Source organism: Collinsella aerofaciens ATCC 25986 (genome assembly GCF_964239575.1).
GTDB lineage: Bacteria > Actinomycetota > Coriobacteriia > Coriobacteriales > Coriobacteriaceae > Collinsella > Collinsella aerofaciens_BQ.
This window is the reverse complement of sequence record NZ_CAXSQQ010000014.1, coordinates 1-43224: the sequence shown is the minus strand read 5'-3', so window position 1 is coordinate 43224 and position 43224 is coordinate 1. Positions and strand designations below refer to the sequence as shown.

Here is a 43224-nt window from a genome sequence, read left to right as displayed (position 1 = left end):
GAGCTATTTCCGCGTTGCGCTAGCTGCGGAAACGCGGGGTCCGTTCAGGCTGTTGCGTTGAGATTGAAAATCAACCTCGGCACCGGGGCAAAGCGCGCGAGGTACAGGTGTAAGATATGCGACAGATTGACGAGTGTTGTCTTTGCCCTGAGGATGGCGATACCAGTGGACCTTCGCATCAAGAAAACCTACCGCGCCCTGTTCGATGCCTTTACCGAGCTTCTCGAGGAGCATCGTTTTGAGGACCTGACGGTTGCCATGCTGTGCGACCGCGCCATGATTCGCCGCACGACGTTCTACAAGCACTTTCGCGACAAGAACGATTACTTTGCCTTTTATATCGATGAGCTCATGTCGGGCTTGCCGCAAAAACAGCCCGATGAGGCCGGCGTGGTATCTGCCGAGGACGTGCGCGCGCTTCGGCACGCGATTTTGGACGATGCCATGGATTTGATTCTGGCGCACGAGCGGCTCATGGATAACATTTTGGCAAGCAGCATGTCGGGCATGTTGACCAACGTTATTTGCGACCGCATTGCCCGCTCCATCCGCGAGCGTGTGATGAACGTGCTTGCCGAGGATGCCCTGGCCCCCGTGTCACTCGAGACGACGTCTGAGTTTATCGCCGGTGGCATTATTCGGTTGTTCACAAATTGGTGGGAATCGGGCCACGATCTTGAGCGTCGACCCGAGATGGCCGACGTGGTCGATGCACTGTTTGAGCGGACCATGACGCCGGTGAATCACTAAGGTGGCGGAGAGAGGGGGATTCGAACCCCCGGAACGCTCTCGCGCTCAACGGTTTTCAAGACCGCCGCATTCAACCGCTCTGCCATCTCTCCGTGAGTCGTAATGATAGCATCGTTTTGAATTTGCAACAGGGAAGGCGAACGATGACGATCACCGAAATCGACGAGAAGTTCATGCGCGAGGCGCTGGCCGAGGCGCGAGCCGCCGCGGCGGTGGGCGAGGTGCCCATCGGAGCCGTAGTGGTGCGCGACGGCGAGGTTGTCGCGCGGGCGCATAATCGTCGCGAGCTCGATCAGGATCCTTCGGCTCATGCAGAGTTCGCGGCCCTGTGCGCTGCCGCTCGGTCGCTCGGTCGCTGGCGCCTTTCCGATTGCACGGTCTACGTGACGCTCGAGCCTTGCTGCATGTGCGCGGGCCTTATGGTCAACGCGCGCGTGGGGCGCTGCGTGTATGGCGCGAGCGACGCCAAGGCGGGCGCGTTGGGATCCCTATACGATTTGAATGCCGACTCGCGCCTGAATCATCGGTTTAACGTGACGGCTGGGGTCCTGGCGGATGAATGCCGCGAGCTGCTGAGTAGCTATTTTGGCGGTCTGCGCGGAGCGGGCGGCGCTGATTGCGGTTGTGGGGCCGATCTTGAAGCACACGCCGCTCACGCCGCAGCGCTTGCAGGTGCCGGTGAGGATGCTGGCACGGCGGTTGACTTTGGTCCTGCGTGCCGCCGACCCCGCCGTGTGCTGTTGGCGATCGACTCCTTTAAGGGCAGCGTGTCGAGTGCCCAGGCGGAGGCGGCGGTTGCCGAGGGCATGCGCCGTGTGTGGTCCGATGCCCAGGTGGCCGCATTGCCGCTGGCGGATGGCGGCGAGGGGACGCTCGATGCCGTTGCCGCGTGCGGCGGTGAGATTGTGACCTGCGAGGTGGCAGGTCCCTTGGGCGACCGCGTGTCTGCCCGGATGCTGGTGGACGACGAGCGCGACTCGGCTGTAATTGAGATGGCCGAGGCGGCGGGTATTGGGTATTCACCCTGCACGGAATCGGCGGCGCTTGCGGCTTCGACCTATGGCGTGGGCGAGCTGATACTCCGTGCGGTTCGCGCCGGGGCAAAGACTATCTATATTGGTCTGGGCGGCAGTGCCACCAACGACGGTGGCGCCGGCATGCTGCAGGCGCTGGGCGCGCGTGTGGTCGATGATCAGGGATGCGATGTCGCCCCCGGTCTTGCCGGCCTTAAGCAGGTGGCGAGCGTCGATTTGGCGCCAGCGCTGCAGGCTTTGGATGATGTTCGTATCGTTGTGCTTTCCGATGTCGAGAATCCGCTCGTGGGGCGTCGAGGCGCACTGGCGGTGTTTGGCGGGCAGAAGGGCCTGCCGGCGGATGATGTCGAGGTGCTGCGCAGATACGACGGCTGGATGGTCGGCTACGGTCGCCTGCTCGATGCGGCAATTTTCGAGGCGCGAGCCCAGGGATTGTTGCGCACACCCGAGAACGCACGGACATTTGGCTCGGTGCTTGGCGTGCCCGGCGCGGGCGCTGCCGGTGGCTTGGGCGCGGCGTTGCTGGCGCTCGGCGCGGAGGTACGCTCGGGTGTGGAGACGGTGCTCGATCTCGTGGGGTTTGACGAGCGCGTGCGCGATGTCGACCTGGTCATTACAGGCGAGGGCAATATGGATGAGCAATCCGCCGCCGGTAAGGCGCCGGTGGGCGTGGCGCGCCGTGCCAAGCGGTGTGGCAAACCGGTGATCGCTGTCGTGGGCGGTCGCGCTGACAACCTGGATGCGGTGTGTGTGCAGGGCATCGACTTGGTGCTTCCGATCTGCCGCAAGCCCATGGACCTGGAACAGGCACTCGATCCGCAAGAAGCCACAACCAACCTCATCTGCGCCGGCGAAGCAGCCGCCCAATCCTACGACCTCGCCCGCCTCTAAAACCCAACTCCCTATAAGTTGCGGTGGAATAGTTCCTGTTTGGCGGCTCAGGCGGCAAAAACGGGAACTATTCCACCGCAACATCGAGAATGGCTATCCGAGGCTGGCCGCCTTGGGCCTTGGGTCGGACCGTCCGCCATGAAATGCGGCCATCTACTACGTTTAGCCGAGCACCCTCGACCATCCCGGATTTTGTGAAATTAAAACCGCAGGTAGAAAGCTTGCCGATTTTCGAAAAAGCCGGCTATGGTTGACCCCTGCGGCCTAAACGTAGTAGATAGGCCCCTTTTGTGGCATGGCAGCAGACCAGTCTTTTTGGGACGGGGCTTATTTGACCACCTGTCGATCTGATTGCCCAAGTAGTCAAAAGCCCCGTCCCAAATTAGCTACCTTGCCCCATCGGGCTGGAGCGGGTAAGATATACCGAGCGCCTAGCGCGTTCGATGGGTTCGGATGACGACATGTTCCGAATCTGGTCAGGTCCGGAAGGAAGCAGCCATAAGGAGCCTCTGTCGGGCATCCGGATCCATCGAGTGCGCAGGCGCTTTTTGGTGCCGCGGCTACCCGCGAGTGCCGGCAGGGCGCTTGGTGTCTCGCTGGTCCTCGGCTTTGCCTGCGGGATCGCTCGACTACCAAGCGCCCTGCCGGCACTCGCGGGTAGCCGACCAAAACCGCCTGAAGGGTCACATTTATCTGATAATTGAATTCCTGACGTTATGCCGCTCGCTGGCGTTGCCAAAACATCGGCTGCTACATGGTCCAAGAGGCTCCTGCAAAGGCGCATTTATCTGAATTTTATCTCGTGTGGAGTACCGGTCGTTGGCTGTGCCGAGGTACTGGTTCTTACCTGTCTAAGGATTCGAATCCCTGTTGAGTTGTTTACGCTTCTTTTGGGGTGGCGGTACTATCATGGTTCGAATTGAATGTGAATGATGATAGGGAGCGCCTATACATGATTGAGCTGCTCAGGCGTTTTGGTGGTAAGTTTCGCCGGTATATGGTGATTGGTCCTGCGTGCAAGTTGATTGAAGTAATCTTTGACCTGCTGACGCCGCTGGTGATTGCCCAGATGATCGATAAGGGCATTGGGGCGCACGACGTGAACGCCGTTATCCACTACGGTATGCTGCTTGCCGCCATGGCTGTGATCGGCATCTCGTTTACGCTCGTCTGCCAAAAGATGGCGGCGCTCACCTCGCAGGGCATGGGCACCGACATTCGTGGCGCGCTCTACCAGCATATCAACAAGCTGAGCTATGCCGAACTCGACCGTTTTGGCACGCCGTCGCTCATCACGCGTATCACCAACGACGTCAACCAGGTGCAGCTCGCTGTGGCGCTGGGCGTGCGCATGCTCATCCGCTGGCCCTTCCTAGCGGTGGGCTCCATGGTCGCGGCCCTTGCCATCGACCTTAAGCTCGGCATCATCTTTTTGATTTGCACGCCCGCCATCGGCCTGGTGTTTTGGTTTGTCATGGCGCGCTGCATTCCGTACTACAGGCAGCTGCAGGCAAAGCTCGACCGCATCGCGCTCATTTGCCGCGAGGGGCTTTCGGGCGCCCGCGTGGTTCGCGCCTTTGTGCGCGAGGGCCACGAGCGTGAGCGTTTTGCCCAAGCCGCCGATGACCAGGCCAATACCGCCATCGCGGTGGGCAAGCTCTCGTCGGTTCTCAACCCCGTGACGTTTTTGGTGATGAACCTGGGTGTGTGCGCCATCCTGTGGGTGGGCGGCATTCAGGTCAACGTGGGCGAGCTCACGCAGGGCCAGGTCATGGCGTTTGTGAACTACATGACGCAGACCCTGACCTCCATCGTGTACGTCGCCAACCTGGTCGTGGTCTTTACCAAGGCGAGCGCCAGTGCGTCACGTATCAACGAGGTGCTCAATTGCGTGCCGAGCATCACCGACGAGGGCAACCAGCCGGTCGCGCTGCCCAAGCCGGGCAATGTCGCTCCCGTTCCTGCGCTGGGCTTGAGCCATGCGAGCTTCTCCTTTGGCGCGGGCGCGGCAAATGCCGTCAACGATGTGACCCTGGAGCTCCCGCTGGGCAAGACGCTTGGCATTATCGGCGGTACGGGTAGCGGCAAGTCCACGCTCGTCTCGCTTATCCCGCGCCTGTACGATGCGAGCACCGGCAGCGTGAGTGTGATGGGCGCCGACGTGCGCACCTGGCCGCTCGACCAGCTGCGCCGTGTGGTCGCGACCGTTCCACAGCGTGCGTCGCTGGTGAGCGGCACCATCCGCAGCAACCTGACCTGGCGCGACGAGGCTGCGACCGACGAGGATCTCTGGGCGGCGCTCGACATGGCGCAGGCGAGCGAGTTCGTGCGCAACAAGCCGCAGGGGCTCGATACCCCGGTCGAGGCGGGCGGTAAGAACTTTAGCGGTGGCCAACGCCAGCGCCTGACCATCGCGCGCGCCCTGGTGGGCTCGCCTCAGATATTGATCATGGACGATTCTGCCTCGGCGCTCGACTTTAAGACCGACGCGGCGCTTCGCCATGCCATCCGCGAGCGCAGTGTGCGCGGTGCCGCCGAGGGCGGGCTGCCGCTCACGACCGTCATCGTGAGCCAACGTGTCTCGACCGTTCGCGATGCCGACATGATCTGCGTACTCGACCACGGCTCGGTTGCGGGCCTGGGCGCGCACGATGAGCTCTACACGACCTGCCAGCTCTACCGCGAGATTTGCCAGTCGCAGCTTCGCCGCGAGGAGCTCGAGGGTCAGCAGGGGAGTACGGCGCCCGCGCCCGCCCCAGGCGCCCCGACCGTCCCCACATCCGTCTGCGCAAAGGAGGGCTGCTAAATGAATCCGTACACTTCCTCCGGTTCGGTCGCCACGATGACGGCCAACGTGTCCGGCAACGATAGCCTCAACGACCTGGGAGACGGTCCGCGCCAGCCCGGCGATCCCGAGCGCTATCCCGTGGGTGCGGTGACCCGCCGCCTGCTGGGCTATGTCCGTCCGCACCGCGTCTCGTTTGCGGCATCGTTTTTGAGTGCCGCCGTCTCGGTGATTCTGCAGCTCTACACGCCCATTCTCATTGGCGAGGGCATCGACCTTATCGTCGCCGCCGGGCAGGTGGACTTCGATGCGCTGCTGCCGCTCGTTACCAAGCTCGCGATTGTCGTCGTAGGTGCTGCGGCCTTCCAGTGGCTGCAGGGCTATTGCGTCAACCGCCTGTCTTACGAAACGGTGCGCGACATGCGCGTGGAGGCGAGCGATAAGCTCAGCCGCATGCCGCTCAGCTTTATCGACAGCCATGCCCACGGCGACCTTATGAGCCGCGTGGTCAACGACGTCGACCAGGTGGGCGACGGTCTGCTGCAGGGCTTTACCCAGCTCTTCACCGGCGTTATCACCATCGTGGGCACGCTCGCGTTTATGCTCTCCATTAACCTGACCATGACGCTCGTGGTGGTGCTCGTCACGCCGCTCTCCATCTTTGCGGCCGGCGCCATCGCCAAGCTCTCCAACAAAAGCTTTACGGCGCAGCAGCGTATTCAAGGGCAGCTCGGTGGTCATATCGAGGAGTACGTAGGCGAGCAAAAGCTTGTCGACGCCTTTGCCTATGGTCCCAACGCGCAGCTGCGCTTCGATGCCCTCAATGCCGAGCTCTGCACCGCGGGCGAGCGCGCGCAGTTTATGGGTTCGCTCTCCAACCCCGGCACGCGCTTTATCAATAACATCATCTATGCCGTGGTCGCTGTGATTGGCTGTGTGGGCGTGATCACGGGCGTGCCGGCGGCGCTTACGGTGGGCGGCGTGCAGATCTTCCTGTCCTATGCCAACCAGTACACCAAGCCGTTCAACGAGGTCACCAACGTCATTACGCAGATTCAGACCGCGTACGCCTCGGCGCGCCGCATGTTTGCGCTGCTCGATGCGCGCGAGCAGGAGCCCGATGCGGCGGATGCCGTGGAACTTGCCGCCCCGCAGGGCGAGGTCGCCTTTGAGCATGTGGACTTTAGCTACGTGTCCGACCGCAAGCTGCTGCAGGACATCTGCATCGAGGCCAAGCCCGGCATGCGCTTTGCCCTGGTCGGTCCCACGGGCTGTGGCAAGACGACGCTCATCAACCTGCTTCTGCGGTTCTACGATATCGATGCCGGTCGCATTGCGGTCGATGGCCGTTCCTCGCGTGATTACACGCGCGCAAGCTTGCGCCGCGCCTTTGGCATGGTGTTGCAGGACACTTGGCTGTTCGAGGGCACGGTGGCGGAAAACATCGCCTACGGCTGTCCCGACGCCACGCGCGAGCAGGTTATCGAAGCTGCCAAGCGCGCGCACGCGCACAAGTTTATCGTGCAGCTGCCAGGCGGCTACGATACGGTAATCGGCGAGGACGGCGGCACGTTTAGCCAGGGTCAAAAACAGCTGCTGTGCATCGCGCGCGTCATGCTCACCGACCCGGCGATTCTGCTGCTGGACGAGGCGACCTCGAGCATCGATACCCGCACCGAGCTGCAGGTGCAGGCGGCATTCGACGAGCTCATGGCTGGCCGCACAAGCTTTGTCGTGGCGCACCGCCTGAGCACGATTCGTAACGCCGACTGCATTCTGGTGATGCGCGACGGGCAGATTATCGAGTGCGGCACGCACGACGAGCTGCTAGCGGCAGGCGGCTTCTACGCCGAACTCTACCGCAGCCAATTCGCCCAGTGAGCAAGCCCGTGGGGCAAATAAATCAATCGACAGACGGTGGTTTACATCTGTCACGTTAGTACTAAGATATTCATCTAATAAATTGCATTAGTGGCTTTAGTTTTGGGGGAAACGAGGCAACGTGACTATGACGTGCTCTTTGGTGGTTAACAGCAAGAGCGGTAATACCAGGATGGTTTCGGGTGCGATCAAGCGTACGCTGCAGGCTGCGGGTGTTGAGTTTGTCCATGCCGCGGCGTTGAGCGACGATGCGGATGCAGATCAGGTTGCGCTCGAGGCGCAGGGCGCCTGCGCGGCCGACACGGTGCTCGTCGGCTTTTGGTGCGACAAGGGCGCGTGCACGCCTTCGGTCGCGGCGTTGCTTTCCGCCTTGCACGGCAAGCGCGTGTTCCTGTTTGGCACCTGCGGCTTTGGGGCCAGTGAGGAGTATTTTAGGCAGATTATCGATCGCGTGACCTCCAATTTGGCCAATGATGCCGAGCTTGTAGGCTGGGCGATGTGTCAGGGCAAGATGGGCCCCGCGGTCAAGCAGCGCTACGAGGCCATGCTCGAGCAAGATCCCGAAAACGCCCGATTTAAGATGCTACTCGACAACTGGGTTGCCGCAAAGGATCACCCCACCAAGGAGGATCTGGATAACATGGCTGCAGCCGCCAAGAAGGCCGTGCTGGGAGAGTAGCTTCGCCGTTCGCGGTCCTTCGTGCAAAACAATACAAATGGTGAAAGCCTCGAAATCCTCGAGGCTTTTTTCTTGACACTCGTGGGCGCAACGATGGCAAGCGTCTGGGACGATATTTTCCATCACCCCGATGACGAGGCCGTTCTGGACAACACGCTCGCATATGTTCGCTGGATGTATTCAGAGTGGGACGGGCTTTCCGGATGGGCGGGGTTTCGGAAAGTGCGTCCCGGAATTTGCCTTTGGAATGGGACGTAGTTTCCCGTTGAGGTGCTTTGCGGAAAGTGCATCCCACTCTGGGCGGTCGAAGTGGGACACACTTTCCCAAAGGCGCTCCAACGGGAAATTGCGTCCCATTATTCGGTCAAGAAACGGGATGCATGGGACCTCGGACAAAATCTCGGACCCAATCTGGGTCCAGGAGGGAGTCCGATGTATACGAAAGAGGAGCGCGAGGGGATTCTCTGGGAGTTCCACCGGAGCGGCCTGTCCGCCCCCGCCGCCTGCAGGAGCCTGCCGCTTTTCCCGAACAAGGACAACCTGTATGCTTGGCTCAAGCTGGAGGAGGCGGGCGAGCTGACCGCCCGTGAGATGCCCGACCGGGCGGAGCGCATGCACTGCTCGCACGGCGAGGGCAGCCCCGCATTCGCCGCGAGGCGACCGGGCACCGAGCCCGCCTCCCCGCGGAAGCGTCGAGCCGAAGGGGGCGCGGGCAAGATGGAGAGGACCGGGCGCGGAGGGGCCGGCGGCGAGCCGCCCGAGCAGACCGACTGGCGGGACTGGGGCCTGGAGGGGCTTCCCGACGACCCCGCCGAGCGCGCCCGCGAGGCCGAGGTCAGGCTCGCCGAGGCCCTGGCGGTGTTGGACGTCCTAAAAGCACCAGGCCCTGGCTCTTTGACGAACGAGGAGAAGCACAGGGCGGGAGAGGCGGCGAGGAGGCTCTCGCCGGCGGTGAGGCTCGCGGACGTGACCAGGACCCTGTCGATCCCGAAGAGCACCTATCTTGACCAGGCGCCCAGGATCTCGAGGCCCGACCCCAAGGCCGCGCTCAGGGAGCGCGTGCGCGCGTCGTTCGAGGCGAGCGGTGGCGTCTACGGGCCTGAGTCCGTGACCGCCGACCTCAGGAGGGGACCCGGCGAGCCCGTCTCGTGGCGCGAGCTCGCGCCCGGGGACGCCGAGAGCCCCGTCGTCGCGTCCGAGAAGGTCGTGCGCCGGATCATGCGCGAGGAGGGCCTGGTCGCCCGCAAGGCGGCGCAGATGCGCCGGAGGGCGAGGTACCGCAGCTACCGGGGCGAGCTCGCGGAGCGCCCGGCCAACGTCCCACTGCGCGCGGACGGGACGCACGACTTCCGCGCGCCCGCGCCCGGCCTGCTCGTGGTCACCGACGTCACGGAGTTCAGGCTCGACGGGTACAGGGCGTACCTGTCGCCCGCGATCGACTGCTTCGACGGGTGGCCGATCTGCTGGAGGGTCTCGGTCCACGCCGACTCCGACCTGATGGTCGGCATGCTCAGGGACCTGGTGGGGATAGTCGGGCCGACCGAGGACCGGCCGCTCACGGTGCACACCGACGGCGGCGCCGTCTACATGGGGCGCGAGTGGCGCGAGGCGTGCGGCCCCGGGGTGGTGCGCTCGATGTCGAGGAGGGCCCGGAGCCCCGACAACGCGCGCGCCGAGGGGTTCTTCGGCACGCTCAAGTGCGACTTCTTCGAGGGCAGGGACTGGACCGGCGTGCCGTTCGACGAGTTCTCCCGCCTGCTCGGCGAATATATCGAGTGGTACAGGGACGGCAAGCTCAAGAAGGACCTAGGATGGAAGACCATTAGGGAGTATCGCGAGGAGAGGGGCCATGCGGCATAGCGCCGGGACATGGTCCGGAAAAACGTCCGAGGTCCCCATTTTCCCAATGAGAGCAAAACCGGAAAATGCATCCCACAATCAGCCCTCAAAGTGGGACGCCGTTTCCCAATGAGGCTCAAGCGGAAAATGCATCCCGGAATTTGCGCTCAAAGTGGGATGCGGTTTCCGGTTGAGGGTCTAAGGGGAAAATGCGTCCCAGAATCGACGCTTGAAATGGGATGCAGTTTCCCGATGAGGCACTCGACGGAAAATACATCCCAGAAATGGCCTTTGAGCTGGGATAAGATTTCCGCGGCATCTCGGATTCTCAAAAATGAGACACGCCGTTGGCGAAAATGAGACACGTGATATCGGGCATCGGATGTATCATTTGCAAAAATGAGTCCACTCCACTCGAATAAAGCGAGGTCCCTCATGTACGTTCCACACCCCCGTATCCGTAGGCTGTCGAAAAGCCCGCTTGTTGGGACGGCGGCGCTTGCTGCGTTGATCGCCACGAGCGTCGCCTGCTTCACGGCCACGCCCCAGGTTGCCCAGGCGGCAGACGCGCCCGCAATCACCGATATGACCGAGCAGGATTATCAAGCCCTGGGTCTGGGCACGAGCGAGGACATTCCGGCCGATACCGTTGGGCCCTATTCCACTGATACCCCCACGACGTTTGCCACGCGCAGCGAGGTCTATATGGCAGCTAACGGTAGCCATGGCAATCGCTACACTCTGCGCGACAAGCTCGAGAACGTCGAGCGCGGTGACATTGGCGGCAGCAGCAAACTCACCGATGGCTATGGAAGTGTGTGGGGCGCCGCAAAGTTCTGGCAAAACGTCAACAACTTCGATACGAACAGCGATCTCTACAAGCATAGCGACTACGGTGGCGGCACCTGGTCGTACCTAAGCAACAATGAGTCCTCAACAGTACTCGCCAACGACAACAACGGTTTCTCGGGCATTCACGCCACGAGTGTTGAGTTCTGCAGCGACGCCAGCACGGGCAAAAAGAGCCGCGTTGCCGAGTTCCGTGCCTACGGCGACAGTTCCTCCACGACGATTGACGGCAAGTCATACGCCGGAAAGGTTGAGCTGGTCCTCTACTCGTTTAGCAACGGGCGTACGCGCACTCTCGACACACACCTGCCGGTGACGGTCAACACTAATATGATGTACGAAGGCCGTTTTAAGTACCTGGATGCCGGTTACCTGCAAGAGCACGACGCCGTCTTTGATGTCGAGGCGGGCGATGTCGATGGCGACGGCGTCGACGAGCTTTTTGTCTACGCGGGCTGCTATGTCGACGAGAACGGCGTGCGCAAGGCTGTAGTCGACATGTATGACTTGGAGGGCGGCAACTGGAAGCAAAGCGTCGTCAAGATCGATGCCGGTAACGCCGCGGACTACACCACGCACAACAAGGGCGGGAACGACTCCTGGACGCAGCTTCAGTCAGCTCCTGTCGTTTCGCTAGCGGCCGGCGACCTCGATCGCGATTTTTGCGATGACCTCGCCATCGTGGTCTCGGCACCCTACGGCAAGAAGACTATTGATAAGTCGACGCATTGCGAGCTGTTTTCGTGGGATGCATCCAAGGGTGCGCTCGTCCATGTCGATGCTCTGGGCGACGCGGGCGCAATCTCCCTCTCCGCGAACGGCAAGACCATGGTCGCTGCGAATGCGACGTTCGGCACGTTTGCCGCCTACGATGAAGAAGGAAAGAAGACGGGTGAAACCGTCACGGGCCTTATTCTTGCGGGCTATGACTGGCAACGCAGCGCTTTTGATTACGGCGCTTCTGACGGCAGCAAGGGGCTGTACGGCGCGCTGTACCGCTACGCGTATTTTGACTCGGAGTCTGGCGAGTTCAAGCTTTCCGATTGTAAGGAATACAGAGACGGGCTCCTCGCCTCCTATGGGCTGATGCATGTGCCCAACAGCGCATGGAAGGATAGCGCTCAGGATAAGCGCTATCCGTGCACCTTGGCGCCTATTGCCCTTGCCACTGCCAACCTTGACGGCCTGTCCGAGCAGCTGGCGGTTGACGAGGCGCTCGTGGGCGGCGATGTGTTCCGCGACTTTGCCTGCAACACGGCGCAGAGCGGGGCTCAGGGCTTGGGGTCCATGGTCGGAACCATGAGCATGAGCGGTCAGCAATACAACAGCAGCAACAAGCATGACCACAAGGGTATAGAACAGGTGTGGATCAGCGACGTCAAGGCGGGCAGCGTCTCGGGTTCGGACCGCTATAACGAGAGCTTTATCGCCGTGGTGGGCAAGCACCGCGACGAGGACCTGCGCAAGAACGATGACTACTATTGGATGACCGCCTCGCATTTTTCGCTCGACGAGAACGGAAAGGTGCGCCGCGGCGAGGAGCAGGTGATTAGCGAGAGCAACCGTCGCGGCACTACCTACGGCACATTTATCTCGCTCGCGCTGCCCGATGTCGACAACGACAGCGTCAAGATCACGTACAAGGACCGCTACAAGGTCTATACCAACCCGCGCGTGCTTGCCGTGCTGCAGGATGCGCCCTATGTTGAGGATCTGGAGCAGGCATACGGCTATCTGGTGTTGGGCGGCACGTCATACGGAGAGGAAAAGGGCACGGGGACATCCCAGGGCTATACCATTGGCGCCGAGTTGGGCGTTGCCGTCGAGGTGCAGACCGGTCCGCCCCTGGTCGCGATGAATGCTTCAGTCGATTTTGCCGCCGAGGGATGCTATGACTACCGGAGCGAGCGCACGGTCAGCGCAAGCGTAAGCTATGAGTCGCATGCCGGCGAGGGTGACAAGGCCGTGCTCTACACGATTCCGATGGTCTATTACGAGTATGAGATCGAAAATGAGGAAACTGGTGGCAAGGGCGTGATGGCGGCGCCCGTGTCGCTCGGCGCGCAGACCTCGGTCGTTAATGTCGAGGCCTATGACCGCATTGCCAAACAGCACAATATGACGCCGCTCAGCTACTTTTTGACCAACCGGTCGGGAGAACCCGGAACCTATCAAACGACGCTCAACGGCGAGACTCCCGTTGGGGATTCCTTTGGCCTGGGCAAGCCTGGCGTAACGCGCGCCTACACGCACGATGGGTTTAACGGCGCCGCCGCGCAGTCGGGGGCGAGCATTGAGCAGACCATCGAAGTCGAGGAGGGCAAGGAGCAGGAGCTCGAGCTCGGCTTGACGCTGAACGGCAGCGTTGTCATGGGCGCGAAGCTCGCAAAGCACGAGTTGTTTGGCGGCCTGTGCTTTGGTGCCAACGCCGGCTTTACTACGGGTAACTCCTCGAGTGAATCGACCGAATACGGCGGCACCGTCGACAACCTGCCCGAGGCCGCGCAGGGCAAGTACGGTTTTGTGTGGCGTCTGGGCGTCAACGCGGTGGATGTCGACAAGTTCGAGGCAGACTCGGGCGACAAGCTCGGCACCAAGGACACCGACCAGTTCTGGATCGTGGGCTATGACGTTAAGGACGTCGAGATGCCCGACGCGCCGGCCGTGACGGGCTTTACGGCAAACGCCGTCGATTCGACCAGCGTTACGTTTAGCTGGGACGATGTGCTCGCAAACAAGAGTGACTTTAGCTACGGCGTGGGCATGCTGCAGAGCAATGCGGCGGATGCGGTCGTCAATAGCTGGAAGATTGCCGACAACACGCAGACCTCGCTCAAGTGGGATGGGCTGCAGCCCAATACGGAGTATCGATTCGCCATCGCCGCCGTTAAGAATGGATCCACGACCGAAACAGGTATTCGCTCGGCAATCATCACGGTCAAGACCATGCCCGATGGCATGACGATGACTGTGAGCGGACCTGCAGCGGATGCTGCGGAGGGGTCGGATCTTGGATACGACTCTTCGGTTGAGCGCACGGCGGGAAGCCACCTGACGCTCTCGGCGATTGGCCATGTGAAGCAACTCGGTGCCGACGATAGCGAAACAGGGCTGGCACCGACCTATATGTGGTACCGCAAGGGCCGCGGCGAGACAGAGTTTAAGCTCGTGGGTGCCGATGGCAACCTCGCGGCTGGAACGGCCTCAAAGCTCGAGATTGACCTGACCGCAGACGATGACGGTGCGCAGTATTACTGCCACGTGGGATACAACGACGTGGGCCTCGACACCGGCACGACGCTCGTGAATATCGAGGCCGAGGAGACGGCGCCCACAACGGTGAACGCCACCCCAATCCGCACGCGCCGCCTGTTCTCACAGGCAAGTGCGGGCGCCAAGAAGTTCCTGGACCATACGCTGGTAAACACCGCCGGCCCAACCGATTCCGAAGGCTCAAAGGACCCCGAGACTCCTGAGACCCCGACGAACCCGGACAAGCCCAAGTCCGACAACGGAGCTAAGATCGACACCAAGGTCAAGACTACGACCACAGCGAAGAACCTCGCAAACACCGGCGACCAAACATTCGCCCTAGTCGCCACCGCAGCAGCAGCGGGAGCAACGTTCGTAGTGATAGCCCTCATCATGCTGATCAAGCGCCGCAAGACCCACTAGTAGCCAGTCGAACATATCGACAACCCAAAAACCCGGGTAGCCAAAAAACAGGCCACCCGGGTTTTCTGTTGAGTGGAGACTCCGCAAGCGGAAACTGCATCCCACAATTAGCGCCCGGAACGGGACACATTTTCCGTCAAGCCCTCATCCGGAAAATCCATCCCAGTTTGAGCGCCCGGACCGGGACGCACTTTCCCAAAGGGTCCTCAACGGGAAACTGCGTCCCATAATTAGGCCGAGAAATGGGATGAACTTTCCCAATGAGAGCCAACCGGAAACCACGTCCCAGAATCAGCCCCCAAAGTGGGACGCACTTTCCCAACGAGCCTCAACCGGAAAATACATCCCGGAATCCAGCTGAATAGTGGGACACACTTTCCCAATCGGGTCCCAAGCGGAAACTGCATCCCATTCCAGACAAGAATTCTGGGACACGGTTTCCGGATGCAAAAAAGGCCACATGACGTGGCCTTCAACTTATATATGTTCAGCAGGTGTCTCCATGACAAGCCGCGCTTCAACACCGAGGCGTCTGCCCGGCGACGCGGAATGTAAGGTTCATCGCGAGTTCCGCACGAGCCGGAGAGCACTTAATGTGCTCTCCGTGCGAGCAGGACTGTCCGAGCAGGGAACCTTACGTTCCGCGCCGCCGGGCAGACGAACCAGTTATGAGCGACCCGCTACTTGATCTTGGTCGTGCCCGGTGCCAGGTTGGGGTCGGTCTCGTTGGCCTCGGTCTGGAAGTGCTCGGTGTACACGTTCTTGCCGTCGCGGAACATCTCGTAGTACTGCATCTTGGCGTAATCTTCGCGCGCCTTGGTGGCGGCTGCGGCGGCGGCATCGTCACCGGTGACGTTGGAGGAAAGCGCCCAGCGCAGGCTGGCGTCCTCGTAGCCCACCGAGTTGATGGCGGGCAGCGACTCGCGCAGCGTCATGTGCGCTTTCTGGTAGTCGGTCAGCGGTGCGCCGATCAGCTGCATAAGCTGCGTGGACAGGTAGTTGGTGGACAGGTCGTCGACCTCGCTCGTCTGGTCGCAGCCGGCAACGTCGTAGTTGGCCCAGATGATGTAGTCGGTCTGCCACAGACGTTCCTGGTGCGTGGCGTCGTCTTCGCCGGTAAACCACTTGTCGTTGAACTTGGACGGGAAGAACGGCTGGTGGTCGCCCCAGAACACCACGACTACCTTACGGTCGAGCTTGCTCAGGGCGTTGAGGAAGTAGCGCAGCGCCTGGTCGGACTGCTCGATGCACGAGACATACTCGTCGACATCGGAGAGCGTGCCGTCCTCGACGGTCTTGGCGTCCAAATCGGTCGTGTCGATATTCAGGTGCATCTGCTTGTCGACCGGCAGTAGGCCCGTATCGTAGCCCGAGTGGTTCTGCATGGTCACGTCGAAGATAAACTGCGGATCGGCGTTCTGGTCGAGCAGCTCAAGAATCTTGTCGTAGGTAGCCTGGTCGGTCACCATGCCGCGCAGGGTGTCGGCTCCCTGGAAGTCATTGATAGACAGGAACTGGTCAAAGCCAAAGTCCTTGTAGACGTTCTCGCGGTTCCAGTTGGTCGCGTGGTTGGGGTGCATGGCCGTGGTGGAATAGCCGAGCGATTTGAACTGTTCTGCCAGGTTCCCGGTCGTCTCCATGTTGTAGATGGTGTAGGGGTACACGCCCGAGCCCAGGTTGGCCATGGAGTTGCCGGTCATAAACTCAAACTCGGTATTGGCGGTACCGCCGCCGTAGGCGCTCACATAGAGCTTGCCGCGGCTGAGGCAGTTGGACAGGTTCTTAAAGTACTTCGGGCCCTCGTAGCCGGCGCGCATGTTCTGGTAGATCGAAAGGTCTGAGAAGGTCTCGTTCATGATGGCGATGACCGTGGGCTTCTCGCTGTCGAACTGCTCCTTTGCGGCGGCGCGCTCGTCGCTCTTGGCCGCGTCGGACTTGTCGTAGGCCTTGGCGTACTTTTTGAGCGTGGCCTTGGCATCGTCGACGGAGTAGTCGGCGGGTTTGGGCGGCTTGATGGACTGCGCCGCACTAATAAAGGCGGGCAGGTAGCCCTCGCGCCAGTAGCTCTCGAGCGGGCGCCAGGTGTAGACGGTGATGCCGAGGGTGTTGTAGTAGTCGATAAGCGTGACGTGCGCGGTCACGCCGCCCAGGCACAGCACGGCGACGAGCAGGTTGGTGAGCAGCATGCGCTTGGCGTTGGCGGCGCCCTTCTGACGGTGCGGTGCCACCAGGCCGGCGTACTCGCATAGCAGCATGGCGATGGCGGTAAAGCCCATGGACAGCACGCAGAACAGTGAGATCGAGAAGGTGTAGCCGGTGCCGGCGACCGCGGCGGCGGTGGAGATGGCCGAAAGGTCGCCCGGCTGGATGGGCATGGATTTAAACGTGATGACGAAGAACTCGGCAATGCCCAGGACAAAGAGGGCAAAGGCCAGGACCGCGGGAGCTGCGCCGTGGCGCTGGAACAGGAAGAACAGGCCGACCATGAGCGTGGTGATGATGGCCCACTCGAGCAGGATGCACAGGGGGTAGACCCAGGTAAAGTCGTGGTTGGACGAGACCTCCATGCCCAGCAGCGCAAAGACGCCGGCGAGCAGCAGGCACAAGACGGCGGCGACGAGCGGTTTGCCCACAAAGGCGCCGCGCAGGCGGGCGAGCTTGCCGGTGGGGGCGGGGGCGTCGGGCCCGGCGAACGCAAAGACGCGCGGGGCGATGCGGTCGCGGGCGATGCTGGCCCAAGCGCAGCCGGTGAGGATGGCGTTGGTCAGGATGAGCATTACGAAGGCGAGCGGCTCGTTTTGCGCGACGAGGCCAATGGCGCTCCAAATGGTCAAAAAGAGCTGGAACAGGCCGAAGGCGACGCTCCACCCAAGAGCGCTTTTGGCAACGGTGCCCGACTGAGCGCGAATGGCCTTGGCCTCGCGCAAAACAAGGTAGACGGTCGCCGCAAGACCGACGAGCGAGATGGCGGCAGCGAACATGCTGAGACTCCTCACAAACTTAAAACCTACGATAGCGGGGGTTTACCCGATTGTTACCTAAATATGCACTGCATTTGCGGGCTGCGCACGACAACCAGCCATATTAACGCGCATGTGCGGCGGTGTGGCGCAATGTAGTGGCGACCTGCGCGATAATGGACGGGAATTACACGGAAACGTAAAGGCTTCTTAAAGAATTGGCGAGGATAGAGCTATGGGCGAGCGGGTTTGTATGACGGGTGCCGGGCACTGCGGCGGAGCTGCGGGCGTGGATGCGAACGGCTATCCGGTCGAGACTACGGGTAACGCGGTGCTGGACATCTTGGAGCACCGCTCGTCCACGCGTGCCTTTGCGCGCGATGACGACGACCGTCCTGTGGCGGTGACCGACGAGCAGCGGGCAGCGATTCTGCACGCGGCGAGCCGTGCGCCGTCGGCGGGCGCCATGATGATGTATTCCATCGTGAGCATCCGCGAGCAGGCCACGCTCGATCGCCTGGCCGACCTGTGCGACCATCAGCCTATGATTGCCAAGGCGCCCTGGGCACTTATATTTGTGGTCGACTATGCCAAGTGGATCGATCTGTTTGAGCATGTGGGCTGCTTTGAGCCCGAGTTTGTAGAGCGCACGGGCAAGTCGCCCCGTCGCGCGCCGGGTCTGGGCGACTTTGCCATCGCGGCACAGGACGCCGTGATCGCCGCGCAAAATGCCGTGGTCGCCGCCGAGGCCCTGGGCCTGGGGAGCTGCTACATCGGCGATATCGTCGAGAATGCCGAGGAAGTGGCCGAGCTGCTGGATCTGCCTGCGTATACCGTGCCGCTGTCGATGCTCATCATCGGCACGCCCCGTAAGGAACGCCCGGCAATCGCGCACCCCGTGGTAAACCTGGTACACGAGGAACGCTATCGCCGCGCCGATGCCGCGACCATGGACGCGCAGGTGGCCGAGATGGATGCGATGTTTCGCCCGCATGCCCGCGAGGTGGGGGAGCGCGTCGTGGACATCTATACCCGCAAGCACACCAGTCCCTTTATGGCCGAGATGAGTCGCTCCATGGAGTGGTGGTTCAAAAACTGGCTCGGAAAATGACGAATGTGACAAGGGGACAGTCCCTTTGTCACATTCCATATCGCCGCGGTAGCCTAAAGACTGTATAAATCTTTATCTAGCTGGGAAAACAGTGCATTAAAACATGGGCCGATTACCTATAATCCCCTCGAACGTTAAAGTTGGGAGGAAACCGGCTTATGGAACAAAAGGCCAAGGAGGCAGCCTCGCACGCTGCGATTCCTGTGAGTATCTCGGCGATGCTCGTCACGCTGGGCGTGGTGTACGGCGATATCGGCACCAGCCCTATGTATGTAACCAAGGCGCTCGTTGCCGGCAACGGCGGCATCGGAAGCGTCACGGAGGAGTTCGTGCTTGGTGCGCTCTCCCTTGTCGTGTGGACGGTCACGCTGCTGACGACCGTCAAGTACGTGCTGATCTCGCTGCGCGCCGACAACCACGGCGAGGGCGGTATCTTTGCCCTGTACAGCCTGGTCAAGCGCTGCGGCAAGTGGCTCATCATCCCCGCCATGCTGGGCGGCGCCGCATTGCTCGCTGACGGCATCCTGACGCCCGCCGTTACCGTTACCACGGCCATCGAGGGCCTGCGCACCATCCCGGCGGTCCATGCTGTGTTGGGTGACGATCAGGGCCGTGTCGTGGCCATCACGCTTGCCATCATCATCGCGCTCTTCTTGGTACAACGTATCGGTACGGCCAAGATCGGTCACGCCTTTGGCCCCATCATGACGCTGTGGTTCCTGTTCTTGGGCGGCACGGGTCTGTTCTTTGTCTTCCAGCACCCCGCGGTGCTGCTGTGCCTCAACCCGCTGCGTGGCATCGGCTTTTTGTTGAGCCCCAACAACCACGCGGGCATCATGATTCTGGGCAGCTGCTTCCTTGCCACCACCGGTGCCGAGGCGCTCTATTCCGACATGGGCCACGTGGGCCGCGGCAACATCTACGCCACCTGGCCGTTCGTTAAGTGCTGTCTGCTGCTTTCCTATATGGGCCAGGGCGCGTGGCTTATCAACAACGCCGCCAACCCCGAGCTCATGGGTATCGCCGACCTCAACCCCTTCTACCAGATGCTCACCCCGGGCCTGCGTCCCTTTGCCGTCGGCCTTTCCACCGTTGCGGCCATCATCGCCTCGCAGGCGCTCATCACCGGCGCATTCTCGCTGGTGTCCGAGGCCAGCCGTCTGGACCTTATGCCGCACATGCAGGTCTTCTACCCTGCCGAGACCAAGGGCCAGCTCTACATCCCCATGGTCAACAACGTCATGCTTGTCGGCTGCGTCATCGTGGTGCTGCTGTTCCAGAACTCGGCGCATATGGAAGCCGCCTACGGCCTTGCCATTACGCTGACTATGATGTGCACCACGCTGCTGCTCTTCTTCTACCTGCACGAGGAGCGCAAGCTCAAGGTTGCTCCGTGGATCTTCGCGGCCTTCTTCCTTTTGCTCGAAGGCTTCTTCTTCGTGAGCTCGCTCACCAAGTTCTTCCACGGCGGCTACTTCACCATCCTCATGGCTGCACTCATCATGGGCATTATGGTGTGCTGGTACAACGGCACGGCGGTCGAGCAGCGCCAGTTTACGCTGCTGCCGCTGCGCAGCTACCTGCCGCAGCTCAAGCGCCTGCGTGACGACGACCGTTACGAGCGCATGAGCGACAACGTCGTGTACCTGACCAAGGACGCCCATACCGACTACATCGACCGCGATATCGTCTATTCGATCTTGGACAAGCATCCCAAGCGCGCCCGCGCCTGGTGGTTTGTGAATGTCGAGACCATGGACGAACCGCACACCTTTGCCTATTCGGTCGAGACGTTCGGCACCGACTACGTGTTCCGCGTGCATCTGTACCTGGGCTACAAGATCAACCAGCGCGTCAATGCCTACCTGCGTCAGGTTGTTCAGGACCTGGCTGCCACCGGCGAGCTGCCGCCGCAGACGCATGACTACTCGGTCTACAAGGATCCGGGTAACATCGGTACGTTCAAGTTCGTCCTGATCCGTAAGCTTCTGGCGCCCGAAAGCGATGTGGAGCCCAGCGAGCGTACGGCCATCACGCTCAAGTACATCATTCGCCGCGCCGCCGGCACGCCTGCACGCTGGTACGGCCTGGAGAACTCCAACGTGAGCTTTGAGTACGTGCCGCTGTTCACCAAGTTCAAGGCCGTGAACAAGATGCAGCGCCTGGCTCCCAACGAGCGGCCGTAGACGTCGGCGGCTACACGGAGTTGGTTTTTGATGGATAAGCATGAGGCCGGGGAGGTAAACATGGATACAAAGGCGCTCGATGGCCGTGAGGCGGTGGTCGAAATGATGCGTGAGGCGCGTGTCGACGCTGCCGAAGATCGGTTCTTTACGAATCGGGCCAACATGGACATGGCCGATCGCGTAATTTCGATCGTGGCACTGGTATTTGGAGCGGTGTGCGTGTGTGCCCTGCTCGCGCACGTGCTGTTTGTCTAGCGACTGCCGGTCGTAGAAGGCTTTACACTTAGAACCACCACGAGGGAAAACCACCACAAAGGTGCCTGTCCCCTTTGTGGTGGTTTTTGTTTTTGAGGGAGGGGTACGGTGTCTATGGACGTCCGTGCGGACGGCGATATTGCCGATAACTTTTGGTGGCGGCGCACAACGCTGACGCGCCGCACTCCTCTGTATGACGCCTGCGTATCGGCGGGGCTGCTGGTCGCAGCGACGATTGTGGGCGCGCTGCTCGACCATCCGGGTCTCGCGCCGAGCATCATGATCGTCTATGTGTTCGCCGTTCAGCTGTGCGCATTCTTTACCTGGAGTCGCCTGTATTGCTTGCTGAGCTCGGCTGCCGCCGTGGCGCTCTACAACTTCTTGTTTGTCGACCCGCGCTACTCGCTGTCGCTTATCGACCGCGTCTATCCCGGCATGTTCTTCATCATGTTCGTGGTCTCGCTTGTGTCGAGCTCGATTGCGTTGGCCCTGCGCCGCGCCTTGGCGCAGGCTGCCGCCAGCGACCGTCGCACGCATATGGTGCTCGAGACTAACCGCATGCTGCAGCGGTGCGCCGACCAGCAGCAAATTATCCATGCCATGGCAACGCAGCTGGCGCGTCTTTCGGGCTGTCCGGTCGTGTGGTACAGCGCCGACGCCGACGATGATGACCTGCTGCCGCGTGCGACATACACGGCCGTGGGCGATGCCGCGCCGGTGCACGAACTGGCGCCGCAGATGCCGCCGCGGCTCTCGGCGTCCGCCTATGTGGGAACGCCGCTCGATGCCACCTATGGCGGCTCGGCGTTTTATGGCATCTACCTGACGGTCCGCACAGGTGACGGCTTCGTGCGCTCGGGCGACCCCGCCTCGGTGGTGGGCGTGCTGGCTATCGTTGCCGAGCCCGACGTGCTGACGCACGAGGAGCGGACACTTGCCGATGCCATCGTGAGCGAAGGCGAGCTGGCACTCGATCGCGCCCGCGCCATGGAGGCCCGCGAGGAGGCGGCGGTGCTCGCCAAAAACGAGCAGCTGCGCGCCAACCTGCTGCGCTCCATCTCGCACGACCTGCGCACGCCGCTCACCAGTATTTCGGGCAATGCCGATGTGCTGCTCGACCAGGGCTCGACCGGCACCGCCGTGCTCGATAGCCAGACGCGCCGCGGCATGCTTCTGTCCATTCGCTCGGATGCGCAATGGCTCAACGCCACCGTCGAGAACCTGCTCGCCATCACCAAGCTCGAGGGCGGCGGTATGCGCCTGTCGACCACGCTCGAGCTCATGGACGATATCGTCGAGGAGGCGCTGCGCCACGTGAACCCTGCCGTGCGCGAGCACGACCTTAAGGTGGTGGCGTGCGATGAGCCGGCGCTCGTCAACGTCGATGCGCGCCTGATGGTGCAGCTGGTGGTCAATCTGGTGAACAACGCCATCACCTATACGCCCACAGGCTCGCATATCGTGATCTCGATTAGCGTCGACGATGGTCGCGTGGCGTGCTCGGTGGCCGATGATGGTCCGGGTATCGCACCCGAGGATCGCGAGCGGATCTTTGAGTCGTTCTATACCGCCAACCATGGTCTGGCCGACAGCCACCGCAGCGTGGGCCTGGGTCTTTCGCTCTGCCGTTCCATTGCGTTGGCGCATGGCGGTAGCATAGAGGTTGCCGCGGCGGACCCGCACGGTTCGGTCTTTACGATTGAGCTTCCCGCCGCCGACGTTTCGTTTGATAAGGAGTAGCGCTGTGTCGAACTCTGCCGTAAAACCGCTCATCTTGGTCGTTGAGGACGACCCAGCTGTTCGCAACCTTATCGTTGCCGCGCTCGAGGCGCACGGCTTGCGCCATATGGCCGTGGAGACCGCCCATGCCGCCATCGCCGCCGCCTCGTCGCAGGCGCCGAGCATTGTGCTGCTCGATCTGGGCCTGCCCGATATGGACGGCGTCAAGGTGGTGGAGTCGGTGCGCGCATGGTCGGGCATGCCGATCATTGTGGTCTCGGCACGCAGCGAGGATGCGGACAAGATTCGCGCACTCGATGCCGGCGCCGACGACTATCTGACCAAGCCGTTTTCGGTCGAGGAACTGCTCGCGCGCATTCGCACGACGCTTAGGCGTCTTTCGTATGCGCAAACGGGTGGCGTTGCCTCCGAGGGCTCGTTCGATACCGGTGAGCTGCATATCGATTTTGATGCCGGCATCGCCACGATGGATGGCGAGGAGCTGCATCTGACGCCGATCGAGTACAAGCTCCTGTGCCTGCTGGCGCATAACGCCGACAAGGTGCTGACGCACCAGTTTATCCTGCACGAGATTTGGGGCACGGCAACTAAGAGCGATCTGGCGAGCTTGCGTGTCTTTATGGGCACGCTGCGCAAGAAGATCGAGTCCGACCCCGCGCATCCGCGCTATATCCAAACGCATGTGGGTATCGGTTACCGATTGGTCACCCAGGGATAGGCTGGCATCCGCCATCCCACTATAAGTTGCGGTGAAATAGTTCCTGTTTGGGCTTTTACCAGGCTTTTTAGGAACTATTCCACCGCAACTTTGTTTACTTGCCCTTGGGCTTGCTGGCGTAGAACTTCTTCTTTTTGGGCTTACCTGCACAGACGGGCTTGCCGTCGCCGCGCGGCCCTCGGTCGCCGGCCTGCGCGTGCGCGGGCGCCGTTGCGCGAGGCTTGCGGGTTTCGGGGTTGCGCAGCTCCTCGGTTCGCTCGGCAATCTCCTCGGCGCTAAAGCCGACCTCGGCCATGGCGTCCTCGATGGGCAGGCGGCGCACGATATAGCAATGGTGCACCTTCTGGTTGCGTGCGAAATCCTCGGGGATGGTCTGCGCCGTAATGTCCTCCAGCACGACGCCCGCGCGTGCGAGCTTGCGCGTCTCGGGGCGGAAGCCGCGCAGGTTGCAGCTAAAGATGGCATGTCCGCCCTGTGCGAGCAGGCGAGATACGCCGGCTAAAAGCTCCACATGGTCGCGCTGGACATCCCAGGTGCGACGGCCCATCTTGGACGAGTTCGAAAACGTGGGCGGGTCGACAAAGATCAGGTCCCAGCGGTTGCGCGTCTGGCGCTGGTCGCGAATCCAGGCAAGCACGTCGTCGCGCACAAAGTGATGCTGCGGGCCCACAAAGCCGTTCTGTCGCATGTTGCGCTCGGCCCAGTCCAGGTAGGTGTTGGAAAGGTCGACCGTCACGGTCTCCTCGACGCCGCCGTCTGCCGCATAGCAGGTGGCGGTGCCGGTGTAGGCGAACAGATTGAGGAAGCGGCGCGCCTGTTTGGCGTGCTCGCGCACCAGGCTGCGGGTGACGCGGTGGTCCAGGAAGATGCCAACATCCAGGTAGTCGTCAAAGTTGACGGCAAAGGTGAGTCCGCCCTCTTCGATGAGCGGCAGGCGACGGCGCGCGATGTTGGCGCGCTCGCCCGATGTGCCCTTGCCGGCGCCCTGCTTGCCGTACTGCGAGCCGCCGCGCGAACGCATGCGGGCCTTGGCGTGCACATGCTCGGCGGGAACATCTAGGATGCGCGGTGCGATGGCCAGAATGTCGAGCATGCGGGCCTGGGCCAGTGCGGGGTCGATGGTCTTTGGCGCGGCGTATTCGGCGATGACGAGCCAGCGGCCCGGCGTCTGCGGGCAGCCCTCGTACAGGTCGATGGCGGCGGAGTAATCGGGCAGGTCGGCATCGTAGACGCGGTAGCAGCTCACGCCCTCGCGCTTGGCCCACTTGCGGCGCAGACGGGCATTCTTGCGCAGGCGGTTGGCGAACTGCTCGGACTCCGGGATGAGCACGGGCAGCGGCTTGCCGTCGCCCAGGTCGAGCGTGGCGGCAGGTTCGGGCATGGGGGTGTTGGCGGCTTCGTCCACGGCGTCCGTGGTCTGTTTCTCGGCGTTTGCGCTGGTCGCAGCTTCGAATGCCGCGGCGGCGTGGTCGAGCGAGGGCCAAACCTCAAGAGCCGCCTCCTCGTTATTGGGCATGACGGCGATGGAGCGCGCAGGCTCGGCATGGAGCGCGCGGGCCATAAGTCCATCGCGGGTGAGCGCGGCGACCGGCGCGGCGGTAAGCTCGGGCGCGCGGCGCAGCTCGCCGATCAGCGTCATGGCGTCGTGCATGAGCGAAAGCGGGGTCTCGGTGGTGTCTGCGACTACGGCGGCGCCGGCGACGGCACCCACATGGTCCAGCACGGTGGCTGGTTTGGCAGCGCAGAAGTCGACGAAACGCTTGTAGCCGGCGCACTTAACCATGCGCTCGGCAGTCTTGCGGGCGGCGGGGTCAACATCCACGGCAACGATGCGCGCCTGGCGCTCGCGTGCCGTCGTCTCGCGCTCGTGCGCTTCGGCACGCAGCTGCTCCCACAGGGCGGCGTCGTGCAGCTGCCAGCCCTCAAAGCCCCAGCGCTCGCGTGCGGCGCCCGGGGCGCGGTCGGTCAGAATATTCACGGCCTCCAGCAGCAGACCGCCGCCGGCGCACGAGGCATCGATCAGCGTGGGCAGGGCTTCATTCTCGTAATCATCGGCCGTCAGCTCGCGCTCGCACAGTGCGGTCCAGCCGACCTGCGCCAGCACCAGAGCGGCGTAGTCGGGGCGCAGCACGTGCGCGCCCTCGCCGGCACGGGTCGCCGCGGGCGGCAGGCGCTTGAACAGCGGGTCGCCCGAAAGGTCTAGGCTTATGCTCGCGCGGCGCTGGCGCAACGAAAGCAGTAGGTGAACATCGGGGTCGGCGGCATCGACGTCGGCGCGACGGCCCGTGGTCTCGGCCAGGCGGTCGCACAATGCGTCCTTGGCGCGCAGGGCCGAGAAGCGCGTGTTGCGCAGCTGCTCGGTCACGCCGCGGGCGGTAATGGCGATGGTGGCGCCGGGGCGGACGATGCTCTCCCAGGCGATGTCGTAAACGCCATCGTACAGCTCGTCGGCATCCTGCGCCTCAAAGCGCCCGAGTACCACGAACACGCGGCTCGCCAGGCGCGACCGCAGACAGGCGCGGTAGCCTTCTTCGAGCTCGCCCTCAAACGTGGCGCGGCCTCTCAGCCGGCGAACATGCGAAAGCCCGAGGCGTTTAAGCTCATCGGCGAGTGCGGACTCAAAGCCCTCGGGGCAGCTTGCGTAAAATTCCATGGGTGACCTCTCTGGTTGCGTCGCTCCATTATATGATGGATGCTTCGTTTGCCCTTATCCTCGAAAGGAACCCATATGATTGATGCGTGCCCCGAATCCGCTGTGCTCTTTTTTGACGTGGACGGCACGCTGGCGTCGTTCGATCCCGACGATATGACCGATAAGGACTTCAATGCAGTCCATCCGTCGAAGTCCGTTATCGATGCATTTGGTCGCCTGCGCAATGCGGGTCACCGGGCATTTATCTGCACGGGTCGCCCCTTGTGGCTGATTGCCGATGGCCTGCGCGCGCTGAACCCGGCGGGTGTCGTTGCCATGGCGGGCGCCACGCTCGAGGTCGAGGGCCGCGTGGTGCATGAGGACTGCTTTGACGAGGACGTTATCGAGGAGCTTGCACGCCGCGTTGTGGATGCCGGCATCGAGGTTTTTTTCGAGTCCAATGCTGCGACCTTTGCGCTGGAGCCTGTGGGCGTTGAGCGCTCGTCTTTAATCGGTACCTCTGTGGTGCACAGCGCCGAGGAGATGCGCATCGACGGCAGCTTGCGCGTAGGCAAGGTATGCCTCAATGTGCCCAGTTTGGCTCGTGTAGCCAACGATGACGGCTTTATCAATCGCAACTTTGAGCTGTGCAACACCGGTGGTCAGAACCGCGAGCTGAGTCCCAAGGGTATTGACAAGGGCGTGGGCGTGGCGCGAGCGCTGGCGTATCTGGGCCGCGAGGGAAATGCGCGCACTTTTGGCTTTGGCGATTCGGGCAACGACCTGGGCATGCTCGCTGCGGTCGAGACGGCTGTCGCCATGGGCAACGCCATGCCCGAGGTCAAGGCGGTCGCCGACTACGTGACCGACGATGTCGAACACGACGGCACCGTCACGGCGATGCAGCATTTCGGCCTCATCTAATGAATCCCGCGTTCTGACGTTTGCTCAAACTGCGACTCTTTGCTTTTGCATGCTCAATCGATTTATCAATCCAAACACTGAGGTGTTTATACCGTTCGCCGAGAAGATAAAAACCCGCAGCTCACGCCTTGATAAACGTAGGTAAAGTGTTTAGCAGTGCAACGCCCATGTGCAAGCGAAAGGAATCAGGCAGATGGCAATCAAGGTGTTCGCTGACGGTGCAAACCTCGAGGGCATGCTCGACATGTACGAGAACGGCAACGTTCAGGGTTTCACGACCAACCCGTCCCTTATGAAGAAGGGCGGCGTGACGGATTACCGCGCGTTTGCCAAGGAGGTCCTGGCCCACATCACCGACGTTTCCGTCTCGTTTGAGGTCTTTGCCGACGACGTCGAGACCATGGAGGTTGAGGCTCGCGAGATCGCTACCTGGGCCGAGAACGTCTACGTCAAGATCCCGTGCGTGACCACCAAGGGCGAGTCCACCGCCGAGCTGGTCCGTAAGCTTTCGGCCGACGGCATCAAGGTCAACGTCACTACCATCTTTACGCCTAAGCAGGTCGACGAGATGGTCGAGGCCGTTGACGCTGAGACGCCGTCCATCATCTCGCTCTTTGCCGGCCGCATTGCCGACACCGGCGTCGACCCCATTCCATTTATGACGGAGTCGGTCAAGAAGGCCGCCGCCAAGCCCAACTGCGAGGTCCTGTGGGCGTCCACGCGTGAGCTCATCAACATCTACCAGGCCGAAGCCTGCGGTTGCCAGATCATCACGGTGCCAAACAGCATCCTGGCCAAGCGTAAGAACATCGGCCGTGACCCGTACGAGGTCTCGCTCGATACCGTGCGCGGTTTTGCCAAGGATATCGCCTCGCTCGGCTTCCATATTCTGCCGTAAGCAAGGGTACCCCCTGCAGCGACGTGCAAAATCGCGAGTTTTCAGCATGGTAAAGACTTTTACCAGCTGGTTGAAGCACGGAACGGCCCCCGTTTTGGCTCTAGAACCGCCAAAACGGGGGCCGTTTTTGCTTTTATGGCCCTTTGAGGCGCTGCGGGGCTATCGGGAGATGCTGAAAACTCGCGATTTTGCACGCCGTGAAGAGGGGGACGTCCGCTTTGGCGGCTATTTGCCCTGCACCATGGTGAGCGAGATCTTTTTGCGGTCGCGATCGACCTTCTCGACCCACACCTTGACCGTGTCACCGACGCGCACCACGTCGCTGGGGTGCTTGACGAAGCGGTTGGCCAGCTTGGAGATGTGCACGAGGCCGTCCTGGTGCACGCCCACGTCGACGAAGGCGCCAAAGTCGACGACGTTGCGCACCGTGCCCTTGAGTTCCATGCCGGGCTCCAGGTCGTCGATCGAAAGCGCCGAGCGGCTAAAGACTACCTCGGGCGCGTCGTCGCGCGGGTCGCGACCGGGCTTCTTGAGCTCGTTGACGATGTCGATGAGCGTGAGGGTGCCGCAGTCCAGGTCGCTTGCCAGCGCCGAGATGCTGCCCAGGCGGCGCTCGATATCGGGCACGCCGCCGCGGCTGAGCTCGCTTGCCGCAACGCCGGCGCGCTCCAGGACGGCCGTGGCCACCTCGTAGCTTTCGGGGTGGACGCTTGTCGCGTCGAGCGGGTTCTTGCCGCCGCTGATGCGCAGGAAACCTGCGGCGTTGAGGTACGCCTTGGGTCCCAGCTTGGGGACCTTCTTGAGCTGGCGGCGATCGGTAAAGGCGCCGTTTTCCTCGCGGTAGGCCACGATGTTTTTGGCTACGCTCGGCGTAACGCCCGACACGTAGCCCAGCAGGCTTGCGCTCGCGGTGTTGACGTCGACGCCCACACGGTTGACGACGTCTTCCACCACGTGGCCCAGGGTGCGCGAAAGCTCGGCCTGGTCAAGGTCGTGCTGGTACTGGCCAACGCCGATGGACTGGGGCGGAATCTTGACGAGCTCTGCCAGCGGGTCTTGCAGACGGCGGCCCAGGCTCATGGCGCCACGTACGGTGACATCCAGATCGGGATACTCCTGGCTCGCGAGCTCGGAGGCGGAGTACACCGACGCGCCCGCCTCGTTGACGATGGTGTAGCGAAGGCTGGGCGCCTGCTCGGCAATAAACTCCGAGACGACTTCCTCGGTCTCGCGGCTGGCGGTGCCGTTGCCGATGACGATGGTGTTGACGCTGTCCTTCTTGACGAGGCGGGCGAGCTCGCGCTTGGTGCCGGCGACGTCGTGGCGCGGCTTGGTGGGATAGACCACGCCGTGGTCGAGTAGCTTGCCGGTCTCGTCCATGACGGCGACCTTGCAGCCGGTGCGGTAGCCCGGATCGAGCGCGAGCACGCGGGCGCCGCGCACGGGGCGCGCCGAGAGCAAGCCCTCGAGATTCTTGGCAAAGACGTTGATAGCCTCGGTCTGGGCACGAACGGTGAGTTTGGCGCGGGCCTCGCGCTCCAGCGAGGGGGCCATGAGGCGCTTGTAGCCATCGGCGATGGCGGCGTCAAAGACGGGAGCAAACACGCCCTGGCGACGGGGCCAGCGGCTGCCGAGGCGTGCCGTAGCGGCAGCGCCGTCGACGTTCACGCGCACGCGGAGCTTGCCCTCGCGCTCACCGCGGTCGATAGCCAGCACGCGGTGGTTGGGTATACGGCGCAGCGGCTCATCATAGCTGTAGTACGGCTCGTAGGGGGTCTTCTCGGCGGGGTCGGTGGCCTCGACGACGATGTCGGCGGTGTTTTGCGTAAAGGCGCGCAGGTCGGCGACGTTCTCGGGATCTTCGGCCACCGTCTCGGCCACGATGTCGGCGGCGCCGGCGAGCGCCTTTTCGGGCGTGTCGAAGCCGGCTTCCTCGTTGACGTATGCCGCGGCGGCGTCGAGCGCGCTGCCCTTGGCCGAGGCCTGCATGATGACCATGTTGGCAAGTGGCTCCAGGCCTGCCTCGCGGGCCTTCTGTGCGCGGGTCATGCGCTTTTTGCGGTAGGGCTTGTAGAGGTCCTCGACACGCTGGAGCTGCGTGGCCTCGCGAATTTGCTGTTCGAGCTCGGGCGTAAGTTTGCCCTGGGCGTCGATGAGCAGAATGACGTCCTCTTTGCGCTGTTCAAGATTGCGCAGGTAGGACAGGCGCTCGTCGAGCGCGCGCAGGGCGACATCGTCCATGCCGCCCGTGGCTTCCTTGCGGTAGCGCGAGATAAAGGGAATGGTGTTTCCCTCGTCGATGAGCTTGACGGCCGCCTCGACTCTGGCGGCCTTAAGGTTGAGCTCGCGCGCGAGCTGGGCGATAAGATCCATGAAACTCCTTGCGTTTAAGGTGCGTTTGCAGCACAGAGCTACCAAGGATACCACCTGCCACTTCGCTCAAAAAAGACTGTTTTGGCGCGGAACCACGAAAGCGGCCTATCTACTACGTTTGAACCGTGTGGGTCGACCATCCCCCGGTTTTCCGAAAATGCGCAAGCCGTTTACCTGCGGTTTTTATTTCGCGAAATTCGGTATGGATGAGGGTGATTGGTTAAACGTAGTAGATAGGCACATTTCGTGGCGAACGAATCAAGCTAAGGTGCAAAAAGTCCCCCGTCCCAGAAAAATCATTGGCAACGTAGCAAAATGCCCCGCGGGCAGGAGGCTGCTCGCGGGGCAAAGAAGAGGGGCTTATTTGTGGCGGACCGAGGGGCCCGGCATGGGGTTTCTGCCGCGGCCTGTCCTAAGGTGCTACAGCTCGACGAGCTGGCCGGTCTCGGCGGCCTCCTTGATGGCGTTAAGCAGCGTGAGCGTCTTAACGTTGTCGGCGGGGGTCACGACGGGCTCGACCTCGCGGCGGACAACCTTCACAAAGTGCTTGAGCTGCATCTTGTGCGGCAGTGCCGGGTCGACGGCCGGAATCTCCATCTGCAGCGGCTTGTGCCAGTTGGAGGCGCCGTCGTAAGAGAACTGGTGCAGGCGGGGCAGCGACAGGGCGCCCTTAGTGCCGCCGATAAAGTAGGCGTCGGCGTCGAAGGGGCGGTACTGCGGATCCTCGCGAGCGGTTGCCTCCCAGTTCCAGGGGCTGGCGGTGGCGTCGGAGATGGTCATGCTCGCAAGCGCGCCATCGGCAAAACGGACGTTGACCACGGCGGAGTCCTCGGTCTCAAAACCGCGGGCGGCGCTGGACTGCATGCCCTGGACGGCAACGGGCTCGCCCAGCAGGTAACGGAGCAGGTCGACGTCGTGCACTAGGTTGACCAGGATCGGGCCGGCACCCTTCTTGCGGCGCCACTCGACATCGAAATACTCGTCGTTCTTATAGATCATGTAGTGGAAGCTCGACACGGTGAGCTTGCCCAGTTCGCCGGACTCGATGATCTCCTTGGCCTTGTTGACGAAGGGGTTGTGGCGACGGTGCTGACCCACGAGCACGGGCACGCCGGCGGTCTCGGCCTCGGCGGCGAAGGCCTGAGCATCCTCAAGGTCGTTGGAGATCGGCTTTTCGACCAGCGGCACGATGTTGCGCTTTACAGCCTCGCGGGCAACGCCCAGGTGCAGGTCGTTGGGGGTGGCGATAATGACGGCCTCGGGCTTGACCTCGTCCATCATCTGAGCGGGATCGGTGTAAAACGGCACGCCGGCGGCCTCGGCCGTGGCGCGGGCGCCCTCAAAGGCGTCGGCGATGGCGACGAGCTCGGCCTCGGGCTCCTCGGTGACAAAGCGGATGTGGTTGCGGCCCATGGCGCCGGCGCCGATAACGGCAATGCGGACGGGGTTGAGCTCAGACATTTCGACTCCTTAATACTGGTGACCGGTGGAATGCGACAAAGGGGCTGTCCCTTTGTCGCATCGGTAAAACTAGGCGGACTTCTTCTTTCTGTCGGAGACCATCATGTAGACGGTGAGCACGACGGCGATGGCGGCGATCACAATGGCGCCGTAGAAGGACTGCTGGTAGGCGGCGCTGCCGGCCTCGGCGTGATACAGCACGGCGGTGATGGGCTGGCTGATCCAGGTGGAAGCGGCGTAGCCCAAAAACATGATGCCGTAGTTGACGCCGATGTTGCTGGTGCCAAAGGCGCCACCGGTGAGCGGCGGGTAGATGACGAGCAGAGCGCCAAAGCTAAAGCCGAGCAGGGCGAGCGCCACAAAGAACATGCTCTGCGTAAAGCTCATCGACATGATGACGAGTGCGACGATGGTGACGACAAGGCTGATGAGCAGCGACTTATAGGCACCGAGCTTGTCGATGATCTGACCAAAGGACAGACGGCCGACCAGGTTGGCGCAGGTGTTGACGGAGACGACCACACCGCCGAGGGCGACGGCAGCGGCGCTCGTGGGATCGGCGAAGAGCTGGACGGCGGCGATGGAAGCAACCTTGCCCACGAGCAGGGTGCCGGCGGTAGCGGCAAAGGCGAAGGTGACGATGAGGACCCAGAAGCGCGGGGTCTTGACCATCTCGCCCGGGGTGAGGTCGCCGAAGGTGCCGGCGTGCGCGCCGCCCTTGGGGGCCTCGAAGCCCTCGGGCAGCCAACCGGCCTCGGGGGCCTTCAGGAACAGGGCGGAGGCGGCGATCATCACAAAGAAGATGACGCCGAGTGCCTTAAGGGCGCCAAAGATGCCCAGGCTCGGGATGAGCAGCGAGGCGAGCACCGGGGACAGCACGGCGGGACCGGCGGTCGAAGCGGCCAGGGTGATGCCGGAGGCGAGACCCTTCTTGTCGATGAACCACTTTTGGCCGGTGGTGAGTGCGGGGTTGTAGCCCAGGCCGTTGCCGATGGCGGCGACGAGCGAGAACCACAGGTAGAACTGCCACGGCTCGGTGACGGTGCCGGACATAAACCAGCCCAGGCCGTAGCACACAGCGGCGGCGATCACGACGTTGCGCGGGCCGATCTTATCGGAGATGCGGCCGGCGAAGATGCCCGTCACGGCCATGATGGTCTGAAAGACCGGGAACGCCCAGGTAAGGGCGCTGGACCACTCGGGGTAGACGGCGAGCAGGTTCTTGCTTACGACGGAATACAGCGCGATGGAGCTGATGAAGAACATGGTGACGCACGCGGCGGAAAGCACGACAGCGCGACCCTTGCTGGAGTTGGTGGAAGCCATTGGACTCTTTCTAATCGATACGGGGGAGGAGCGGGCGTGTCCGCGGGGCCTCCCTGTCAGGTTGGTTACTGGTCAGTTGGCTTGGCGACGCCGGACTCATCGGACCAGAGCTCGACACCCTTGTTCTTAAGGTAGTTGTCGGCATAGGCGCGACGGCCGCCGGGCTTGGCGGTGAGGTCGCCCATCATGTTGGAGAAGCCGCCATCGACCTTGATGGCGTCGCCGGTGGTGAAGTCCGAGCGCGTGGACGCCAGGAACATGACGGCGTTGGCGATATCGCTCACCTCGCCGATGCGACGCGTGGCGATCAGACGGCTGCGGCTCTTCTCGACCTCGGGGTCGGCGTAAAAGCTTGCCGACATGGGGGTCTTGACGAAGCAGGGCTCGACGCAGTTGGAGCGCACGCCGTAGGGGCCCCACTCGGCAGCCAGCATCTTGGACATCATGTTGACGCCCGCCTTGGTGGAGCTGTACACGCCCGAGAACGTCTCGGGGGAGTGACTGGCGACGGTCGAGATGTGCACCAAGCGGCCCTGGCCGGCCTTGATCATCTCGCGACCAAAGCGCTGCGAGGTGATGAAGTAGCCGGTGAGATTGACGTTGAGCACCTGCTCCCAGTCGCTCAGCGGCAGGTCTTCCATGGCGGCGAAGCGCAGGATGCCGGCGGTGTTGACGAGAACGTCGACGCGGCCGAAGTCGGCGATGGTGGCATCGACGGCGGCCTGAACCTCGGCCTCGTCGGTGGCGTTCATCTTGTAACCCTCGGCGTGGATGCCAAACTCGGCGGCGAGGTCGGCGGCTGCGGCCTTGACCTTCTCCTCGTCCAGGTCGAGCAGGACGACATTGGCGCCGTTGCGGGCGAACTCGCGGCAGATCTCGACGCCCATACCGCCGAGTGCGCCGGTCACGGCGCAGACATCGCCCTCGAGCTTAAGCCAATTGCTCATAGGAACTTCCCTTCTTGTGCCTCCCGGTGGGTCGCTCCCATTAACCGACCCACGTGGTTTTCGCTGGTTATCGTATGCTTTGCATTTGCGCAGGTGAATTGCATATTTGTTAGAATGGCGTTAACCATAGGTTTACACTGTGCGATGCAGTTTTTTCTCAATTGAGCGCGTGACCTGCCAAAACGACCCCCTTCGGCAGTTCATTGCCATGCGTCTGGAAACGGGAGATTGACGTGTACGATCGACGACTCGAGGCCATATCGGCCGCCGCGGAGCTGGGAAGCTTCTCGCGTGCGGCGGCAAAATTGCGCGTGTCGACCCCGGCGCTCGTCAAGCAGGTGTCGGGCTTCGAGGCCGAGTTTGGCATCACGTTGTTCGAGCGCTCGCATTCGGGTGTTAAGGTGACGCCGGCGGGCGCTCTGCTGGTGGACGACGCGCGCTCGATCATGCGGCAGTCCGAGGATGCGCTGCGTCGCGCCCGACGCGCGGCGGGCGATGGCGGTGCCGTGCGTCTGGGCGTGTCGATGATGTGCCCGGGGCGCCAAACGCTGTCGATGTGGACGGACGTACACGAGCTGGAGCCATCGTTGCGCTTCGAGATCGTGCCGGTGAGCGACCTCTACGACGAACGCGAATCCGTCATGCGCAGCCTTGGTCGCGAGGTGGATGTAGTGCAGTCGAGTTTTTCGACCCCGCGCTGGGGCGACGCCTGCCAAAAGCTTCGCATCGTTAACGTACCGTTTTATATCGACGTGCCGCGCACGAGCCCGCTGGCGCGCAAGAATCGCATTACGGTTGCCGACCTGGAGGGCATGCGTCTGCGCGTACTCCGCCACGGCAACGACGCTATGGACAGCCTGCGTATCGATCTTTTGGCAGACGGCGGCGTGGACGTGATCGATGTGGACAGCTTCGACTTTGCGCTCTTTAACGAGGCGGAGGAAAAGGGCGACGCGGTGCTCACCTGCGGGGCGTGGTCGGGGGTGCACCCGGCCTTTGTGGGCGTGCCGTTCCTATGCGGTCGCGAGGTGCCAGTCTTTCTGCACTACCCGCTCGAGCCCACCCTCCAAGTACAAAAATTCGTCAACGCCATGGCACAACTTCTCAAATAGCCAAAAGAGTCCCGTCCCAAATTAGCTACCCTTTGCTACGGGTTTAGCGGTCCTCGCGTTGCGGCCCGGCTGCCTCGGCTGTCTTTACGCGGTTCTTGTCGATGTACATGTTTTTGTCGGCCTGGGAAAAGAGCTCGCGCATCGTAGGCGGTTCATCAAAATCACTGGAAAGCGCATAGCCCACCGCATAGCTGATAGGCATGTCGGGATGAGTCTCGGAATACTCGTTCACGTTCGCGCGAACCCGAGCGAGACAGGACTCCACGGCAGCTCGATCGGTATCTCGCAGCACCGCGATAAACTCATCGCCACCGTCGCGGCCCACAAAGCAGGTCTCGGACGCCACGCACCCCAGCTGCTGGGCAAAAGAACGGATGTATTCGTCGCCCTTCTCGTGGCCGAAGTTGTTATTGACCGTATGCAGATTGTTAAGGTCGAAGACGCACACCGCAACGGGCGCCTCTGCGGAGACAGGCTGCTCCTGCCCCAAGACCTCCTCGCACTTGTTCTTGTTGGGCAGTCCTGTGGCTTCGTCGAGATAGACTTTGTTGTGCAGTTCGCGATTGAGCGCGGCAGTTCGCACCGCGCGAACAAGTTCGACCGCAAAGGTCGCCACCAAGCCCACGATGTCGATGATCACCAAGCCCTCGAGATAGTTGAGCGCCGACGCCTTCTCCTGAGAGTAGTCCTCTGCGAGTCGCGTAGCATCGTCGCAAATGCCAAAGAACTCCTCGCTCATGGAGATGATGTCGGTGTTCTCATAGCCGACTTCGCGCACGCGGATGATCTCGGTGCAAAGCTCATCAAAATAATTTGCAAGCTCGGTCATCTTTGCCTGATACTCATCGTCGTCGAGACGGACGAGATTGAGGTCGTCGCTTCCGTAGCGCAAGCCGTTAATGTATGAATCCACGGCCTTGAGCAGGTCGTCTTGTGACTGGCCTGCGTCCTCGAGCTTCACGATGCGCTGCGTGGTGCCGCGTACCAGGCCGGCGTAGTTGACCACACGCGCCGTGCCCTGGATATCGGAGACGAGCAGCATAACATTGATGAAGAAGAAGATGAGAACTGCCGTGAGCACCATCATGAGCAGGCGCACCGCCTGGCCGGCCTTCTTGGCGACAGAAGTATTCACAAGTTCACTCCCCTAAATGACAAAAGAACAGGTAGCACGCAGTGTGCTGAAATTCATGGGTGGTTAACTCTACCATATGGGCCAGCAGCCTCAAACTGCAGCAGACGCTCGTCCAAATTGGCGTGACGCTTGCCTTGTTGTTCTTGACCTGGCCGCGCTATCGGACATGCTTCTGGTCTTGGATCACCATGGGAAAGCTCATCCCGTTTTGTGCGTCTAGAGTGGGATGCGGCTTCCCAAAGGTGCCGTTAGGGGAAACCACATCCCGGTTTATGCCCTTGAAATGGGATGCCGTTTCCCGGAGGGGGCCCAGCGGGAAACGGCATCCCATTTTGGGCCCGAAAAGTGGGATACGGTTTCCGGCCGGCATGAATAAAGCCTCCGCAGCTCGTGTGGCTGCGGAGGCTTTATTCGTTGCGGCGCATTGTGTTTGGGTCGTTGAGATGAGTCGATTTGCCCCGAAAGAGGAGGGCATTGACCTTAGGGTCATGCCCGACGAATGAGCGGTAAATCGGCCATCTCGGCGAGCCGAACTACTCCAGCTCAAACGCTCCGGTATAGAGCTGGTAGTAATACCCACGCTTGGCGATCAGCTCGTCGTGGTTACCGCGCTCGATAATGCGGCCGTGGTCCAGGCAGATGATCGCGTCGGAGTTGCGCACGGTGGACAGACGGTGCGCGATGACAAACGTCGTGCGGCCCTCCATGAGCTTGTCCATGCCCGCTTGCACGATAGCCTCGGTGCGGGTGTCAATGCTCGACGTGGCCTCGTCCAGAATCATTGCCGGCGGATCGGCGACGGCGGCGCGTGCGATCGAAATCAGCTGACGCTGGCCCTGCGACAGCTGCGCGCCGTTGCCGGTGAGCATGGTATCGTAGCCGTCGGGCAGGCGGGTGATAAAGTCATCCGCGCCCGCGAGCTTGGCCGCTGCGATGCACTCCTCGTCGGTGGCGTCCAGGTTGCCGTAGCGGATGTTATCCATCACAGTGCCGGTGAACAGGTTCACGTCCTGTAGCACGACGCCCAGCGAGCGGCGCAGGTCGGCCTTGCGGATCTTGTTGACGTTGATGCCGTCGTAACGGATCTTGCCGTCGGCGATGTCGTAGAAGCGGTTGATGAGGTTGGTGATGGTCGTCTTGCCGGCACCGGTGGCGCCGACAAACGCGACCTTCTGGCCCGGCTTGGCAAACACGGACACGCCGTGCAGCACCTCATGGTCGGGTGTGTAGCCAAAGTCCACGTTGTCCATGACCAGGTCGCCGCGCAGCGGTACGTACTCGATCTCGCCGGTTGCGCGGTGCGGATGTTTCCACGCCCACATGCCGGTGTGGTGGTCGGCCTCCTCGAGCTGCCAGGTGTCGGGGTTCACCTGCGCGTTGACGAGCGTCACGTAGCCTTCGTCGGCCTCGGGCTCCTCGTCGATGAGCTCAAAGATGCGGTCGGCGCCGGCGAGGCCCATGACCACGGCGTTGATCTGCTGTGAGATCTGACCGATCTGTCCGCAGAACTGCTTGGTCATGTTGAGGAACGGCACTACGACGGCGATGGACAGCGTCATGCCCGAGATGCTCAGGTTGGGCACGCCCAGCGCCAGGAAAATGCCGCCTGCCAGTGCGACCAGCACGTAGAGCAGGTTGCCCAGGTTCATAAGGATAGGCATGAGGATGTTGGCGTACATGTTGGCCTTTTGCGAGACCTCGAAGAGCTTTTCGTTGCGCTCGTCAAAATCGGCCTCGGCGGCAGACTCGTGGCAGAATGCCTTGACGACCTTCTGGCCGTTCATGACTTCCTCGATATGGCCCTCGACCACGCCGAGCTCAGTCTGCTGCGCAATAAAGAAGCGCGCGGAGTTGGAGCCGAGCAGCTTGGTCATAAAGGTCATAAAGGCGACGCCTGCCACAATGACCAGGCACATCCAAACGCTGTAGTACAGCATGATAAAGAACACCGTGACGATGACGATGGTCGTCATGAGCAGGTTGGGCAGCGACTGGCTGATCATCTGGCGCAGCGTGTCGATGTCGTTGGTGTAGTGGCTCATGATGTCGCCGCGCTGGTGCGTGTCGAAGTAGCGAATCGGCAGGTCCTGCATGCGGTTGAACATCTTCTCGCGCAGCTTCTCGAGCGAGCCCTGCGTGACGATGGCCATGGCGCGGTTCCAGAAGAGCGAAGACAGGATGCCGACGCCGTAGATGCAGGCGAGGGTAGTCACGAGCTGTGCGATCTTGGGCTGTGCGGCTTCCCAATCGCCCGACTGCCACGATTCGCTAATAATCTGCAGGGCGCTCTGAAGGAAGGTCGCGCCGATGGAGTTGATGATGGCGCAGAGCACCACGCCGACGACGACGAGGGGCAAAAGCACGGGGTAGAAGCCAAAGAGCGTCTTGATGAGGCGCGACATGGTGCCGCCCTTGCGGTTGAGCGCGCGCTCGGCGGTCGTTGCCTTACTCATGTGCCTCGCCTCCTTCCTGGGTCTGAGCCTGCGTTGCGGATGCCTCGGTGTCGGCCTCGACGGCCCCTTCGCCCTCGGCAGACATCTTGTTTTGCGAGGTAAAGGTCTCGCGGTAGATCTCGCTTGTCTTAAGCAGCTCGTCATGGTTGCCGATTTGCGCGATGCGGCCACCTTCCATGACGATGATGCGGTCTGCGTCCTGCACGGAGCTAATGCGCTGGGCGATGATGAGCTTGGTCGTGTTAGGCAGATAGCTTGCCAGCCCTGCGCGAATCTTGGCGTCGGTCTTGGTGTCGACGGCGCTGGTGGAGTCGTCCAGGATCAAGATCTTGGGGCGACGCAGCAGAGCGCGCGCAATGCACAGGCGCTGCTTCTGACCGCCGGAAACATTGGAGCCGCCCTGTTCGATCCAGGTGTCATAGCCCTTGGGGAAGCCATCGACAAACTCATCGGCGCAGGCCAGATGTGCCGCCTCGCGGACTTCCTCGTCGGTGGCGTTCGGGTCGCCCCAGCGCAGGTTCTCGGCAATGGTGCCGCTAAACAGCACGTTTTTCTGTAGCACCATGGCCACTTGGTGGCGCAACGCGTCCAAGTCGTAGTCGCGTACATCCACGCCGCCCACGCGCACGGTACCCTCGGTGGCGTCGTACAGGCGGGCGATGAGGTTTACGAGCGTGGACTTGGCCGAGCCGGTGCCGCCGATGATGCCGATGGTCTCGCCGCTCTTAATGTGCAGGTCGATATCGTCGAGCGCCTGGCGCTTCGCATGCGCGGAATACTTAAAGCTCACGTGGTCAAAGTCGATGGAGCCATCGGCGACCTCGAGCACGGGCTCGGCGGGATCGGCGATCGTGGGTTCGGCGGCCAGCACCTCGGTGATGCGGTGCGCCGATTCGTCGGCCATGGTCACCATGACAAAGATCATCGATAGCTGCATCAGGCTCATGAGGATTTGGAAGCCATAGGTAAAGATCGAGGAGAGCTGGCCCACGTCGAACAGCGTGCCCTGGCTCGTGATGATGAGCTTGGAGCCCAGGTAGATGATGACGACAAACGCGCCGTTGACGCAGATGTTCATCATGGGGTTGTTGAAGGCGAGCAGCTTCTCGGCGCGGGTGAAGTCCATCTGGACGTCGCGCGCGGCGGTGGCGAACTTCTTCTTCTCGTAGTCCTGGCGCACGTAGCTCTTGACCACGCGCATGCCGGTGACGTTTTCCTCGACCGACTCGTTGAGCGCGTCGTACTTGCGGAACACGCGGGCAAAGATCGGGCGCACCTTATAGATGATAAAGAACAGGCCAAAGCCCAGCAGCGGAATGATGACCAGGTAGACCATGGCGACGCTGCCGCCCATGGCGTATGCCATGGTAAAGGCAAAGACCAGCACCAGCGGCGAGCGCACGGCGATGCGGATGAGCATCATAAAGGCCTGCTGCACGTTGTTGATGTCGGTGGTGAGGCGCGTGACGAGCGAGGAGCTCGAGAACTCGTCGATGTTGGCGAAGCTGAACGTCTGGATCTTGTAGAACAGGTCGCGACGCAGGTTCTTGGCAAAGCCGCAGCTGGCATGGCTGCAGGTGATGCCCGCGGCGGCGCCAAAGGCGAGTGACGTCAGCGCGATGAGTACGAGAAGGCCGGCGGTGGGCAGCATCTGGGCGACGGTGGCGCCGTCTTTGATGGCGTCAATCATGTCGGCGGTGATAAACGGGATCATCATTTCGCAGATTACCTCGCCAAGCACCAGTAGCGGTGTGGCGATCGTAACCTTCATGTAATCGCGGATGCTGCCCATAAGGGTTTTAATCATCCAGTTCCTCCCAGGTTACGCGGATTTTCTCGAGCATCTCGGCAAGCTGTTCGCGCTCGTCGTGGGTGAGCGCGCTAAAGGCCTGTTCCCTAAAGCGGATGCGCGAGGCTTGGTCGATGCGGGCCTTCTCCCAGCCGATCTCGGTTAGGCGAATGGTGAGCTGCCGGCGATCTTTTGGATTGCGGCTGCGCTCGATGATGCCGGCGCACTCGAGCTTGGACAAAATTTCGGAAAGCGACCCCGGCTTGAGGTCGAAGTGCATGCCGAGTTCCTGCTGCGACATCTCGCCGTTTTCCTGCTTGGCGAGCAGGCAGACGATGGGCGCCTTGCCGGACACGCCACCGCCGTGAAAGTGCATGTAGTGGCCGCAAAAGCCTAGGCCGCTCAGGATGCGCTTGGCGAGTTTGTCTTCGGCGCTGACCGCTTCGGGTATGTCTACCGGTTGCGACGGGTCACCGCCGGGCTCGTGCGAACAAAGGTTAAGAGGTTCATCGCACATGAATTAGTGTTGCTCCTTTCTTTAGTTAGGTAGTGGAATTGTTTTGTGCCTAACCAATCTAGGAGCATGAGAAATGAATGTCAAGGTACCAAACTAGTGGTTACGCGGTTTTACCAAACCGCGTAACGGCTCGACGCTGCAAACCCGCCAGAGCGGCAATCTGACGTTCAATCGTCGGTCGCGTACCCAAAGTACGCTTCCCTCCTCTTTCACGTCACCTTGCTCGCTTAGGGGCGTTTTCGCTCATATGACCCAATCCGCTGTCAAGAGCCACAATGGCCCCGCCGACCGCCTGCAATCGGTCGGCGGGGCCTGCCGTTGAACCCGTCCCGGTCCGCCCCCGGCATGTCGTCGACGCCTTCGGCTCAGTCTCATATCCGCGGATACCGCTCCGGCGGCCCGCAATCCTCTCCTTCGGCGGGGCTCCCCAAGTCTGACTACGCGCATGCGGCCGCTGCCGCGCGCCCAGCGAAAGCGGGGGTATCCCCGAAGGCTGCCCGGCTCGCCGGGACGGGGGCTATGTCTATTCGGCTGCCTCCCGGCACATCGCGCCGAGGGCCCACAGCCACCTCACGAGCTCGGCGGCGGTGGCGGCGTTCGCCTTCGCCTGGGGCATGCCCCTGGCGAGCATCTCCTCGCGGCGCCGGAGCAGGCGCTCGGAACCCTTCCTCCCGTGCATCCTCACCTCGAGCGGGACGCCGCTGCCCTTGGGCATCAGCTTCGGTTGGTGGCTCGCCTGGACGTAGCTCCAGGACCCCTCGACGGCCAGCCTCCTCACGAGCGCGTCGCCGGCCCCGCTGATCCCGCCGAGGCGCACGGAGTCCGCGCTCGACCTCTGCTTCGGGGCGAGGCCGAAGTAGGACGTCACCTGCCTGCCGGAGCGGAACCTCGAGAAGTCGCCGACCTCGGACGCGAAGGCGGCGGCGAGCGCGAACCCGCACCCCTTGATCGACTGGAGCGCCTCGACCTCCGCCGAGAGGGGGCCCGCCGCGACGGCGGCCCTGTACTCGGCGAGGAGGTCGTCGCGCGTCTCGGCGGCCGCCTCGACCTCGTTCCTCAGCGCCGCAAGCGCCCGGATGCCGCCGTCGTCGGCGGGCCGGACCTTGTCGAGCCGCCTGAGGAAGTCGTACGTCCAGTACCTCCGGGGGTTTCCGGCCGGCGTCGTGCCGCCGTAGGCGTAGCCCCGGCGGGCCAGGAACGCCAGGAGCCGCTGCTTCTGTTGATGTTCACTAAGAAGTGGTCCGAGTGATCACTGGGAAATAAGCACCGTGAGCACGAAAAATTGAGCAGTTTAAGCAAGAGGGCCGCGCCCCGGGGACCGGGGGCGCGGCCCTCGCCGTATGGTTTCCCCGGGCGGTTACTTTGGCGAGCCCGCCCGGGAAGGATGGAGGAGATGACCGTGCCCCTGGACACAGTGAATGATATACGGTCGATGGATGCCGCCGGGCGCTCGAGGTCCGAGATCGCCCGAATGCTCCACGTGAGCCGGAACACCGTGGCGAAGTACGCCGACATGGAGGACATGTCGCCCGCCGCGCCGATGCCCCGGAGGAGGGGCAGGCCCGCGCTCGAGGGCAACGAGGAATGGGTCGCGGGCGTTCTCGAGGCCGACCTCGGGGCCCCGAGGAAGCAGCGCCACACCGCCAGGCGGATCTACGACAGGCTCGTCGCCGAGCGCGGCTACGGCGGCTCTTACTCCACCGTGCAGAGGTTCGTCCGCGAGCTCAGGCTCGCCCGGGCGGCGGCGGGCGGAGAGGGGTACCTCGAGCTCGAGTGGGCGCCCGGCACCTGCCAGGTCGATTTCGGGAACTTCCGCGCCGCGGTCGGCGGGAGGACCCTCGACCTCAAGCTGCTGGTCGCGACGCTTCCGCACTCGAACGACCGGCAGTGCGTCGCCCTCATGTCGCAGAGGTCGGAGTGCCTGTGCTCCGGGCTGCTCGAGATCTTCCGCCGCTGGGGCCGCGCCCCGGCGGCGATGGTGCTCGACAACGCCACCGAGGCGGGCAGGATGGTACGCGGCGAGGTCACGGAATCGAGGCTGTTCTCGCAGTTCAGAGCCCACTACCGCTTCGAGAGCCGGTACTGCAACCCCTATTCGGGAAACGAGAAGGGCTCCGTCGAGAACGCCGTGGGGTTCCTCCGGCGCAACCTCCTCGTCCCCGTGCCGGCGTTCGGCGCGCTCCCCGAGCTCAACGCGTTCCTCGCCGAGGGGTGCGCGAGGGTCAACGTGGATTGGCAACACCTATTTGGACGATTCCGGGAGGGACAGCCCCGCCTCCCTGAACTCGACCGGAGACATGTAGC

27 protein-coding genes, 1 tRNA gene and 1 other RNA gene are annotated in these 43224 nt (G+C 62.2%); 17 read left to right on the top strand and 12 right to left on the bottom strand.

Annotated features, from left to right (window positions below; genetic code table 11):
• The first annotated feature begins 153 nt into the window (after positions 1 to 153).
• Positions 154 to 750 (top strand): TetR/AcrR family transcriptional regulator, encoded by a 597-nt coding sequence (locus ACESUZ_RS07235; RefSeq protein WP_275950408.1) that lies wholly within the window; start codon positions 154 to 156, stop codon positions 748 to 750.
• Positions 751 to 752: 2 nt separating this feature from the next.
• Here the strand turns inward: ACESUZ_RS07235 and ACESUZ_RS07230 are convergent.
• Positions 753 to 842 (bottom strand) — tRNA-Ser (locus ACESUZ_RS07230).
• Positions 843 to 893: 51 nt separating this feature from the next.
• Between ACESUZ_RS07230 and tadA the strand changes: the two genes are divergently transcribed.
• The 7 genes from tadA (at position 894) to ACESUZ_RS07195 (ending at position 14383) form a co-directional block, all read left to right on the top strand.
• Entirely contained in the window at positions 894 to 2675 is a 1782-nt protein-coding gene (gene tadA, locus ACESUZ_RS07225; RefSeq protein WP_373199290.1) for a tRNA adenosine(34) deaminase TadA, read from the top strand.
• 440 nt (positions 2676 to 3115) lie between these two features.
• Positions 3116 to 3211: signal recognition particle sRNA small type (ffs, locus tag ACESUZ_RS07220), an RNA gene on the top strand.
• A 416-nt stretch (positions 3212 to 3627) separates the two neighbouring features.
• Positions 3628 to 5481, top strand: a complete 1854-nt coding sequence (locus ACESUZ_RS07215; protein ID WP_226812418.1) for an ABC transporter ATP-binding protein — start codon at positions 3628 to 3630, stop codon at positions 5479 to 5481.
• Complete coding sequence (locus ACESUZ_RS07210) at positions 5482 to 7341, top strand: ABC transporter ATP-binding protein (RefSeq protein ID WP_117877198.1); 1860 nt, start codon at positions 5482 to 5484, stop codon at positions 7339 to 7341. It begins immediately after the preceding gene.
• Between the two features lie 127 nt (positions 7342 to 7468).
• A complete protein-coding gene (gene bilS, locus ACESUZ_RS07205; protein ID WP_117877200.1) occupies positions 7469 to 8020 on the top strand; it encodes a flavodoxin family protein BilS in 552 nt (183 codons plus the stop codon).
• A 432-nt stretch (positions 8021 to 8452) separates the two neighbouring features.
• Positions 8453 to 9880 carry an IS3 family transposase gene (locus ACESUZ_RS07200; RefSeq protein WP_117877202.1) on the top strand — a complete coding sequence of 476 codons (1428 nt, stop codon included), beginning with the start codon at positions 8453 to 8455 and terminating at the stop codon, positions 9878 to 9880.
• A 486-nt stretch (positions 9881 to 10366) separates the two neighbouring features.
• Positions 10367 to 14383 carry a fibronectin type III domain-containing protein gene (locus tag ACESUZ_RS07195; protein ID WP_373199287.1) on the top strand — a complete coding sequence of 1339 codons (4017 nt, stop codon included), beginning with the start codon at positions 10367 to 10369 and terminating at the stop codon, positions 14381 to 14383.
• 680 nt (positions 14384 to 15063) lie between these two features.
• On the opposite strand, the gene ACESUZ_RS07190 is transcribed toward ACESUZ_RS07195, so the two are convergent.
• Positions 15064 to 17364 carry an LTA synthase family protein gene (locus ACESUZ_RS07190; protein ID WP_373199285.1) on the bottom strand — a complete coding sequence of 767 codons (2301 nt, stop codon included), beginning with the start codon at positions 17362 to 17364 and terminating at the stop codon, positions 15064 to 15066.
• Between the two features lie 214 nt (positions 17365 to 17578).
• Here ACESUZ_RS07190 and ACESUZ_RS07185 point away from each other — a divergent pair, with 214 nt between their 5' ends.
• The 5 genes from ACESUZ_RS07185 to ACESUZ_RS07165 all read left to right on the top strand — a co-directional run bounded on the left by ACESUZ_RS07185 (position 17579) and on the right by ACESUZ_RS07165 (position 23353).
• Positions 17579 to 18454, top strand: coding sequence for a nitroreductase family protein (locus ACESUZ_RS07185; protein ID WP_373199283.1), 876 nt, complete (start codon positions 17579 to 17581; stop codon positions 18452 to 18454).
• Between the two features lie 158 nt (positions 18455 to 18612).
• Positions 18613 to 20640 (top strand): KUP/HAK/KT family potassium transporter, encoded by a 2028-nt coding sequence (locus tag ACESUZ_RS07180; protein WP_373199281.1) that lies wholly within the window; start codon positions 18613 to 18615, stop codon positions 20638 to 20640.
• Positions 20641 to 20700: 60 nt separating this feature from the next.
• Positions 20701 to 20895 carry a hypothetical protein gene (locus ACESUZ_RS07175; RefSeq protein WP_250787186.1) on the top strand — a complete coding sequence of 65 codons (195 nt, stop codon included), beginning with the start codon at positions 20701 to 20703 and terminating at the stop codon, positions 20893 to 20895.
• A gap of 114 nt (positions 20896 to 21009) precedes the next feature.
• Positions 21010 to 22635 (top strand): sensor histidine kinase, encoded by a 1626-nt coding sequence (locus ACESUZ_RS07170; RefSeq protein WP_373199279.1) that lies wholly within the window; start codon positions 21010 to 21012, stop codon positions 22633 to 22635.
• Between the two features lie 4 nt (positions 22636 to 22639).
• The gene (locus ACESUZ_RS07165) at positions 22640 to 23353 is read left to right on the top strand and encodes a response regulator (RefSeq protein ID WP_215693931.1); all 714 of its coding nucleotides are present in this window, start codon (positions 22640 to 22642) and stop codon (positions 23351 to 23353) included.
• A gap of 94 nt (positions 23354 to 23447) precedes the next feature.
• Here the strand turns inward: ACESUZ_RS07165 and rlmKL are convergent, their stop codons facing one another.
• A complete protein-coding gene (rlmKL, locus tag ACESUZ_RS07160) occupies positions 23448 to 26006 on the bottom strand; it encodes a bifunctional 23S rRNA (guanine(2069)-N(7))-methyltransferase RlmK/23S rRNA (guanine(2445)-N(2))-methyltransferase RlmL (RefSeq protein WP_373199277.1) in 2559 nt (852 codons plus the stop codon).
• 75 nt (positions 26007 to 26081) lie between these two features.
• Between rlmKL and ACESUZ_RS07155 the strand changes: the two genes are divergently transcribed.
• Together ACESUZ_RS07155 and ACESUZ_RS07150 are read left to right on the top strand one after the other, a co-directional pair.
• Positions 26082 to 26909, top strand: coding sequence for an HAD-IIB family hydrolase (locus tag ACESUZ_RS07155; protein WP_373199275.1), 828 nt, complete (start codon positions 26082 to 26084; stop codon positions 26907 to 26909).
• Positions 26910 to 27102: 193 nt separating this feature from the next.
• Positions 27103 to 27807, top strand: coding sequence for a transaldolase (locus ACESUZ_RS07150; RefSeq protein ID WP_373199273.1), 705 nt, complete (start codon positions 27103 to 27105; stop codon positions 27805 to 27807).
• Between the two features lie 225 nt (positions 27808 to 28032).
• Here the strand turns inward: ACESUZ_RS07150 and ACESUZ_RS07145 are convergent, their stop codons facing one another.
• The 4 genes from ACESUZ_RS07145 to ACESUZ_RS07130 form a co-directional block, all read right to left on the bottom strand.
• Positions 28033 to 30180, bottom strand: coding sequence for a Tex family protein (locus tag ACESUZ_RS07145; protein ID WP_373199271.1), 2148 nt, complete (start codon positions 30178 to 30180; stop codon positions 28033 to 28035).
• Between the two features lie 420 nt (positions 30181 to 30600).
• Positions 30601 to 31641, bottom strand: a complete 1041-nt coding sequence (locus ACESUZ_RS07140) for a Gfo/Idh/MocA family protein (RefSeq protein ID WP_006235665.1) — start codon at positions 31639 to 31641, stop codon at positions 30601 to 30603.
• Between the two features lie 69 nt (positions 31642 to 31710).
• Entirely contained in the window at positions 31711 to 32967 is a 1257-nt protein-coding gene (locus tag ACESUZ_RS07135; protein WP_373199269.1) for an MFS transporter, read from the bottom strand.
• Positions 32968 to 33032: 65 nt separating this feature from the next.
• Complete coding sequence (locus tag ACESUZ_RS07130) at positions 33033 to 33914, bottom strand: SDR family NAD(P)-dependent oxidoreductase (RefSeq protein WP_195444817.1); 882 nt, start codon at positions 33912 to 33914, stop codon at positions 33033 to 33035.
• A 233-nt stretch (positions 33915 to 34147) separates the two neighbouring features.
• Here ACESUZ_RS07130 and ACESUZ_RS07125 point away from each other — a divergent pair, with 233 nt between their 5' ends.
• Positions 34148 to 35026 (top strand): LysR family transcriptional regulator, encoded by an 879-nt coding sequence (locus ACESUZ_RS07125; RefSeq protein ID WP_373199267.1) that lies wholly within the window; start codon positions 34148 to 34150, stop codon positions 35024 to 35026.
• Between the two features lie 43 nt (positions 35027 to 35069).
• Here the strand turns inward: ACESUZ_RS07125 and ACESUZ_RS07120 are convergent, their stop codons facing one another.
• The 5 genes from ACESUZ_RS07120 to ACESUZ_RS07100 form a co-directional block, all read right to left on the bottom strand.
• Positions 35070 to 36161 (bottom strand): GGDEF domain-containing protein, encoded by a 1092-nt coding sequence (locus ACESUZ_RS07120; protein ID WP_373199265.1) that lies wholly within the window; start codon positions 36159 to 36161, stop codon positions 35070 to 35072.
• Between the two features lie 533 nt (positions 36162 to 36694).
• Positions 36695 to 38614, bottom strand: a complete 1920-nt coding sequence (locus ACESUZ_RS07115; RefSeq protein ID WP_118256281.1) for an ABC transporter ATP-binding protein — start codon at positions 38612 to 38614, stop codon at positions 36695 to 36697.
• Entirely contained in the window at positions 38607 to 40421 is a 1815-nt protein-coding gene (locus tag ACESUZ_RS07110; RefSeq protein WP_373199263.1) for an ABC transporter ATP-binding protein, read from the bottom strand. Before ACESUZ_RS07110 ends, ACESUZ_RS07115 begins: the two co-directional genes overlap by 8 nt.
• Positions 40414 to 40920, bottom strand: coding sequence for a MarR family winged helix-turn-helix transcriptional regulator (locus ACESUZ_RS07105; RefSeq protein ID WP_373199262.1), 507 nt, complete (start codon positions 40918 to 40920; stop codon positions 40414 to 40416). Before ACESUZ_RS07105 ends, ACESUZ_RS07110 begins: the two co-directional genes overlap by 8 nt.
• 523 nt (positions 40921 to 41443) lie before the next feature.
• Positions 41444 to 41980, bottom strand: coding sequence for a transposase (locus ACESUZ_RS07100; RefSeq protein ID WP_373199292.1), 537 nt, complete (start codon positions 41978 to 41980; stop codon positions 41444 to 41446).
• Positions 41981 to 42304: 324 nt separating this feature from the next.
• On the opposite strand from ACESUZ_RS07100, the gene istA reads away from it, so the two are divergent.
• Positions 42305 to 43224: IS21 family transposase (istA, locus tag ACESUZ_RS07095; RefSeq protein ID WP_373199260.1), on the top strand; the 920-nt coding region annotated here is incomplete at its 3' end.

Excerpts from the sequence above, each read along its gene's own strand:
- ACESUZ_RS07190 (WP_373199285.1), bottom strand. The coding sequence starts at position 17,364 with ATGTTCGCTGCCGCCATCTCGCTCGTCGGTCTTGCGGCGACCGTCTAC.
- ACESUZ_RS07175 (WP_250787186.1), top strand. The coding sequence starts at position 20,701 with ATGGATACAAAGGCGCTCGATGGCCGTGAGGCGGTGGTCGAAATGATG.
- ACESUZ_RS07170 (WP_373199279.1), top strand. The coding sequence starts at position 21,010 with ATGGACGTCCGTGCGGACGGCGATATTGCCGATAACTTTTGGTGGCGG.
- ACESUZ_RS07110 (WP_373199263.1), bottom strand. The coding sequence starts at position 40,421 with ATGATTAAAACCCTTATGGGCAGCATCCGCGATTACATGAAGGTTACG.
- ACESUZ_RS07130 (WP_195444817.1), bottom strand. The coding sequence starts at position 33,914 with ATGAGCAATTGGCTTAAGCTCGAGGGCGATGTCTGCGCCGTGACCGGC.
- bilS (WP_117877200.1), top strand. The coding sequence starts at position 7,469 with ATGACGTGCTCTTTGGTGGTTAACAGCAAGAGCGGTAATACCAGGATG.
- ACESUZ_RS07140 (WP_006235665.1), bottom strand. The coding sequence starts at position 31,641 with ATGTCTGAGCTCAACCCCGTCCGCATTGCCGTTATCGGCGCCGGCGCC.
- ACESUZ_RS07235 (WP_275950408.1), top strand. The coding sequence starts at position 154 with ATGGCGATACCAGTGGACCTTCGCATCAAGAAAACCTACCGCGCCCTG.
- ACESUZ_RS07180 (WP_373199281.1), top strand. The coding sequence starts at position 18,613 with ATGGAACAAAAGGCCAAGGAGGCAGCCTCGCACGCTGCGATTCCTGTG.
- ACESUZ_RS07150 (WP_373199273.1), top strand. The coding sequence starts at position 27,103 with ATGGCAATCAAGGTGTTCGCTGACGGTGCAAACCTCGAGGGCATGCTC.
- ACESUZ_RS07145 (WP_373199271.1), bottom strand. The coding sequence starts at position 30,180 with ATGGATCTTATCGCCCAGCTCGCGCGCGAGCTCAACCTTAAGGCCGCC.
- ACESUZ_RS07200 (WP_117877202.1), top strand. The coding sequence starts at position 8,453 with ATGTATACGAAAGAGGAGCGCGAGGGGATTCTCTGGGAGTTCCACCGG.
- ACESUZ_RS07115 (WP_118256281.1), bottom strand. The coding sequence starts at position 38,614 with ATGAGTAAGGCAACGACCGCCGAGCGCGCGCTCAACCGCAAGGGCGGC.
- tadA (WP_373199290.1), top strand. The coding sequence starts at position 894 with ATGACGATCACCGAAATCGACGAGAAGTTCATGCGCGAGGCGCTGGCC.
- ACESUZ_RS07215 (WP_226812418.1), top strand. The coding sequence starts at position 3,628 with ATGATTGAGCTGCTCAGGCGTTTTGGTGGTAAGTTTCGCCGGTATATG.
- ACESUZ_RS07185 (WP_373199283.1), top strand. The coding sequence starts at position 17,579 with ATGGGCGAGCGGGTTTGTATGACGGGTGCCGGGCACTGCGGCGGAGCT.
- ACESUZ_RS07105 (WP_373199262.1), bottom strand. The coding sequence starts at position 40,920 with ATGTGCGATGAACCTCTTAACCTTTGTTCGCACGAGCCCGGCGGTGAC.
- ACESUZ_RS07155 (WP_373199275.1), top strand. The coding sequence starts at position 26,082 with ATGATTGATGCGTGCCCCGAATCCGCTGTGCTCTTTTTTGACGTGGAC.
- rlmKL (WP_373199277.1), bottom strand. The coding sequence starts at position 26,006 with ATGGAATTTTACGCAAGCTGCCCCGAGGGCTTTGAGTCCGCACTCGCC.
- ACESUZ_RS07135 (WP_373199269.1), bottom strand. The coding sequence starts at position 32,967 with ATGGCTTCCACCAACTCCAGCAAGGGTCGCGCTGTCGTGCTTTCCGCC.
- ACESUZ_RS07210 (WP_117877198.1), top strand. The coding sequence starts at position 5,482 with ATGAATCCGTACACTTCCTCCGGTTCGGTCGCCACGATGACGGCCAAC.